The organism is Alkalihalobacillus bogoriensis ATCC BAA-922 (assembly GCF_000621445.1).
Taxonomy (GTDB): domain Bacteria; phylum Bacillota; class Bacilli; order Bacillales; family Bacillaceae_F; genus Bacillus_AO; species Bacillus_AO bogoriense.
On record NZ_KK211277.1, the window covers coordinates 1 to 57,671 of the forward strand.

The 57,671-nt window shown below is 37.3% G+C and carries 53 protein-coding genes and 1 tRNA gene (1 of these 54 running past the window's edge); 16 read left to right on the forward strand and 38 right to left on the reverse strand.

Annotated features, from left to right (window positions below):
- Positions 1–104 precede the first annotated feature (104 nt).
- Positions 105–2,822, reverse strand: a complete 2,718-nt coding sequence (gene acnA / locus T323_RS0115805) for an aconitate hydratase AcnA (RefSeq protein WP_026674125.1) — start codon at positions 2,820–2,822, stop codon at positions 105–107.
- 200 nt (positions 2,823–3,022) lie between these two features.
- On the opposite strand from acnA, the gene sspO reads away from it, so the two are divergent.
- Positions 3,023–3,184 carry a small acid-soluble spore protein SspO gene (gene sspO, locus T323_RS0115810; RefSeq protein WP_026674126.1) on the forward strand — a complete coding sequence of 54 codons (162 nt, stop codon included), beginning with the start codon at positions 3,023–3,025 and terminating at the stop codon, positions 3,182–3,184.
- A gap of 60 nt (positions 3,185–3,244) precedes the next feature.
- Here the strand turns inward: sspO and T323_RS0115815 are convergent, their stop codons facing one another.
- The gene (locus tag T323_RS0115815) at positions 3,245–3,499 is read right to left on the reverse strand and encodes a hypothetical protein (RefSeq protein WP_026674127.1); all 255 of its coding nucleotides are present in this window, start codon (positions 3,497–3,499) and stop codon (positions 3,245–3,247) included.
- Positions 3,500–3,619: 120 nt separating this feature from the next.
- Between T323_RS0115815 and T323_RS28480 the strand changes: the two genes are divergently transcribed.
- Positions 3,620–3,754, forward strand: coding sequence for a small acid-soluble spore protein P (locus T323_RS28480; protein ID WP_084309306.1), 135 nt, complete (start codon positions 3,620–3,622; stop codon positions 3,752–3,754).
- A 179-nt stretch (positions 3,755–3,933) separates the two neighbouring features.
- Here T323_RS28480 and selA read toward each other — a convergent pair whose 3' ends face one another.
- Both selA and T323_RS29590 read right to left on the reverse strand, forming a co-directional pair.
- Positions 3,934–5,340, reverse strand: a complete 1,407-nt coding sequence (selA, locus tag T323_RS0115825) for an L-seryl-tRNA(Sec) selenium transferase (RefSeq protein ID WP_026674128.1) — start codon at positions 5,338–5,340, stop codon at positions 3,934–3,936.
- Between the two features lie 70 nt (positions 5,341–5,410).
- Positions 5,411–5,653: an Rdx family protein gene (locus T323_RS29590; RefSeq protein ID WP_505579020.1), complete on the reverse strand. Its 243-nt coding sequence runs from the start codon at positions 5,651–5,653 to the stop codon at positions 5,411–5,413.
- A 128-nt stretch (positions 5,654–5,781) separates the two neighbouring features.
- Here T323_RS29590 and selD point away from each other — a divergent pair, with 128 nt between their 5' ends.
- Positions 5,782–6,834 (forward strand): selenide, water dikinase SelD, encoded by a 1,053-nt coding sequence (gene selD, locus T323_RS0115830; RefSeq protein WP_084309307.1) that lies wholly within the window; start codon positions 5,782–5,784, stop codon positions 6,832–6,834.
- A gap of 47 nt (positions 6,835–6,881) precedes the next feature.
- Here the strand turns inward: selD and T323_RS0115835 are convergent, their stop codons facing one another.
- The 6 genes from T323_RS0115835 to selB are packed head-to-tail and all read right to left on the reverse strand — an operon-like array spanning position 6,882 to position 12,846.
- Positions 6,882–7,529 carry an HD domain-containing protein gene (locus T323_RS0115835; RefSeq protein WP_026674130.1) on the reverse strand — a complete coding sequence of 216 codons (648 nt, stop codon included), beginning with the start codon at positions 7,527–7,529 and terminating at the stop codon, positions 6,882–6,884.
- The gene (phnC, locus tag T323_RS0115840; RefSeq protein ID WP_245613737.1) at positions 7,522–8,313 is read right to left on the reverse strand and encodes a phosphonate ABC transporter ATP-binding protein; all 792 of its coding nucleotides are present in this window, start codon (positions 8,311–8,313) and stop codon (positions 7,522–7,524) included. Before phnC ends, T323_RS0115835 begins: the two co-directional genes overlap by 8 nt.
- Positions 8,297–9,058, reverse strand: a complete 762-nt coding sequence (phnE, locus tag T323_RS0115845; RefSeq protein ID WP_026674132.1) for a phosphonate ABC transporter, permease protein PhnE — start codon at positions 9,056–9,058, stop codon at positions 8,297–8,299. The genes phnC and phnE overlap by 17 nt, the downstream gene beginning before the upstream one ends.
- A gap of 17 nt (positions 9,059–9,075) precedes the next feature.
- Positions 9,076–9,948, reverse strand: a complete 873-nt coding sequence (gene phnD, locus T323_RS0115850) for a phosphate/phosphite/phosphonate ABC transporter substrate-binding protein (protein WP_026674133.1) — start codon at positions 9,946–9,948, stop codon at positions 9,076–9,078.
- A gap of 7 nt (positions 9,949–9,955) precedes the next feature.
- Positions 9,956–10,969 carry a glycosyltransferase gene (locus T323_RS0115855; protein WP_051556569.1) on the reverse strand — a complete coding sequence of 338 codons (1,014 nt, stop codon included), beginning with the start codon at positions 10,967–10,969 and terminating at the stop codon, positions 9,956–9,958.
- Complete coding sequence (gene selB, locus T323_RS0115860) at positions 10,945–12,846, reverse strand: selenocysteine-specific translation elongation factor (protein WP_026674135.1); 1,902 nt, start codon at positions 12,844–12,846, stop codon at positions 10,945–10,947. The genes T323_RS0115855 and selB overlap by 25 nt, the downstream gene beginning before the upstream one ends.
- 166 nt (positions 12,847–13,012) lie before the next feature.
- Here selB and T323_RS0115865 point away from each other — a divergent pair, with 166 nt between their 5' ends.
- Positions 13,013–14,278: an ATP-binding protein gene (locus T323_RS0115865; protein WP_026674136.1), complete on the forward strand. Its 1,266-nt coding sequence runs from the start codon at positions 13,013–13,015 to the stop codon at positions 14,276–14,278.
- Between the two features lie 4 nt (positions 14,279–14,282).
- On the opposite strand, the gene T323_RS0115870 is transcribed toward T323_RS0115865, so the two are convergent.
- Positions 14,283–14,744 (reverse strand): divergent PAP2 family protein, encoded by a 462-nt coding sequence (locus tag T323_RS0115870; protein WP_026674137.1) that lies wholly within the window; start codon positions 14,742–14,744, stop codon positions 14,283–14,285.
- A 542-nt stretch (positions 14,745–15,286) separates the two neighbouring features.
- Here T323_RS0115870 and T323_RS28910 point away from each other — a divergent pair.
- The 3 genes from T323_RS28910 to gerQ all read left to right on the forward strand — a co-directional run bounded on the left by T323_RS28910 (position 15,287) and on the right by gerQ (position 16,731).
- Positions 15,287–15,383, forward strand: a tRNA-Sec gene (locus T323_RS28910).
- 382 nt (positions 15,384–15,765) lie between these two features.
- Positions 15,766–16,245 carry a cell wall hydrolase gene (locus tag T323_RS0115880; RefSeq protein ID WP_026674138.1) on the forward strand — a complete coding sequence of 160 codons (480 nt, stop codon included), beginning with the start codon at positions 15,766–15,768 and terminating at the stop codon, positions 16,243–16,245.
- Positions 16,246–16,266: 21 nt separating this feature from the next.
- Positions 16,267–16,731 (forward strand): spore coat protein GerQ, encoded by a 465-nt coding sequence (gerQ, locus tag T323_RS0115885; protein ID WP_026674139.1) that lies wholly within the window; start codon positions 16,267–16,269, stop codon positions 16,729–16,731.
- A gap of 352 nt (positions 16,732–17,083) precedes the next feature.
- On the opposite strand, the gene T323_RS0115890 is transcribed toward gerQ, so the two are convergent.
- Both T323_RS0115890 and T323_RS29595 read right to left on the reverse strand, forming a co-directional pair.
- Positions 17,084–17,386, reverse strand: a complete 303-nt coding sequence (locus T323_RS0115890; protein ID WP_026674140.1) for a hypothetical protein — start codon at positions 17,384–17,386, stop codon at positions 17,084–17,086.
- A gap of 16 nt (positions 17,387–17,402) precedes the next feature.
- The gene (locus tag T323_RS29595) at positions 17,403–17,528 is read right to left on the reverse strand and encodes a hypothetical protein (protein ID WP_281175744.1); all 126 of its coding nucleotides are present in this window, start codon (positions 17,526–17,528) and stop codon (positions 17,403–17,405) included.
- Positions 17,529–17,843: 315 nt separating this feature from the next.
- Between T323_RS29595 and T323_RS0115900 the strand changes: the two genes are divergently transcribed.
- Positions 17,844–19,412 carry a BCCT family transporter gene (locus T323_RS0115900; protein ID WP_026674142.1) on the forward strand — a complete coding sequence of 523 codons (1,569 nt, stop codon included), beginning with the start codon at positions 17,844–17,846 and terminating at the stop codon, positions 19,410–19,412.
- 252 nt (positions 19,413–19,664) lie between these two features.
- Here the strand turns inward: T323_RS0115900 and T323_RS0115905 are convergent, their stop codons facing one another.
- Together T323_RS0115905 and T323_RS0115910 are read right to left on the reverse strand one after the other, a co-directional pair.
- Entirely contained in the window at positions 19,665–20,060 is a 396-nt protein-coding gene (locus tag T323_RS0115905) for a YdeH family membrane protein (protein ID WP_245613738.1), read from the reverse strand.
- 208 nt (positions 20,061–20,268) lie between these two features.
- A complete protein-coding gene (locus T323_RS0115910) occupies positions 20,269–24,018 on the reverse strand; it encodes an alpha-L-arabinofuranosidase family protein (RefSeq protein WP_026674144.1) in 3,750 nt (1,249 codons plus the stop codon).
- 643 nt (positions 24,019–24,661) lie between these two features.
- Between T323_RS0115910 and T323_RS0115915 the strand changes: the two genes are divergently transcribed.
- Complete coding sequence (locus tag T323_RS0115915) at positions 24,662–25,747, forward strand: PQQ-dependent sugar dehydrogenase (RefSeq protein ID WP_026674145.1); 1,086 nt, start codon at positions 24,662–24,664, stop codon at positions 25,745–25,747.
- Between the two features lie 54 nt (positions 25,748–25,801).
- Here the strand turns inward: T323_RS0115915 and T323_RS0115920 are convergent, their stop codons facing one another.
- Positions 25,802–26,371, reverse strand: a complete 570-nt coding sequence (locus tag T323_RS0115920) for a DUF6434 domain-containing protein (protein ID WP_026674146.1) — start codon at positions 26,369–26,371, stop codon at positions 25,802–25,804.
- A 70-nt stretch (positions 26,372–26,441) separates the two neighbouring features.
- Entirely contained in the window at positions 26,442–27,290 is an 849-nt protein-coding gene (locus T323_RS0115925) for an AraC family transcriptional regulator (RefSeq protein ID WP_245613748.1), read from the reverse strand.
- A gap of 140 nt (positions 27,291–27,430) precedes the next feature.
- On the opposite strand from T323_RS0115925, the gene T323_RS0115930 reads away from it, so the two are divergent.
- Positions 27,431–29,002, forward strand: a complete 1,572-nt coding sequence (locus T323_RS0115930) for a glycoside hydrolase family 43 protein (RefSeq protein ID WP_026674148.1) — start codon at positions 27,431–27,433, stop codon at positions 29,000–29,002.
- Positions 29,003–29,715: 713 nt separating this feature from the next.
- Here T323_RS0115930 and mmsB read toward each other — a convergent pair.
- The 8 genes from mmsB to T323_RS0115975 form a co-directional block, all read right to left on the reverse strand.
- The gene (mmsB, locus tag T323_RS0115940) at positions 29,716–30,882 is read right to left on the reverse strand and encodes a multiple monosaccharide ABC transporter permease (protein ID WP_026674149.1); all 1,167 of its coding nucleotides are present in this window, start codon (positions 30,880–30,882) and stop codon (positions 29,716–29,718) included.
- Positions 30,869–32,416, reverse strand: coding sequence for a multiple monosaccharide ABC transporter ATP-binding protein (gene mmsA / locus T323_RS0115945; protein ID WP_026674150.1), 1,548 nt, complete (start codon positions 32,414–32,416; stop codon positions 30,869–30,871). Before mmsA ends, mmsB begins: the two co-directional genes overlap by 14 nt.
- A gap of 82 nt (positions 32,417–32,498) precedes the next feature.
- The gene (chvE, locus tag T323_RS0115950; RefSeq protein WP_026674151.1) at positions 32,499–33,563 is read right to left on the reverse strand and encodes a multiple monosaccharide ABC transporter substrate-binding protein; all 1,065 of its coding nucleotides are present in this window, start codon (positions 33,561–33,563) and stop codon (positions 32,499–32,501) included.
- A 233-nt stretch (positions 33,564–33,796) separates the two neighbouring features.
- Complete coding sequence (locus T323_RS0115955; RefSeq protein WP_026674152.1) at positions 33,797–35,005, reverse strand: response regulator transcription factor; 1,209 nt, start codon at positions 35,003–35,005, stop codon at positions 33,797–33,799.
- 11 nt (positions 35,006–35,016) lie between these two features.
- Entirely contained in the window at positions 35,017–36,828 is a 1,812-nt protein-coding gene (locus T323_RS0115960) for a cache domain-containing sensor histidine kinase (RefSeq protein WP_026674153.1), read from the reverse strand.
- An 11-nt stretch (positions 36,829–36,839) separates the two neighbouring features.
- Positions 36,840–37,847 (reverse strand): substrate-binding domain-containing protein, encoded by a 1,008-nt coding sequence (locus T323_RS0115965; RefSeq protein WP_026674154.1) that lies wholly within the window; start codon positions 37,845–37,847, stop codon positions 36,840–36,842.
- Between the two features lie 353 nt (positions 37,848–38,200).
- Positions 38,201–38,365: a hypothetical protein gene (locus T323_RS28915; protein WP_156942465.1), complete on the reverse strand. Its 165-nt coding sequence runs from the start codon at positions 38,363–38,365 to the stop codon at positions 38,201–38,203.
- A 118-nt stretch (positions 38,366–38,483) separates the two neighbouring features.
- Positions 38,484–39,512, reverse strand: a complete 1,029-nt coding sequence (locus T323_RS0115975) for a coiled-coil domain-containing protein (protein WP_026674155.1) — start codon at positions 39,510–39,512, stop codon at positions 38,484–38,486.
- A 199-nt stretch (positions 39,513–39,711) separates the two neighbouring features.
- Here T323_RS0115975 and T323_RS0115980 point away from each other — a divergent pair, with 199 nt between their 5' ends.
- From T323_RS0115980 to T323_RS0115990, 3 genes are all read left to right on the forward strand, one after another.
- Positions 39,712–40,398 (forward strand): BMQ_0737 family morphogenetic spore coat protein, encoded by a 687-nt coding sequence (locus T323_RS0115980; RefSeq protein WP_026674156.1) that lies wholly within the window; start codon positions 39,712–39,714, stop codon positions 40,396–40,398.
- A gap of 78 nt (positions 40,399–40,476) precedes the next feature.
- Positions 40,477–41,139 (forward strand): hypothetical protein, encoded by a 663-nt coding sequence (locus T323_RS0115985; RefSeq protein ID WP_026674157.1) that lies wholly within the window; start codon positions 40,477–40,479, stop codon positions 41,137–41,139.
- Positions 41,140–41,165: 26 nt separating this feature from the next.
- Positions 41,166–42,137: a CgeB family protein gene (locus T323_RS0115990; protein ID WP_026674158.1), complete on the forward strand. Its 972-nt coding sequence runs from the start codon at positions 41,166–41,168 to the stop codon at positions 42,135–42,137.
- A 467-nt stretch (positions 42,138–42,604) separates the two neighbouring features.
- Here the strand turns inward: T323_RS0115990 and T323_RS0115995 are convergent, their stop codons facing one another.
- Both T323_RS0115995 and T323_RS0116000 read right to left on the reverse strand, forming a co-directional pair.
- On the reverse strand, positions 42,605–43,411 hold the full coding sequence (locus T323_RS0115995) for a PHP domain-containing protein (RefSeq protein ID WP_026674159.1): 807 nt from the start codon (positions 43,409–43,411) through the stop codon (positions 42,605–42,607).
- Between the two features lie 28 nt (positions 43,412–43,439).
- Positions 43,440–44,558, reverse strand: a complete 1,119-nt coding sequence (locus tag T323_RS0116000; RefSeq protein WP_026674160.1) for a glycosyltransferase family 61 protein — start codon at positions 44,556–44,558, stop codon at positions 43,440–43,442.
- Between the two features lie 104 nt (positions 44,559–44,662).
- On the opposite strand from T323_RS0116000, the gene T323_RS26955 reads away from it, so the two are divergent.
- Positions 44,663–45,361 (forward strand): glycosyltransferase family 2 protein, encoded by a 699-nt coding sequence (locus T323_RS26955; protein WP_051556571.1) that lies wholly within the window; start codon positions 44,663–44,665, stop codon positions 45,359–45,361.
- A gap of 6 nt (positions 45,362–45,367) precedes the next feature.
- On the opposite strand, the gene T323_RS0116010 is transcribed toward T323_RS26955, so the two are convergent.
- Together T323_RS0116010 and T323_RS0116015 are read right to left on the reverse strand one after the other, a co-directional pair.
- The gene (locus T323_RS0116010; RefSeq protein ID WP_026674161.1) at positions 45,368–46,657 is read right to left on the reverse strand and encodes a glycosyltransferase family A protein; all 1,290 of its coding nucleotides are present in this window, start codon (positions 46,655–46,657) and stop codon (positions 45,368–45,370) included.
- A 21-nt stretch (positions 46,658–46,678) separates the two neighbouring features.
- Complete coding sequence (locus T323_RS0116015; RefSeq protein ID WP_051556572.1) at positions 46,679–47,803, reverse strand: glycosyltransferase; 1,125 nt, start codon at positions 47,801–47,803, stop codon at positions 46,679–46,681.
- Between the two features lie 194 nt (positions 47,804–47,997).
- Between T323_RS0116015 and T323_RS0116020 the strand changes: the two genes are divergently transcribed.
- Positions 47,998–49,077 (forward strand): glycosyltransferase family 4 protein, encoded by a 1,080-nt coding sequence (locus T323_RS0116020; RefSeq protein WP_245613739.1) that lies wholly within the window; start codon positions 47,998–48,000, stop codon positions 49,075–49,077.
- Positions 49,078–49,132: 55 nt separating this feature from the next.
- On the opposite strand, the gene T323_RS0116025 is transcribed toward T323_RS0116020, so the two are convergent.
- From T323_RS0116025 to wecB, 6 genes are read right to left on the reverse strand one after another with little or no spacing between them, the layout of a single operon-like run.
- Positions 49,133–49,912 (reverse strand): sulfotransferase domain-containing protein, encoded by a 780-nt coding sequence (locus tag T323_RS0116025; RefSeq protein ID WP_051556574.1) that lies wholly within the window; start codon positions 49,910–49,912, stop codon positions 49,133–49,135.
- Positions 49,913–49,938: 26 nt separating this feature from the next.
- A complete protein-coding gene (locus tag T323_RS26960; protein WP_051556575.1) occupies positions 49,939–51,108 on the reverse strand; it encodes a glycosyltransferase in 1,170 nt (389 codons plus the stop codon).
- 32 nt (positions 51,109–51,140) lie between these two features.
- The gene (locus T323_RS0116035) at positions 51,141–52,031 is read right to left on the reverse strand and encodes an NAD-dependent epimerase/dehydratase family protein (protein WP_026674165.1); all 891 of its coding nucleotides are present in this window, start codon (positions 52,029–52,031) and stop codon (positions 51,141–51,143) included.
- Positions 52,028–52,855, reverse strand: coding sequence for a dTDP-4-dehydrorhamnose reductase family protein (locus tag T323_RS0116040; RefSeq protein ID WP_026674166.1), 828 nt, complete (start codon positions 52,853–52,855; stop codon positions 52,028–52,030). The genes T323_RS0116035 and T323_RS0116040 overlap by 4 nt, the downstream gene beginning before the upstream one ends.
- A 1-nt stretch (position 52,856) precedes the next feature.
- Positions 52,857–53,843, reverse strand: a complete 987-nt coding sequence (locus T323_RS0116045; RefSeq protein WP_026674167.1) for a polysaccharide biosynthesis protein — start codon at positions 53,841–53,843, stop codon at positions 52,857–52,859.
- Positions 53,836–54,927 (reverse strand): non-hydrolyzing UDP-N-acetylglucosamine 2-epimerase, encoded by a 1,092-nt coding sequence (gene wecB, locus T323_RS0116050; protein ID WP_026674168.1) that lies wholly within the window; start codon positions 54,925–54,927, stop codon positions 53,836–53,838. Before wecB ends, T323_RS0116045 begins: the two co-directional genes overlap by 8 nt.
- Before the next feature lie 349 nt (positions 54,928–55,276).
- Between wecB and T323_RS0116055 the strand changes: the two genes are divergently transcribed.
- Complete coding sequence (locus T323_RS0116055) at positions 55,277–55,969, forward strand: sulfotransferase family 2 domain-containing protein (protein WP_026674169.1); 693 nt, start codon at positions 55,277–55,279, stop codon at positions 55,967–55,969.
- Between the two features lie 301 nt (positions 55,970–56,270).
- Here the strand turns inward: T323_RS0116055 and T323_RS0116060 are convergent, their stop codons facing one another.
- The 3 genes in view from T323_RS0116060 to rfbB are tightly spaced (each overlapping or abutting the next) and all read right to left on the reverse strand, a layout consistent with a single transcriptional unit that may run on beyond the window.
- The gene (locus T323_RS0116060; protein WP_026674170.1) at positions 56,271–56,726 is read right to left on the reverse strand and encodes a dTDP-4-dehydrorhamnose 3,5-epimerase family protein; all 456 of its coding nucleotides are present in this window, start codon (positions 56,724–56,726) and stop codon (positions 56,271–56,273) included.
- Positions 56,719–57,567 (reverse strand): dTDP-4-dehydrorhamnose reductase, encoded by an 849-nt coding sequence (gene rfbD / locus T323_RS0116065; protein ID WP_051556576.1) that lies wholly within the window; start codon positions 57,565–57,567, stop codon positions 56,719–56,721. The genes T323_RS0116060 and rfbD overlap by 8 nt, the downstream gene beginning before the upstream one ends.
- Positions 57,564–57,671, reverse strand: partial view of a dTDP-glucose 4,6-dehydratase gene (gene rfbB / locus T323_RS26965; protein WP_035179045.1) — the end only. Its footprint extends 882 nt past the window's final position; only the last 108 of its 990 coding nucleotides appear in the window; its start codon lies off the right edge, out of view; the stop codon is at positions 57,564–57,566. Before rfbB ends, rfbD begins: the two co-directional genes overlap by 4 nt.

Sequence of the window (57,671 nt, forward strand, 5' to 3'; positions counted from 1 at the left end):
AATCTAAAAATGTAAAATAAAGAGTGGCACTCACCCCAACTCATCAGGGTGAGTGCCACTCATTTTTTATTTACTGTTTTGTCCCAGCCTCTTTTTTTAAAGAATTAAGCGTTAGCTTCAGCAATACGACCACGTAGAACCATTTGTAATATTCCACCGTGGCGGTAGTATTCGATTTCAACTTCACTATCGAAACGAACAAGTACTTCAAATTCTGTTTTATTTCCTTCTTCATCAGTAGCTGTCACTTTCACCATATCACGAGGTTTGACTTCATTTGTAATATGAACTTCAAATGACTCTTTTCCAGATAGGCCTAAAGTTTCAGCAGATTCGCCTTCTTTAAATTGAAGTGGTAATACACCCATTAAAACTAAGTTACTACGGTGAATACGCTCATAACTTTCAGCGATAACCGTTTTAATTCCTAATAGGTTTGTACCTTTTGCAGCCCAGTCACGTGAACTACCCATACCGTAATCTTTTCCTGCTAAAATCGCAAGACCTGTACCTTGCTCTTTATATTTCATGGCAGCATCATAGATAGGCATTACTTCGCCAGTTGGCCAGTATGTTGTAAATCCACCTTCTGTTCCAGGAGCAACTTGGTTACGGATACGAATATTGGCAAACGTACCACGCATCATCACTTCATGGTTACCACGACGAGAACCATAAGAGTTGAAGTCGCGTTGTTCTACACCTTTAGAAAGCAAGTATTTCCCTGCTGGTGTATCTTTTCCAAACGCACCTGCTGGAGAAATATGGTCTGTTGTTACAGTGTCACCAAATTTACCGATTACTTTCAAACCAGAAAGCGGCTCGATATCTTGTGGATCTTTAGACAATCCTTCAAAGAATGGCGGGTTTGCAATATAAGTTGAATCCTCATCCCATTTATACAACGCATCATCAGTTGTTTCAATTTCATTCCAACGCTCATTGCTTTGGAAAACATTTTCATACTCACGTTTAAACAATTCCGGTGTAACTGTTTCATGAACAACTTTGGCAATTTCTTCTGCTGTTGGCCAAATGTCATTAAAGAACACATCGTTTCCATCTTTGTCTTTTCCGATTGAGTCTTTTTGAAGGTCAATATCCACTGTTCCCGCTAGTGCATATGCAACAACAAGCGGCGGAGAAGCAAGATAGTTTGCTTTCACTAATGGATGAATACGTCCTTCAAAGTTACGGTTACCAGAAAGAACAGATGTGACAGTTAAGTCATTTTCTGCAATTGCTGCTTCAATTTCATCAGCAAGTGGACCAGAGTTACCGATACATGTTGTACAGCCATAACCAACAATGTTAAAGCCAAGTTGCTCTAAGTATGGAAGTAATCCTGAGTCTACTAAATACCCCGTAACAACTTTTGAACCTGGAGCTAACGATGTTTTTACGTATTCAGGAACTTGCATTCCTTTTTCTGCTGCTTTTTTCGCAACTAAGCCTGCTCCAATAAGTACGTAAGGGTTTGACGTATTTGTACAGCTTGTAATGGCAGCGATCGCAATTGATCCTGTCGTCATTGTCGTTTCGTTTCCATTCGCAAGTTTGACTGTCACCTTTTTATTAAACTCATCCTCAGAAAGCCCTAGACCTTGTGTACCTGAAGGAGCGACAACTGCTTTTTTGAACTCCTCTTGCATTTTAGAAAGCGGTACTAAATCTTGCGGACGTTTTGGACCTGAAAGATTCGCTTCAATTTCAGATAAATCAATTTCAACAACATCAGTGTACGTAGGGTCTGGAGTTTCACCAGGAACATAGAATAAATCATTTGCTTTGCTGTATTGTTCAACAAGCTTAATTTGCTCTTCTGAACGTCCTGTTAACCGCAAGTAGTTTAATGCTTCCTCGTCAACTGGGAAAAATCCACATGTTGCTCCATACTCTGGTGCCATGTTTGAAATTGTAGCACGGTCAGCCAGTGGCATTTCACTTAAACCAGGACCGTAGAACTCAACGAATTTCCCTACAACTTTTTTCTCACGTAACACTTGAGTTACTTTTAATGCCACGTCTGTTGCCGTCGTTCCACTTGGAAGAGAACCAGTGAATTTAACCCCAATAACATCAGGTACAGGGAAATAAGAAGGTTGTCCAAGCATCCCAGCTTCCGCTTCGATACCACCAACACCCCAACCTAATACACCAATACCATTAATCATTGTTGTATGAGAGTCTGTTCCAACTAATGAATCTGGATATGCAGTAAGTTCACCGTCTTTTTCAACACCATGAACGACATTTGCTAAAAACTCAAGGTTTACTTGGTGGACGATACCTGTTGCTGGTGGCACAGCACGATAGTTATCAAATGCTTTTTGTGCCCAGTTTAAAAATTGGTAACGCTCTTCATTTCGACGGAACTCTAAGTTCATATTAAAATCTAAAGAATCCTCTGTTCCTGCTTTATCAACTTGAACAGAGTGGTCAATTACAAGATCAACAGGAATTTCAGGGTTGATGTTTTGTGGGTCTCCCCCTAAATCGGCCATTGCTTTACGTAATGAAGCTAAGTCAACGACTGCCGGTACACCTGTGAAATCCTGTAAAATAACACGGGATGGTTTAAACGGAACATCGATTTCTTTTAGCTCCGACGTGCCCCATTTTGCAAGATTTTCAACATGCTCTTTTTTAATGACAAATCCATCTTCTTGGCGTAATACAGATTCTAAAAGAACCTTTACAGAATACGGTAAAGATGATACGTTTCCAACACCAGCTTCTTGTAGTGCTTGTAAACGATAAAAATTGTACGTTTTCCCGTTCACCTCAAACGATGAGCGAGAGTTAAAGCTATCTTTTGTCATATGTACTCCCTCCTTATTAACTATAATATAACAGTTTCTCAAAATTGTAAAAATAATAGCTACAGAATGTAACCGTTACGATTCTGTGAACTCCTTTTATAGAATAGCAAAACTTTCTTAAAGAATAAATGGATTTTTTGAATTCTGTGTAAATTAAAACCGTTTCTTTTGAAAAAACTAATGAAGTGGAGGTGATTCTTTTGACAAGAAAAAAATCAAATCACATCATTCCTGGAGCTAATGCAGCGAAAGGACAAGGTAAAGACGTCGGATTGAATTCTCAATTTGACAATGAAATGGCAAATGAACCGTTAACAGCGGAACAAAGGCAATTTAATAAGAAAACGAAAAAACGCCAATAATCTTATGTGAACAAGGAGTCCCAAAAGGAAAACACCTTTTGGGACTCCTTTCATTCTTTGTTATTGTTGCACTTTGTTTTTTAATTGTTCAAGTTGCTGTTGATATTGATGCAATTGCTCTTTTTGATGTTCAGAAGCAACGGTTAACGCTTTTAACACTTGCTGCTCTGCTTCGTCAATTTCTTGCATCGCCGTTTTTGTATGGTGCCCTATATCATTTGGAGAATCATCAATGACAGCTGTTGCTTCTTCGGCTTGAACAACAGCTTGTTGCGCAGCTTGAAATGCTTGTTGCTTATCTTTATGATATGGCATAACTTTACCCCTCCTTTTTTTCACCGTTAGTTTCTATTTTCTGTTATACGATTATACATACTGATGTGGATATTTCGCTCAAACCAACAAATACTATGATTAAAAAGGAGGGAAAACGAAATGGTTGAACATAATACATCAAAAGACATTCGAAAAAATGCTCCTAAAGGGGATAACCCTGGTCAGCCCGCTCCAATGAAAGGATCTAAAAAAGTAAAACAACGAAATCACGTAAATCAAGCCCATGGCGAATAAGAAAAACGATAGCGTTTTTCTTTCAAGCGAAGTGCGGAGCCCTGCCGCTTTTAACAGTGAACCCCTAGTGCTGTTCTTGGGTGAAACGCGCAGGTGAGCAGCCTTCGCTCTTCAAGAATAAGCTTTCTAAGCTACACCCAAATGTTTATCTTTTCTTTTCAAAAGAAACCCAGTTCCATTTATTCATGGGACTGGGTTTGCTCTAACCATCGTTTAAGTTGTTCAATGACGATGTTTACTTCTTGCTCTTCTATTGTGCGAAAATCAAAAACAAGATGGTTGTCCTTACGCCGACAAACAATCGGGATGTCTAGCTTTAGAAATTGTTCAAATAGTTCTTGTGCTGAAAAATGTGGATGAGATACATACACAAGCATTGTTGGAATATCCACTCCCGGCATCGTTCCTCCACCAATTTGTGATGTTCCTTTCTCAAATTGAAAAGTGAAATGAAATGTAGAAAGAGCTTGGACAAAACGACGTGCTTTTTGTTCCACTTCTTCAACTGTCGTTAAAATGGCATGGACTGTTGGAATGTCCTGCACTTTATGAAACGAATGTCTATACGCTTTTAACGTAGCTTCTAATGCAGCTAATGTCATCTTATCAACTCTTAAAACACGTGCGAGCTGATGCTTTTTTAACATCGAAATCAGTTCTTTTTTGCCTGCAATAATTCCAGCTTGTGGACCTCCTAATAACTTATCCCCACTAAAGGAAACAATGTCCACTCCTTTTTCTAATGTTTCTTTTACGGTCGGCTCATCTCCGATACCATGTGTCCTGAAGTCATAAATCGCACCACTACCTAAGTCTTCATACAATAGGATTTTATGGTCTTTTTTTATCTCAACTAGCTCTTCAATCGACACTGATTTTGTAAACCCAATGGTTTTAAAATTACTTGTATGTACTTTCATCATCATCGCTGTATTTTCAGTAATCGCTTTTTCATAGTCAACCGGATGGGTTTTATTTGTCGTTCCCACTTCTACAAGCGAAGCTCCACTTTCTTCCATAATTGAAGATACCCGAAACGATCCCCCTATTTCAACGAGTTGTCCACGTGAAACGATCACTTCTTTACCTTTTGCAAATGCTTTTAAAATAAAGTAAACGGCAGCAGCATTATTATTGACAACCATCGCCGCTTCTGCACCTGTGACTTCTTGGATAATGGATTCGATGATATCATGCCTTGAGCCTCGTGTTCCTGTTTGTAATTGATATTCAAGATTTGAATAATGCATGGCGACCGCCTGGACTTGGTTAACTGCCTCTTCACTTAATTTTGCTCGTCCTAAATTTGTATGTAATATCGTACCTGTTGCATTGATTACCTTTGTTAATGTTGGCTTTTTATCTTCTTTCGCTTTTGCTTTTAGTAAAGAAAAAATCTCATTTAACAGTCCATCAACCGACTGCCTTTTTCCTTCTATAATTTCATTTCGAATCGCATCAATCATTTCTTTTATCCAATTTGTTGCTGCATCTTTTGAAACACCACTTGAATGGATAAAAATGAGAAATCTCTTGTCTTGTTGAATTTCGTGGATAGCAGGTAAGGACCTTAATAACGTTTTCACAATTGCACCTCATCTTGTCACATTTTTCATTATTATTAAAAAATGCACCTAAAATGAAAGGTGCATTGGATTATTCTGTCATAGATTCCATTGTTTCGATTACAGCTTTAGTTTCAGGAAATTGTCCCGTTTCTCGCTTAGAATAAACGTTTGTTCCATTAACTGTAACCTCAAATACGCCACCCGAACCAGGGATTAGCGAGAACTCCGTAATATTTCCTCGAAAATGAGTAAATAGCTCTTCCGCAAAACTTGCGGCTTTTGGTGCATAGTTTCACTGCATGCAAAACTCAACAGACACATGATATTTCATAAGTAACATCTCCTTTAACTGATGATACTATTATTGTAATGCATGTTTTCCTTCGGTGCAACACACATGCATCTACCATTCTTTTCTGTTATGATGTCGGTAGTATCTTTAATTTGGAGGCGAAAAACATGAATAATGAACAACCGATTCGGTTAACTGCGATGTCAACAAAAGCTGGTTGAGGCTGCAAAATTGGTCCTGAAGACCTGGCACAAGTTTTGTGTCATTTACCTGATCAAACACATGACAAAAATGTTCTTGTTGGTCTTGATACGTCCGACGATGCCGGAGCATATAAAATATCAGATGAGCTAGCATTAATCCAAACAGTCGATTACTTTACGCCTGTTGTGGACGACCCTTATATGTTTGGCCAAATCGCTGCGGCTAATGCTTTAAGTGATGTTTATGCGATGGGTGGCCAACCGAAAACTGTGCTTAATATTGTCGGTTTCCCGATCAAAAAATTACCTGAGCAGATGTTAGCTCAAATTTTAATTGGGGCGGCTGATAAAGTCAAAGAAGCAGGGGCTACCATTGTCGGTGGACATTCCATCGACGACCAAGAACCAAAATTTGGACTTTCTGTTACTGGTTTTGCTCACCCTGACCGTATTTATAAAAATGTCGGCGCAAAAATTGGCGATGTTCTTGTTTTAACAAAGCCTATTGGTGTAGGGATTCTTACTACCGGCATTAAGCGAAATGCTGTAACAAAAGAGCAAGAAAGTGCTGTAACAAAAACAATGGCTCAATTAAACAAAGTAGCGGCTGAACAATTAGCTCCTTTTGACCCTCATGCAGTAACAGATGTGACTGGATTTGGCTTATTAGGACACGCCTATGAAATGGCAAAAGGGAGTCATGTAAGTTTTGTCATTCACCATCAAGATGTCCCTATGCTTGAAGGAACGCTCTCTTTAGCAGAGAAAGGTATCATTCCTGGCGGTTCAAAAGCAAATGAAAAATGGCTTCAATCCGTGATTGACTATGATCCAACACTACGAGATGTGATGAAAAGTATATTATGTGATGCAATTACATCAGGTGGATTGCTCATTAGCCTCCCACGTGAAAAAGCAAAACAATATGTTCAAACAATGCATCAAGTTGGTGTCACAGAAACTGCGATTATTGGTGAAGTCATTGAAAAGCAAGAAGCATCCATATTAGTAAGATAAAAAACAGCGGGAAAAGACTTTTGTGTCTAGACCCGCTGTTTTTTCTCTTATATTTTGCCATTCCATTCATTGTGAAATTGGCTTAAAAACTGTTCCATGAAGTCATGACGCTCTGCTGCTAGCCGCTTTCCTGACTGTGTATTCAATGTCGTTTTCAGCTTTAATAATTTTTCATAAAAATGGTTAATCGCTGTACTTTTCCCTTGACGGTATTCTTTTTCAGACATCTTCTCACGCACAGGGATATTCGGGTCATACATTAGGTCTCCATGGTGCCCAGCATACATAAATGTTCTTGCAATACCAATAGCACCGAGTGCATCTAACCTGTCAGCATCTTGAACAACTTGTCCCTCAATACTTTCAAGTTTTATCCCATTTCCACCTTTATAGGAGAGATTATGAATAATAAATAAAATTTGTTCTTTTTCTTCATTTGGTACATTTTGAGTATGTAACCAGTTTTCAATTTCCTTTTTTTGTTCTTCCACGTTTTCACATAGCTTTTCATCGGCTACATCATGAAGATACGCTGCCATTTTACATATAAATAAATCAGCTCCTTCAAGCTTTCCTATCGTTTCCGCTAAAGAAGTTACCCTTTGAATGTGGAACCAATCATGTCCGCTTGAGTCTTTCTCATGAATCGCCTTTACATATTGTTCTGTATTTACAAGCACTTGTTCTTTATTCATTAATGCTTCCCCCTTGTTTCCCGTATATCGTTTCAAACGTCTGTTCTGTAAACTGCTCTGGCTTCCCATCAAATACGACCTTTCCTTCTCGCAAACCGATGATCCGCGTTGCATATCGTTTTGCCAATGTGACATCATGAACATTAATAACTGTAATGAGATGCTCACGCTCATGGATTTGCTTTAGTAAGGTAAAAATTACATTTGATGTACTTGGGTCTAAACTCGCAACAGGCTCATCGCCAAGGAAAATTTTTGGTTGTTGCAGAAGGGCTCTTGCTATCCCTACTCTTTGCTTTTGTCCACCGCTTAACCGGTCCACTCTATTGTTTGTCTGTGGCGTTAGCTCCACCGAATCGATGGCATCCTTCGCTGCTTTTAACTCGTCTTGTTGAAATACACCGAGCAAGTTTTTCCACGCAGGTCTACGCCCAAATGCCCCTGTTAACACATTTGTTAATACAGATAACCGTGGCAATAAATGGAAATGTTGAAAAATCATCCCAATATGTTTACGAACAAACCGTAAGTGTTCCTCTGACAAAGCGTTGATTTGGACATCGTTAATGATGACTTCTCCATTCGTCGGTCGTTGCAACCCGTTTATACAGCGAATTAATGTTGATTTCCCAGCACCACTTTTCCCAAGAATACAAATGAACTCTCCTTGCGTAAAAGTTAACGATACATCATCAACCGCTTTCGTGTTCGTGTTCGGAAAGGAAACTGTGATGTTATTCAGAGTAATCGAAGTTAAGTTATCTCCTTTAAATAACTCGTTCACGAACTTTCCCCCCTATAAAATCAACAACAATGACGAGTGCCATTATCATGATGATGTCTAAAGCGACTTTTTGATATTGCAAACTATTAAAATGATTAAATAGCTGTTGCCCTAATCCTCCACCACCGATAAACCCAAGAATTAACGATGTTCGAATCGCCACTTCAAACCGATAAAAATAATGGGACAAAATGTTTGGCCATATTTGTGGGAGGATGGAGAATAACACACGAACCCATCTCGTTGAACCAACCGCTTTCATCGCTTCTTGTGGTCCTTCGTCTGCTGCTTCAATTAACTCAGAGATGAGCTTTCCTAATACGCCAATATTATGTAAAATAATTGCAATCACAGCTGCAAAAGGACCTAGACCAAGCGCCGCAACTAAGATTAGCCCAAAAACGATTTCTGGAACGGAACGTAAGCCACTTAATGACCATCTCATTGTAACAAAAAAAAGGGGATGGCGACTCGTATTTCGAGCCGCCATAAATGAAAGAGGCAACGCTATAATCAAGGCAAAAAAAGTTCCTAAAAAAGCCATCGCTAACGTCACTAAACTCGCTTGTAGCAGTCTGGGGAAAATCGACCAATCGACAGGAAAAAAACGATTGACCACTAAATCGACCGCATTAGGAAATTGAGCAAAACGGCGCAAATCAAATTCAGTTATCGACATACTCCAATAAATAAATAGCAATAGAAATACCCCGTACACGAGATATCGTCGTTTAAACCAAAACATCGAGATTCTCTCCGTTTCTACTCTTTCTCTTCTAACATTCCGAATTCTAATGCTGCCTCATACACATTTTCATATAACCTATCATCGGCTTCAACAAACGCTGAAGCACCGCCAAATATTCGTAATATTTCAGGGTCATCAATGCTTATAAACGCCTCTTGCAATAACTGAATGGTCTCCTCATCCGTTTCACCATGTACCGTCCAAGGATATTGATAAAGCTGTTCTGATTGCCAAATGATTTTTATTTGACTTTCGTCAATGACTCCTTCTTCAACTAATTCATGATAAATCGCACTATCAATTGCACCAGCACTCACCATATTCGCTTCGACTTGCTGCGCTGTAATATCATGGGACCCTGTAAATCGAACAGACGCAAACTCATGTGTATCTTCATCTGTATAAACGCCTTTTCTTGCAAGCTCCACTCCCGGAATTAAATGTCCTGATGTTGAAGCATGCGAACCAAACGCCATATTGACCTCGTCTTTTTGTTCTAGCAATTCTTCAAGCGAATCCCAGTCATTGTCGACATGGGTAATGATATATGAATAATAATAGGGCTCTCCATCAATCAATTGCGTCACAATCGCTTTCGCTCCACTTTGTTCATGCGCAATTAAATACGTCACCGGTCCTAAAAAAGCTAAATCCACACTTTTATAGTTTAATGCTTCCACAACCCCATTATAATTGTTATATTGTTCTACCTTTACTTCTCGACCTAATTTTACCGTTAATTCAGCTTCTAAATTTTGTAATCCTTGCTCCATTTCACCAATCGATTGAGCCGGGATAACAGCAACAGTAAATGGATCTTCCTGTGCTTCTCCACACCCGACAAGGGCTAAAATAAATAAAAGGCAAATCGTAAATATTCGTTTCATTTTCTTCCTACCTTTCTGTTTGCTTATAAATTGTCAAATACGCGAAAATCTCTTGTTCGAGCGCATGATTTTTTTTAATATATTCGCTACCGGCTACTTGCATTTTTTTGTAAAACTCTGGTTTTCTAAGTGCCTCTAACATACAATGATATAGTTCTTCTTCTGTCTGAAAAAGCCAGCCATTTTGATGATGGGTTACGATACTTTCATTCCCTGGAATCTTCCGCGCAATCACAGGAACCCCCATATACATCGCTTCTAATAATACCGAAGTTTGCCCTTCAGAAATTGAGGTATTTAATACGACGGTTGCTTGTTCATATAGCGCAGCCATTCTTTCTAATGGCACTGGTTTTTTATACGTCACCCATGGATTCGTTGCTTCTATTTCTTTTACTTTGTCGACAATAACAGCATCAAGTGGTTCCCCGATAATCGTAAACATAAGGGATGGATACAAAGAGTGAAGTTTTCTCAAACTAGAAAGCGCAAAGAAAACATCTTTTACTTGTCGTAATCCCGCCGGTAACAAAAAATGCGGAGCCCCTTCTTGTCCCACTCGTTTCATCTCACAATAAGGCAACCAAACACTTTGTGGAATAACCGACACCTTCCGTTTTGAATAGGCCTCTAGTTTTTGTTTAGCATCTTCAGTAAAAACTGTGACAGCATCGGCTTGCTGCAAAAACGCAATCGTTTCAGTATGGTTAACATCAAGATGCTCATTCACATCTGTTCCACCAGATGTTACAATCAACGGCTGTTCAATCACAAGTTTCACCGTTTTATTCCATCGAAGAAAGCGACTAAAGTGGAGAATATGTACGAGATCACATTGTTGTAATTTACTTGCATGAGCTGTTGTCCATGTCTCTTCGGCATATGCAAACACATGAACATAGATTCCCTTTTCTTTTAACCCTGTCGTTATTCGTTTGGCCGTTGTCGCGTTACCTCTTTTTTCAGTCCAATACGGCGTGAAAAAAAAGACATGTTTTATCGATTTAGTGACTTCTTCCACGTTCGAACACCTTCATTCCGGTCAGTCCATTGATGATTATCGAGCATCTCTAGTATAGGAACTAAATATTTTCGTGATACTTGTAACACTTCTTTTGCATTTTGTATTGTAAAGAATTCTGGATACGCTGTTGATAAAGATGTAATAACGGTGTCCAAAGTATGCTGGTGGATATAATAGGATGAATCAAGTTTCACAAGAACCGATGAACGTGTATAAAAATGGAGAATATCTTCATATAGTTCTTCAGGGATTTGAGCATTTCTTAATTCGTCTAGAAACGGGTCAACTTGAACTCCTTGTTTTTTTATATTCGCAACAACAGACTCGACTCGCTTCTCCCAACTTTTTGGAAGGTGGGGGTCAAAATCTTCTAGCGCGTAATATGGTCCTTTTTTCTTCACAATAAGCATTTGTTCCCCTCGCTGTAACACTTGTTCTATAAATTCTTTAGGCAAATGTTTCGAAAACATTTGGACGAGCTCTGCCTTTTGTTTTCCTTCTCGCATCGGAAATTGCTTGTGGTAGTCGTGCAGTTCTTCTGCTAGTTCCTCTAATATGGTTGTAACTGTTTTTGTTAAGGTGAGAAACTTGCCTATACGAACGAACTTTCCTTCTTCGATAGCTTCTTCTATCAATTGTTCCCCTTCCGATTGTTCTAATCCGATAAGGGTGAACAATTCTTTATCAGAGATAGCTATCGTCGATGTTAACACGTCAATGGCCCGTTCTTTTGGCGTTCCTTTTCGTTTCCGCTCTAACATTTCTGTTGTTTCTTTGCCAAAACGATACTTTTCCCCGACCGGTTCAATAACCGCTCCCCCACCTATTGTCTCAACAGGAGACGGTCTTCGGATAATAAACCGGTCCCCTCGTTTGACAACAACCGGCTCATCTAAGCGAAGTTGGCAAACAATGTCTTTCGCACCTCCGAGTTCATTTCGGTCAAAAAAGACGATTTTCCCGTCGACTTCAGCCGTACCAAGATGAACTCTGACCGGAGAACGCTGTTTTACTTCATATTGAAGTTTAGAAGGAATTTGCAAAGATACATCAATCGTTTTCGATGTATAATACGATTCTGAAGATACAAGCACATCTCCACGACTAATTTTTTCTTTCGTCAAGCCTCCAATATTAATGGCAATCCGTTCACCTGCCTGTCCTACATGGACAGCTTGGTGATGGGTTTGAATTTGTCTTGCCTTGACCTTTACTTGTTGAGGTAATAAAAGTAACGAGTCCCCTTCTTTCACTTCACCTTCATAAACGGTTCCACGTACAACCGTGCCTTGTCCATGAACAGTGAACACTTGATCTATCGGTAATCGAAATGGACCTGATGTGTCACGTTGTTCAACTTCAGATAAAAGGGCAATCATTTCACGTTTTAAATCGTCAAGCCCTTCCTTTGTTAGACTATCCACACCGACAACAGGGGCATTCTCAAGAAACGTGCCTTTCACTTGCTCTTGGACATCCTCTTTCACTAAAGCAAGGAACTCCTCATCCACTTTTGTGATTTTCGTTAAAGCAATAAGTCCCTTTTGGATATGTAATAACGATAAAATATCAAGATGTTCTCTCGTTTGAGGCATAACCCCTTCATCTGCAGCAATCACTAACACAACAACATCAATTCCAGCAACCCCAGCAATCATTTGCCGAATAAACCGCTCATGACCAGGCACATCAACAATTGAAACTGTCATATCCTCCGTTAACATCAATGGGGCATAACCCGGTTCGATTGAGATATTTCGTTCTTTTTCTTCCTTTAATCGGTCTGTATCAATATTCGTTAATGCTTTCGTTAACGATGTTTTTCCATGATCAATATGTCCTGCCATCCCTACAGTAAAATGAGAAACCGCCATGTCATGTCCGCTCCTTTCCTCCTTTTTTATTATTGCGGTTTTTATTTCGCATCACAAGTAATACGAACTCCGCATGTAATGTCCACATTTTTTTACTATATTTAACCATCTTATCAGTGATATAATATACTTTAGTTTTAGTAAAACAAGCAATGGAGATGTACAAATGAAAAATAAAACTTTTACCTACATCGCAAGTCTATACATCATACTAGCAACTGTCCTTCTTACTTTTCTTTCTATCACACAAAGGATAGAACTCATGCCTTTACTCGGCATGTCAGTGTTCTTTCTTTTTTCAATTGCTTTTCTCCTCTTCGCGTTACGACTTCATAAGCGATATGAACGTTTAACTGTTGAAAGAGAAACATTATCTGTACTTGTAAACTCCATGTCTGATTTCATTGTTTTTAAAGATGAAGAAGGCCGTTGGATAAGTGTAAACGATTTCGGATTAAAACTATATAATTTAGAGCCAGAAGTTGTAATTGGAAAAACAGACTTACAATTGGCGAAAGCGTATCCACAATATGAAAAGTATTTTCGCTACTGCTATGAAACAGATGAGTTAACATGGTCAAGACACAACCCGACTCGTGTAGAAGAAACATTAATTGTAAAAGAAGAAGAGCGTTTGTTTGATGTGTTAAAAGTTCCACTTGAACATGAAGATGGCAGTCGAAAAGGATTATTTGCAATCGGTCGTGATATTACGGAACTTCGCCAAGCAGAGGAATCGTTAATAAAAAATGAAAAGCTTTCTGTTGTCGGACAACTCGCCGCAGGAATTGCTCATGAAATTCGCAATCCATTAACATCATTAAAAGGGTTTGTTGATTTATGTAGAAAAGAAGACGGGGACATCGATAATTATTTATCGATTATGCATACCGAATTAGAACGAATTAATAAAATCGTCGATGAACTGTTACTCATTGCCAAACCGACAAAAATACCATTTCAACAATATTACTTACATGAGATTGTAGACAGTGTAGTCGAATTAATGGAGCCTGAAGCAAAAGAGGCCGGCATCACTATCGTCCTAAAATGCGATGAAACAACACCAGCGGTACGCTGTGAAGAATGCCAAATTAAACAAGTATTAATTAATATCATAAAAAATGCAATCGAAGCGTCCAAAGAAAAGACAACGATTACTGTCTCCATTAAAACAGAGGAAAATACCGTCCTTCTCTCTATTAAAGACGAAGGCTGCGGCATTCCGAAACAACGTCTCGACAAACTAGGCGAACCCTTTTTCACGATGAAAGAAAAAGGGACAGGTCTTGGCATGACCGTTACATTTAAAATCATTGAAGCCCACAACGGTACGATTGACATCGAAAGCGAAGTCAATCTCGGCACAACCGTCAATGTACGCCTCCCTCTTATCCAGCAAGAAACTGAAAAGAAACTAGTCCACTCGTAATGGACTAGTTTCTTCCTGTTAACCAGTAACTAATACTGCCCGTTGCCACCCCAAGTAACGCACCAGCCAATACTTCTTCTGGTTGATGTCCAAGCATTTCTTTTAGACGTTTTTCATTTTTTTCATGATACGATCCCGGATTTTTCCCTGCTAACTCTTCCACTTCTTCATCTAAATCATTAACCTTTAACGTAAGCTCTCCTGCTTGTCGTCGGATTCCTTGTGCATCATACATCACAATGAGCCCAAATACCGCTGCCAGTGCAAAATCAACAGTCTTTACTCCTTTTTTATGCGCAATATACGTTGCTAACGATGTCACTCCAGCCGAATGAGAACTCGGCATCCCCCCTGATTCAAAAAAAGAACCCCAGTGGAGCTTGCCATTTCTTCTTTCACTTAAAGGTACTTTTAAAAATTGTGCAATCCCAATCGATGTAATGGCGGTCATAATTTCTTTGTTCATCGCGTTCACCTCTACCGATATTGTCCACTAAATCCAGTTTTCTATGCGAGGCTTCTTGCAATTTGTTCGTAACGGACATCTGTTCCGTTATTACCGCCAAATTCACTGGTTTCACGTTCCGTTCGGACATACGTTCCGCTATTTCTTGTTTTTTCAGAATATCTGCTTTCTTAAGAGGCATATAACGGAACGGATGTCCGTTAACTTTTCAAAAATCACCATTTTCACCTAAATAACGGATCATATGTCCGATACGAAGTGAGTTTTCTTGCAAGTTTGGCGTATCGGACACCTATTCCGTTATTACCCCCAAATTCACTGGTTTCACGTTCCGTTCGGACATACGTTCCGCTATTTCTTGTTTTTTCAGGAGAGCTGCCTTCTTAAGAGGCATATAACGGAACGGATGTCCGTTAACTTTTCAAAAATCACCATTTTCACCTAAATAACGGATCATATGTCCGATACGAAGTGCTATTAGCATGTTTTTACATTGATTCTTGTCTCTTTTTGTATTATCATTAATAAATGTCATTGAAAATGGGGCTGGCTGGGGTGCTGGTGTCCCCCAAGGTCTTCAAAACCTCTCGGGAGGCGCGTGCCGTCTCCGGTGGGTTCGATTCCCACACAGTCCCGCCAAACCTTACATATTAATGGTTTTGAGAGTTTTGTTACTTAAAATCACTCCCTACATCAATTCACGATTTTCACTAGCTTTATGAAAAAAGCCACGTTTAGTTTTAAAAACAATCTCCTCTAGTAGATTTTAACTGAAATGGAACCAAGTCTGTAATCTCCAATCTCATATACTTGTGGAACTTCGCTAATCCCATTCGTCACTTATTAAAATTTTCTCATATAAGAAAAATATAAACTATCCTAACAGCCTATTTAATCTACAGTGATTATATAAGCTGTTTTTTTATTCAAAAATATGTGATTTCAAACTTGGGCGGATAGGCAAGCTACCAAAACAAGCTTTAAGCAATAAGTTACTGTATAAGCTTAAGGGAGTGAGAAAATGGGTAGGCGAATAAAACATACTGCCAATGACGTTGATGCATTAGCAAGGCTTATGCTAGCAGAGGCGATTGGTGAAGGTGCCGAAGGAATGGAGATGGTAGGAACAGTCGTGGCCAATCGAGTCGAGGCAGATTGTGAACCTGACTTCAGAAATTTACGTAATATCCGACATGCTATTTATCATGAGATACCAGGGACCGGAATCCCCCACTTCGAACCTGTTTTAAATGGAGCTTTATATACACAGCGTCCCACAGAAGAAGACCTCCAGATGGCCCGGGATTTGTTGAACGGTCATAGGAATCCTCGAGCTCGAATGAATTTGTGGTTTTTCAATCCAAGTCCAGGGCAAGCATTCCGTGATCCTTGTACTCCAACGATGCCAAGATCGCCCATGACACAGTTCGATTTTGCCCACAAAAATCATTGCTTCTATACCGCTGTACCGGGCTATTGCCTAGAATTTTATCGATATTAATAAAAAGGAGATGATCTTATCATGACTTGTGGAAACTCTAGTTATAATCCAATGAACTATTCCGCTGGTTTTTATCCAGCTACTATGATGCAAGCACCTGCCACACAACAACCAACTGGCTTCCCGATGAATATGCATTCTGGACCCGCATATTCTGTGCCAGTAGTTCCGATGGGGACTGGACAGCAACTACCGACAGGCAGGGTGGAAGAATCATTCATCGAAAATATCCTACGCTTTAACAAAGGCAAAGTTGGGACTTTCTATTTTACTTACCAAGGAAACAACAGATGGAATGCAATGGTTTATCAAGGACGTGTTGAAACAGCTGGTCGTGACCATATCATCATCAGTGATCCAGCCAGTGGTAAACGCTACCTACTGATGATGGCAAATCTTGATTGGGTCGAATTTGACGAACGAATTAATTATCCTCACACGGAAATTAGTCCAGCTGTCCAGGCAGCATTGGAAACATCGGAGTAATGTTGTATTCCCAATAAGCAAGTTTTAATTAAATGCTATTGCCGATATTGTAAACAACAAAGGGAAGCATTATTTAAGAATATTTCAGTAAAAAATATAGTGAATTATGAACGCTATTTCTAACACTTTTTCTTTTCCAAAACTCTTGAGCTGAGTAGGAATACTTTCAACATCCTCATTACAAAGAATAAAAAAATCGGTGCCCAATGGGTACCGATTTCTTTATTCATCAAAAGTTTTATCAAAACCGGAACTATCCTGCAACGGTGGAAAGATTGTTACATAACCTGTACACAAACAGGGTTAAGCCAATAATTCAGAATGAAGACATCACCAAAAAATTTGTCCCTCTTTATTCGTCCTCTACAATAATTTCACCATTTTCAATTTTTCTAAGGATTCTTTCCCAATCTTCTTTTGGAAACATTGTTTCATCTGACAATTTAACTGATATTAACTCATAAAAACCTCCATCTGCCTCGATTGGCTCTTCACTTGATGCGTCTAATATTGTAACAACATTTTCTTCTTGACCGATTGATGGCGTATATTGTTGAGCGAATATAACTCCTCCTACTCCCAGACTTCCGAGCACCAATACAGCAACAAAGGATACGGCCATAGCAGATTTACTCATTTTTTTCACCTTTAACATTTCATCAATCTCCTTTTTACATTGATTTGCTTTGTAAAAAAAATGCCCCCAGAAGATAAAAACTTGATTGTTCATTAGCCCGTTCCATCATATTTAAAATCGTATCGCCATACTCCTTTCTCTCATTATAAGACAATTCCATTACAACATCTTCATCACAAAAAAGTTCTCCAAATATAGTTCCAACATCAAAAATCCCCCTCATAAGATGAGTTGTTTGACTCCACTAAATTTTATCAATATAATATAAAGCTGTTGCATTCGGATAAAAAGATATTTCAAATTAAATAATTGTTTAGAATGGTAGGTGAAATTATCCTAGACGACGATTATAGGCGTATACGTTTTAGAAAGAGAGCAAGTGGCACTTCTGTTCCGTAACCTTTTCCTCCAGACATCAAGAAATACAATAAAAAAGGAAAATAACGAACTCGCTTCGTTAAATAGGAGGAAAAGAATGAAAACAATAAAGAATATGAAAACGGATTGGACGACATTTGCTGTTAGTGGAGGATTTTTATTTCTCTTTGTCATTTTATCGCTAATTAACATTGAAATGGTTGAAGGTTGGGTAACAAACTCCTTCAATTGGTCAGTCACATTTTTCGGTGCTTATTGGCAATTATTATTATTGGGGAATTTTGTGATTGGCATTATATTAGCTTTTTCAAAGTATGGAAATGTGAAATTAGGAAAAATGGAGAAACCGGAGAATGGTTATTTCCGTTGGATTTCCATGATTCTCTGTACTCTACTAGCTAGTGGTGGTGTGTTTTGGGCTGCATCAGAGCCAATCTATCATTTTGTAACAACTCCACCGTTGTTTGCAAATGATGGGATGACGCCACAAGAAGCGGTCATACCGGCTTTATCGCAAAGCTTTGTTCACTGGGGCTTCCTAGCTTGGGCGTGTTTAGGTACATTAACAGCGATTGTCCTCATGTATGTTCACTATCATAAAGGATATCCTCTTAAACCACGTGCAATCTTATATCCTATCCTCGGAAAAAAAGTTTTTAATAAAAGCATTATTGGTTCTACTGCCGATATCGTTTCCATTATTGCAATTGCTGCAGGCACAATGGGGCCAATCGGATTTTTAGGTCTGCAAATTGGATACGGCCTTCATTTTTTATTTGATATTCCCAATACGTTAGCGACGAATATTTTCGTTATCGGAGCCCTCATCCTTATTGCTGCTTTCTCTGTAGCGAGCGGGGTTGATAAAGGTATCCAATTCTTAAGTCGTTTAAATGTGATTTTTGTTGTTGCATTAACAGCAATCATCCTCATCATTGGACCAACAATGTTTTTAATAGACTCTTTTATTAGCGCTCAAGTTTTTCAGTTCCATCATTTTTTAGAAATGAATTTATATCGCGCTGATCAAGCTTGGCTTGGATATTGGACGATATTTTTCTGGGGCTGGTTCCTCGGGTATGCACCAATGATGGCGATTTTTATTAGTAAAATTTCGCGTGGTCGCACGATTAGAGAGCTTATCGTAGCCGTATCCATCATTGCTCCGTTAGTTAGTAATTTCTGGTTTACAGTTGTTGGGGGTACAGGATTATCTCTTGAACTCATCAATCCAGGTTCCATCTCAATGGCATTAGCTGACGGTGGAATGCCTGCATCTGTCATGGCCATTATGGACCAACTACCGATGGGATTATGGTTGGCTATTGGATTCTTACTTGTTAGTATTGTGTTTGTATCGACGACTGTTGATTCCATTTCCTATACAGTATCTGTCACCTTACAGGGAACGGATCATCCGCAAAAATGGATGAGAGTCTTTTGGGCGATTCTATTTGGTATATTATCTATCGTCCTTCTAACGATTGGGGAAGGTAGCATACAAGCATTACAAAACTTTATTGTAGTTACGGCAGTTCCTGTTTCTATCTTGTTGCTTCCACCACTTTGGAGTACACCAAAAATTGCAAAGCAAATGGCGAAAGAACAACTGATTATACCTTCTGAGGAATCTACAAAAGAAGTGAAGATAAAAATAGTAAAGTAATTGATTTTTCAACAAGAATAGATATTATTTAAAATACTACACTCAGAATAGCTGAGTGTAGTTTTTTTTAGTATAAAGACAGATTTTGTATTATTTAGAATGAAAACATTGTTTCAACAAAATGAAAAAGTTGAACGTTATTAAAGATGAATGATATAAATAGGGATTAACAATTGAGGACTATGCTCGTTGCTAAACTAACTATCGCAACTAAAACTAATCGACTTTTAGTACTTTCATTCACAGCACTTCTTAACTAGCAACCAAACTCTCCTTTTTCGGACCCTCTATAATTGTAGCTACAATACTACAAACACTAACAATGACACCTAAAATCGCTACAATAATTACCCATATATTAGGGATAATAAACCCAACTAAAATAAGAGGTAAAAAACCTAATACGATAAATCCTTGATAAACAGCAGAAATAATTCTTAGCACAAAATTATTAGTAAAAGCTAGCATTAAAGGTAGTAAAAATAGTAAAACAAGGATTCCTACATTTAACAACAAAGTTACAGGTTCATTGAATGAAACTGTGTTAGGACCTGTTGGATGTGTAGCAGCTATTAATAACGAAACAATAGCTAAACATAAACAAAACAAAACCATGAAAAATCTTTTTAACATAACATCTACTCCCATCCGAACTTCCCTATTATTAAATTGAAATTATCGTAACTAATTATAAGTGAATTGGTATAATTTAACAACTGTTTTTTCAGGGAATCACTGCTATACCTAAATTTTTATGCTTTCTAATATGTTAAATAAAGAGGGTGTCCAAAAAGTCAAACTTTTTGGACACCCTCTCTTTCATTTCCACTTCAATTTCTAAAACAATAACTACAAATCAACTCTCTTTATTCACTACAATGATAGTAACCGAATTCGCTGCCAATGTGATTGTAGCACTGTTATCTTCAAATTGGATTTCAGTCTCAACAGGCACTACCTGCTCGGCATTTTTTTTATTCACATTTGGAGCATGAACAAGAGAATCATCACCTGTTACTACAACCATTTTTGCCTTTTTAGCGACTTCAACTTCCTTCAAGGAAAGCTTTACCGTTTTTTCAAAAGGATCAGCATTGACAAGTTTTGCATAAATAGCGTCGTCATCACTTGTAACAGAGTTATATATGTCGCTGTTATACGCTTCCAACTTATAATCTAAAACTTTACTCGAGAACTCGCCATCTGTGTAGAAACAAATTAGTCGATCACCAGCATTTCCACCATAATTCACAGAAATCGTATAAGGCGTACCCTCAACTACTTCTTCCAAACAACTTGAGCGCAAATTCCCTGCGGCTGTACTAGAAGAATAGTCACCTAACATATACCCTTGAACTCCGTCTTTATACACTTTCACACCTGTAGCGGTACCGTTATATCCGACAGCATACTCGATGACATCCTTTTTCTCTGCTGAAATATCCGTTAATCCAACACCAATGTAGAAACCATCATCGCCTGATACTTTCGTTGCCGTTACTTCGACTTTATAATTACTCCAAGCCGGATTTAAAAGATATAGCCCATTTAAGCCTCCGCTTTGTGCTTCAAGGACTAACCCTTTTTCAGCATCTAACTTGTAGCCTTTTGAACCAGGGATCACTTGCCAACCTGAATGCAATTCCTTCGTGAAATCCTGGTTGAATAAAAGCTTCCCTGTAACATTATCAATCACGTTCACTTCTTTAACATGGAGCTCCGCATTTCCAGCTGCAATTTCAATGCCTCCACGTGGAGTCAATTCGGTAAGTTCTCCATTGCGATAAGTTGAGAAAGAAGTATCTAATACCTTGCTTCCAATATACTTAGCAAACAGATGCTGCACGTAATAATTCGGTGTAAACCATACTGTTTCATCATCAAACCAAATCAAATCAGGTGTCCAACGATATGTTCCATCCGTTAGTACTTTATTAAATAATGGGGCATACGCCGTTAACCTGACAACATCAGCATTTTTTTCAAAGCCCGTCATGATTGCAGCTTCTGCAATCGCCCCTGCTAACGTATTTTTATCAGTGGATGCATACTCCCCTACGAACACCTTAGATGTTTCCCTTTCATCCAAACTTCCATCGGCTTGATATGCCCGGTAATAATAGTTATATCGATCCGCATTGTTTAATAAATACTCATTTGAACGATAATAATGTTCATCGGCAATCGTATCCATATAATTCGGTTGCTTTTCATACCATGAGACCGTTTCCTCAGTTACCGTTTTCCCATCTGTGAAGTTCACTGTGGCTGTTCCTGTTACATTACCACTTAAAAACTTCCAGCCTTCCTGATACGCATCGTCATCAGCCTGGGCCCCGACTGTTGAAATAATGTGTAATTCATAGCCAGGATAATTCTTTTCCATATAAGCATCAATTTTCGCTTTAAAGTATTCAAAGTTAGCAAAAAATTCTGTTCCCCAGTTTTCATTTCCAATCCCAAGATAATGTAACGGAAACGGTGCTTCATGTCCCATTTCTTTCCGTAATCGAGCCCATTCATTCGTTTCAACATCTGTACTTATCGCAAAGTCAATTAAATCTGTAAAACTTTTTACATAATAATCTCGAAGCTCTCCACCTGCAGGATGGACATAATCTGATCGTGCCTGACAAAGGACACCACAAGCCATGACTGGTAACGGTGTCGCATTAAGATCTTCAGCTAATTGGAAGTATTCCATATAGCCAAGCCCCATCGTCATCATGTAACCCCATACATTAAAGTTTTCTTTTCGGAGCTCAATTGCACCGACAGAATCTTTCCACTCATAGACATTATCCCAAATATATGAGCCTTCTGATATACAACCTCCTGGAAAACGAAGGAACGTCGGATGTAAATCAACTAACGCTTGGACTAAATCTTTTCGTAGGCGATAGTTAGGATTTCCCTTGTAATTCGAGTGAGCTGTTTTCGATACTTCTTCTTCACTAGCTCCCCACACATCTTGTGGGATTAAAGAAACCATATCAATTGAAATTTCACCATCAAATGTTAAAGCTAGTTGACCAAGTCCTGTTTTTGTACCCGTTAAAACAATGTTTCCGTCAACTCCATATTTTTTCCACGTTCCCCCACCTTCAATGTCAATCGTAATCGTATCACTTATGGCGATACCATTCTCATTTTGAAGCTGTACGTGAATGTGACTAGCATGCTCTGCTTTTGCCCAAATCGTAAAGTCATAGGCATCCCCTTGCGTAATCGACATCGCACAGTGGTGATTGGAATCGGTAAATCCTTTGTTAACGAGCATACTACCCGCTCTAACCGTAATATAGTGAGAGTTCACCTCTTTATCCGTTATGCCAAAAAGCTCGTTTAATCCTCCTGAATGACAAACGGTTACATTGTCAATGTCCCCAAACCATGCATGGAGTGGCTCATGATTTCTTCCTGTAGAACAACCACACTCCCCAGACTGATGGGAATACGTATCAAAAGCGAACGATTCAAACGAGCGATTTTGCACAAGCTCTGCATAAATCCCACCGTCTGCCGCATTGTTAATGTCTTCATAAAAAAGGCCATAGAATGTGTCACTAACATCTACAAGTTCTTTTTTTCCATCAATCGTTAACGTATGTGATGGAAGACCTTTTGGTAGAACAGTAACAGAAAACTGCTTTTCGGCAACATCTTCCCCTTTACGAAGTTTTGCCGTTAACGTTACGGCTTTTGGAGAGTCGACCTCCCCTACTTTTCCATCATTCGATAATGATGACTGGTCACTAGATTCCCATGAAACCGTAACCTTTCCTCCCATAAGAGACATCGGTAATGAAACATCCTTTTTGACGACCGCTAATGGAAATGATAAGTATTTATCTTTCGCAAGCTTTGTAATTTCTTTATCTGTTAGAGACTCACACATTACTTCAATAACTTCATCTTCGGTTAGGCCAACGTTATACACTCGAAAGTCCGTCAAAGAGCCGTTGAAATCAGGGTCAACTTCATGCTGCGATCGGCCAATATAATTATTACAATAGCCTTCAGGTTCAGAGAAAGTGTCAAACCACTGACGAAGTCTTTTATACATCCCACTTGATGTTTGACTAATTGACCCATCTGCGATTACTTCCCCATTTACATAAATAATCGGACCGGCGCTGCTTAACGTACCACCCTTTGTTCCTGTAACAGACATCGCAACATGAATCCATTCCCCTGAAGAATACGTCCTTCCTGCATCAGCCACAATGTCTGATTCTGAAAAACAAACCCCTCTTAAATTACGTGATAAAAATAAATACGGACCAGTTGCCCCCTTCCCAAAATCAAAAATTCTCTCCCATACATTTGTCCCTTTTTTAAAGTAGACCCAAGTACTAACAGTAAGACCGGTATGATCGTTGATAGAGTTTAGTAAATGTTCTGGTAGTTTTATATACGAGCTACCGTTTGTTCCACCGAAAAATGATACAGCCGTTCTTTCTCCGACCTTTTCAATCGTTGGTTTACTTGTTCCCTCAGCAGTGGCATTATTCCCCCTGCCTGAGGAATCCTTTCCAATTTCATTCGGGTCGTTAAAATGATAATGAGCAATAATCTGGTCTTGAAATCGTTTTTTCTGTGCCATGAATACTCTCCTTTGGTACTAATATTAATATAAATATTTATTAAATAATGTAAACGCTAATATATTTTCTACCACCATTATAATAGCTAACGATGGATTTTCCCACTATAATCTTGAAGTTTTTCTAAATAATCATTCGGGATTATTGCTGAACGCCTGTCTTTTCACGATGTTTCATTTATTCATTTGTTTAATATGAATACAACCTTTATTAATAAAAATAACAAAAAAGTTTCAATAGTTTCTTTTTTTCTTTGAAGGTTAAGAATTAAACTATCACATGGTAAGTATTAGCACATTGAATTCTTCAAGATGTTATCACCATCTTTAAACATAGACATCGTCATTAGTTAAAAAGGTGGTTAGAAAGGATTACAATGTTCTACTTACCAAGCATACTCCCTCTAATTGAGGAGGTTATTAGTCCACTATCTGCCGTCCTCTTTTCATTACGGACATACGCTATTTCTAGAATTTTAAGGCTACAGCTATAAAAAACAGGCAAATTGAAGAACAGATGTCCGACGAATTTTTTCTGTTCGATTTAGGTAATGAACAGATGAAACAACTAAACTCTTATTAATTGCATCCAATGCAAAACAACTGTTAACCTGTTATCAAGAAACCATAAAGGAGGAAGGAAATGAAAAAAATACTGTTCGTATTTTTACTCACCTTTTTTGTTACAGGATGCGCTGAACCCGAACAACAGCAAACAGAAGAAAGCACAGACAATATAGAAGAAACACAAGAAGAATTAGAATTCAACGAAGAACCCATTGTCATAGCCGACAACCTTGATATCCCATGGTCTATTGAAAAAGCAGGGGACATCTTTTATATAACAGAAAGAGGCGGACATATTGTTAAAGTAGAAAATGGGGTAACAGAACGGCATACCGTTCACCTTGAACAAGAGCTTTCTTCTATGCCAGAAGCCGGTTTACTAGGGTTTGTGCTAGACCCCGACTTCCCTAATACTAACCTTGCTTATGCATACTATACATATGAAAAAAGTGACGACCCTTATAATCGGATTGTTACGCTTCGCTATGAAAATGACCAATGGCAAGAGGAAGATATTCTACTTGATAACATCCCAAGTGGCACCTATCATCATGGAGGACGATTAAAGATTGGACCAGACGGATATCTTTATGCTACAACGGGTGATGCATCCGTTCCCGAGATTGCACAAGACATTGACTCTTTAGGAGGGAAAATTATTAGAATGGAATTAGATGGAACAATTCCTGAGGATAATCCTTTTACAAATTCCTATATTTATAGTTTTGGTCATCGAAATCCCCAAGGGTTAACATGGGCAACAGACGGCTCCTTTTATTCAAGTGAACATGGAAGTAGCGCTAATGATGAAATCAATGAAATTGAATCAGGACTTAATTACGGTTGGCCCATTATCCAAGGGGACGAAGAAAGAGAAGGCATGGTTAGTCCGTTATTCACATCCGGAAATGACTCTACTTGGGCACCATCCGGGATGGATTACTACAATAATCGCCTTTATGTTGCTGCATTAAGAGGATCCGCTATTATTGAACTTAATCTTGAAACAGGCGAGCATCAAGAAATCGTCACTGGCCTAGGAAGAATACGGGATATAAAGATAGAAGGTAATACTTTATATTTCATCTCAAACAACACAGATGGTAGAGGGAATCCAGCGGAGAATGACGATAAACTATATCAACTTTCATTACAACAATAAATTTGTATTCCTTTCAACGTAAGTCAGTCCGAATATTCTTCGGACTGTGCTTCCCTAATGATTAGGCGTATATTTATTACTTCCAGGAAGCTTTTTGATGTTATTCCATGTATCAATGGCTTCCTTCCGACTTTTTCCTTTGTTTTTCGGGTCAGCAAAAAAATCATGAATAAATTGATTGTATTCAAATTGAGGTCCGATGTTTTTCTTATATGTAGGGTCTTTTTTTCGTTTTTCTTCCTCATGCCATGCTTCTACTACATCTCGATATGTTTTCCCAATATTATTTTTAAAATAGTTTTGAATATAGGTAGAGAAATGAAACTTTGGGATTACGTTTTTAAAAAATGCTCTTACCTTTTGACTACAACGATGATGTTCTGTAATGACCGTATCAAGGCTTAGCTCACCTTTTTGTTCTGGATGTTTATTTGTTTTCGTTTTTCTCGTTGCTTTTTTTATTTCGCCTGTACGTAGAAAGACTTCAACTCTATCAGAAATCTCCATTTTAGAACCAGACGCACTTATTCCGTGTACTCGACAGAACGATTGCAATTCTTCTTTTAACCAATAAAACTCTTTGAACTTGTCTACGTTTATATCCTTCGATAAACTAGGTCTCAAACTTTACACCTCCACACCTATAATAGAACACTTGTTCCTATTTGGTCAAGGTAGATTTTCCAAACACTTTTCAGCTATTCTCCTTCGTTCTTCTATTTATGTTTCGATATTGACGAGGTGTCATCCCTTCGCCTCTTTTAAAGGCGACAATAAAATTGGCATGATGCTCGTATCCAGTTTGTTCGGCGATATAGGAAATTTTCCAGTTCGTTTCCCTTAACAAACGCTTCGCCTCCTTTAATCGAACGATTTGAACATATTCTTTAAAATGAAAACCTGTAACAGTTTTGAAAATACGACTTAAATAAGAGGGACTAATGTAAAAACGACTGGCTGCATCTTCTAATGTCACTTTTTCATGAAGATGTTCTGTCACATAAGCTGCAATTTCAATGATTTTTTGGTGCATCGGATGGCTAGACTCTGTTTTTCTTTTCGTTTCTTTTGTAACATGTCGATACAATTCGATTAAAACTTCCATTAATAAAGCGCGGACATAATGTTCATATCCCGCTTGTTTTTCTTCGCTTTCTCGCAACATGTTTTCAAGTAGTTCTTCTATTTGCGCTTGCTTATTTATTGGAATGTGTAGTAATGACGTTTTTGAGAGGCGATCGAATACAAAGTTTCTCATGTCATTTGAGATAAAATCATCGTGAAAGTTTATGAGAATTCGTTCACATTTCAACTTTTCAGAACTTGTACTTCGATGGATATCGTTCGGAAAAATGATAATCATGTCTCCTTTTTCGGCAGTGTATATTTTTCCATTTATAAAAAAAACACGTCCTCCATTTACTACATAGTAGAGCTCGTATGACGGATGAGCATGTGCTGTTGGCATGGAAACAAAACCAGATTGATGCACATATTGAATCGCAAATTCTTCATCGTTAATCGAATATTTCGTTCCTATCATTTCTTTCAACACACTCTCCCCTTTCTAAAAAAGACAATTTTTATAAATTATAAAGCAAAAGAAGCGATGAATTCAAAACAAAATCATGCTTTTTTGTTCTAGACTGATTCTATACCATTTTTGTAGAAAGGATGATCCAATTGAATAGGCTCTTTACGAACCCGATTCTCCCTGGTAGTTATGCCGATCCATCTATTTGTCGCGTAGGCAAAGACTTTTATCTAGTGACGTCATCATTTGAGTATTATCCTGGTATTCCGGTTTTTCATAGCAGAGATTTAGTTCATTGGCGACAAATTGGGCATGTCCTTGACCGCCCCTCCCAATTAAATCTTGATGGCACACCTTGTTCTAAAGGGATTTATGCACCTACGATTCGTTATCATGATGGCCTGTTTTATGTTTCATCAACCTTTGTGGAAAGTGCAACAGGAGCAAGAAGAAATTTTTACGTAACAGCCACATCTGCTTTCGGCCCTTGGTCTGATCCGATTTGGCTTCCAGAGGCACCAGGCATTGATTCATCTTTGTTTTTTGATGATGATGGGAAATGTTATATCCTCGCCAATCGAAAACCACCATCGGGTCAACTTTACCCAAAACATATGGAAATTTGGATGCAAGAGCTCGATGTGAACCAAGGTCGGCTTCTCGGACCAAAATATAGTCTTTGGGAAGGAGCACAAAAGTGGATCCATGCTCAAGAAGCCCCACATCTATACAAACTAAACGGATACTATTATTTGTTTATCGCAGAAGGTGGCACAGGTTTCACTCATTCGGTCACCGTAGCAAGAAGTCAATCGATTACAGGACCTTATGAAGGATGCAAGTCAAACCCAATATTGACGCACTGCCACTTAGGCAGAAGCCATCCGATTACAAATATCGGTCATGCCGATATCATTCAAACTGAAGATGGTGAATGGTGGATGGTTTGTTTAGGTTCACGACCGTATGGTGGGTTCAGTAATTTAGGTCGAGAAACTTTTTTAGTTCCATTCATTTGGGAAGAAGATTGGCCCGTAGTGAATCCGGGAATCGGAAAAGTTGAATTGAAACTGCCTTGTCCTTCTCTTTCTATTCATCCATGGCCTACCGAACGTGCTTGTGATCATTTCGACACGGACACGTTAGCTTATTATTGGAATTATTTACGAACACCGAGACAATCTTTCTTATCATTAACTGACCGTCCTGGATTTTTACGATTAAAGCTAAAACCAGATAAGATTACTGAAGTAAGCAATCCTAGCTTTATTGGAAGACGGCAACAACATAAAGATTTTGCTGTACGAACGGTGATGGAATTTACGCCAAATAACGAATATGAAAAAGCGGGGCTTGTTCTTTTCCAAAATCATGATTTTCAATATCGGGTTGAATACTCGTTAAAGCATATGAACAAACTCGTTACCGTTATTGCACGAATAGATGGGGTAGAACAGGTGTTAGCTGAACATATTCTCCCAGACTCCAAAACAAACGATCGACTATTTATAAAAGTGGAGGCAAGTGGTCAACAATACAGCTTCTACTTTGCGTCAAAAGCCGAACAATGGATCCCACTTTATGAAAAGGCAGATGGTACTATTTTAAGTATGGAAAAAGTCAAGGGATTTTCTGGTGCTTATATTGGCCTATTTACTAGCAGCAATGGCAAACAGAGTGACAATTACGCTGATTTTGATTACTTTGAGTATTTGCCTTAGAATTGAAGCGGAGTATCAGCTTAAACTGTTCATATGGAGGAAAACTATCGACTTAATAAAAAAACACCTTGTGTATGTTGAAGCAACGTACAATTTTTTCATGGCCTTACATTAATTTAGCTTTTTATTTTCTATTGGACACTTTTCATTGTTTTTGCTCTTGTTTTGTCTAATAGAGCACTTCTATTGGACACTTCTCTCTCTTTTTCACTGAGTTTTGTCCTTCATCTCTCTTATGAAGGACACTTCTCCCTCTTTTCCACTGAGTTTTGTCCTTCATCTCTCTTATGAAAGACACTTCCCACTCTTTTTCCTCGAGTTTTGTCCTTCATCTCTCTTATGAAGGACACTTCTCTCTCTTTTTCACCGAGTTTTGTCCTTCATCTCTCTTATGAAGTACACTTCTCTCTCTTTTCCCTCGAGTTTTGTCCTTCATCTCTCTTATGAAGGACACTTCTCTCTCTTTTCCCTCGAGTTTTGTCCTTCATCTCTCTTATGAAGGACACTTTTCTCTCTTTTCCCTCGAGTTTTGTCCTTCATCTCTCTTATGAAGGACACTTCCCACTCTTTTCCCTCGAGTTTTGTCCTTCATCACTATAATATAAACTTCTCGCAAATCTTTCACCCCACCTCACCTCTATCCCCCCTCCAACAACAATAAAAAAGAGCCCAACCCATTCCGAATTGAACTCCTTCAAATCCAACCAACCCTCTTATTTCGATTTATTTCGGTTATAAATATCAAACCCAACTGCCCCAAGCAGAACTAATCCTTTTATCGCTTGTTGCCAATCAATACTCACACCGATGAGAGACATTCCGTTATTCATAATCCCCATAACAAGGGCTCCAACGACCGCGCCCGGAATCGTTCCGACACCACCAGCCATCGATGCACCACCAATAAAAGCTGCTGCGATGGCGTCTAATTCAAACATCGTTCCTGCTCTTGGTGTAGCTGCGTTTAATCGTGCGGCATAAATTAAACCAGCCATCGCGGATAAAAAGCCCATGTTCACAAACACCCAAAACGACACTCGTTTTGTTTTAACTCCTGATAGTTCTGCTGCTTTTTGATTCCCACCTGTTGCATAAATATGACGGCCCATGACTGTTTTGTTCATTACAAACGTAAAGACGACAATAAGAACAAATAAAATCACAAGAATATTAGGAATTCCGCGGTATGAAGCAAGGACAAATGTGAAAATATTAATGACAGCTACCATTCCGACTAGTTTGGCAATGAAAAAGCTATTTGGTAAAATCGTAAATCCATGTTTTGTTTGAGCACGTCGCTCTTTCATTTCACTAAAAATGACGAAAACAGACAGAACAATCCCGATTAACAGCGTCAATACGTGGTAAGAGCTAATGCCGAGAAACGATAAATCAGGAATAAATCCAGAACTAATTAAACGGAATTCAGGGGGATATGGCGATTTCGATTGTCCTCCTAACACAACCATTGTTAGCCCACGAAATAAAAGCATTCCCGCTAACGTCACAATAAAGGAGGGCATCTTACAATACGCGATAAAAAATCCATTCCATGCGCCAATAATCGCTCCTAATAACAAACATAAAATAACGGATATCCATGTTGGCCATTGCATATCAATCATTAAAATCGCTGCAATCGCACCAATGAATGCACAAACAGACCCGACCGATAAATCAATATGACCGGCAATAATAACCATAACCATTCCAATCGCTAATACTAAAATATAACTGTTTTGCAAAATAATATTCGTTACATTTAACGGCCTTAGCAAAATACCGTCTGATAAAATACTAAAAAGAAGGACGATAAACATCAGTGCTACAATCATTCCATACGAACGCATATTAGTTTTTAATAGTTCAGTTAGTTTCATGGCGATTTCCTCCTGTTCGCGTCATATATTTCATTAATAATTCTTGATTTGCTTCTTCTCTTGAAACTTCACCAGTGATTCGCCCTTCACATAACGCGTAAATTCGATCACATAACCCTAGTAATTCTGGAAGCTCTGAGGAAATCACAAGAACCGCTTTTCCTTCTGCAGCCAAAGCTTGGATGACATTGTAAATTTCATATTTCGCCCCAACATCAATTCCTCTTGTCGGTTCATCTAAAATTAATAGATTCGGGCGAGACATAATCCATTTACTTAACACAACCTTTTGTTGATTTCCACCACTTAAGTTCCCTGTTTTCTGAAGAATGCTAGGTGTTCGAATATTCATTTTCCGACGAAATTCCTCGGCTTTGTTTGCTTCTTCATGTTTGTTAATGATGCCATGCTTCGCTATTTTGTCTAAGCTTGTTAATGAAATGTTTCGTTTTATATCATCAATTAAAATTAAGCCATATGTTTTTCTGTCTTCTGTTACATAAGCTAACCCTTCATCAATTGCATCACGAATTGAATTCAACTTTATTTCTTTCCCATTCATAAACAACTGACCGTTGATGTTTTTCCCGTAAGATTTCCCAAAAATACTCATCGCTAACTCTGTTCTTCCAGCACCCATTAATCCGGCGATTCCTACAATTTCCCCTTTTTTCAAGTAAAGATTTACATCTTGTAATAGTTTTCTATCCGCATGTAAAGGGTCATCGACATTCCAATTTTTCACTTCAAAAATCGTTTCACCGATCTTTGGATCCCTTGGTGGGAAACGGTTCTCTAAATCTCTACCGACCATGCCTTTAATAATTCGGTCTTCTGTCACTTCACCGTTTGTTAACGACAAACTTTCAATTGATTTACCATCTCGTAAAATAGTGAGATTATCCGCAACGAAAGCCACTTCATTTAATTTATGAGAAATAATAATCGACGTCATTCCTTGTTTTTTAAACTCTAATAATAACTTTAATAAGTTTTCACTATCCTCTTCATTTAACGCCGCAGTCGGTTCATCAAGAATTAATAGTTTCACTTTTTTTGAGAGGGCCTTTGCAATTTCAACTAACTGTTGCTTACCAACACCAATATCCATCGCTAATGTACGTGGTTCCACCGTTAACCCGACTTTTTCTAGTAGTTTTGTTGATTCTGTGATTGTACGGTTCCAATTGATAATGCCTTTTACCGCTCGTTCATTACCAAGAAAAATGTTTTCGGCAATTGATAGTTCAGGAATTAACGCTAACTCTTGATGGATAATAACAATCCCCTTTTTCTCACTATCGTTAATATCTTTAAACTCGCATACGTTTCCTTCAAAAAGAATATCCCCCTCATAGGATCCATAAGGATAAACACCACTTAGGACTTTCATCAAGGTTGATTTTCCAGCGCCATTTTCGCCTACTAAAGCATGAATCTCCCCTTGATGCACTTTAAAATTGACATGGTCAAGTGCTTTTACACCTGGAAATTCTTTCGTTATATTTTTCATTTCTAATAAAATCGAATCCATCTAAACTCACCTACTCCCTAAGATGTAAAGAACGATTTAGTGATACTACCACTAAATCGTCTTTTACTTTTTTTCATCTCTACTATTCTTCGAAATCGCTTTCATCATAATAGCCACTACCGACTAGTACTTCTTTGTAGTTTGTAATATCAACAGAAGTAGGAGCCAATAAATAAGATGGGACAACTTTTACACCGTTATCATATGTTTCAGTATCATTGACTTCAGCTTCCTCACCTTTTAGAATCGAATCAACCATATCTACCGCTTTAGCTGCTAACTCTCTCGTATCTTTAAAAATCGTTTGAGTTTGCTCACCAGCAATAATGGAGACAATCGATGGACGTTCCGCATCTTGACCTGTCACTACCGGCATCGGTAAATCAGCTGAGCCATATCCAACACCTTTTAATGATGAAATAATCCCAATACTAATTCCGTCATACGGGGACAAAACGGCGTCTAATGTTTTATCTGTGTAAAATCCACTTAGTAAATTATCCATTCTTTCCTGTGCTGCTGAACCGTCCCATCTTAGTGTTGCAATTTGTTGGAAATCGGTTTGCCCACTTTGAACAACGAGCTGACCGTTATCGATATACGGTTGTAAAACAGACATCGAACCATCAAAAAAGAAATAAGCATTATTATCATCTGGAGAACCAGCGAACAACTCAATATTAAAAGGTCCATTTCCTTCTGCTAAACCTAATGACTTTTCAATATATTCCCCTTTTAAAACACCGACTTGGAAGTTATCAAATGTGGCATAATAACTCACATGTTCAGACCCTCGAATTAAGCGGTCGTAAGCGATTACAGGAATGTCCATAGAAGCTGCTAAGTCAAGCACTTCCGTTAATGCTTCTCCATCAATCGCTGCAATAACAAGCGCGTCGACACCTCTCGTAATCATGTTTTCGATTTGGTCAATTTGGTTTTCAATGACATCTTCGGCATATTGAAGATTTGTTTCATATCCAAGCTCTTCAAACTGTTCAACCATGTTATTCCCATCCGCTATCCATCTTTCAGAAGATTGTGTCGGCATTGAAATTCCGATAGTACCCGATTCACTAGAATCTCCGCACGCAGCAAGAACAAATGCCAAAGCCATCGTGACCAAAAGAATAAATGCTTTTTTCAATAGAAAAACCCCCTATTATTTATTTGTGATTACGCTTTAATTGTATTTGAAAGCGCTTTAATATTCTTTGCAATTTTTTAATGTTTTTTATAAAATTTGAACTTTCTTTCCTAACTCATCATTAAATCGAATAAAAAATAGAGTACCAGCCACTCGACTCCTGCGGGAAAGAAGGGAACGGACACCATTAGCAATTAATCAAAAAAACTACACCATATTGGTGTAGTTGAACATTATACTTTTTTAAATGCACTTCCCTGCCGATATTGCTTTGGTGAAACTCCCATCACTTTTTTAAATGCAGTGCTAAAATAGTGCTGAGTCTCATAGCCAACTTGTTCTGATACTTCATGAATCGGCATATTTGTTGTGTTTAATAGTTCTATTGCTTTTTTAATTCTTAATTTCGTAAGCAATCGGATAAACGAAATCCCTAACTCTTGTTTAATCATTCGACTTAAATAAACTGAGGATACACGTAGAGAATCGGCAACAGACTCTAAACTAAGATTTGAATCAGAATAATGTTCACTTATATATTGTTTTGCACGTCTAACAATATAGGAAACTTCCATGTTGGAACAAACGAACTGTTTACAGCGATTATAGGCTGTTATCATATGAATGTCTTCATTCAGCATTTCAAAATGTTGGTTCGTTACGATTTTTACATCCATTTGGATTTGTTTTTCTATATTCAGAAGTTTTTGTTCTTCTACTTCTTCCCATAATATTGTGACAACCATATCCCTTTCTTGTCGGAATATAACATGTGTATAGGTGAGAAGTTGCTCACGAATGATGTTTTCTACTTTACATAAAATTTCATCTCGTTCCTTTTCCGTTACTAGTGAAGCATTTTTTTCCATATCTGCCCAGCGAATCATCCCTAATTGTTTTGGAAGTTCATTCGGCAAGTGTAAAAATTCAAGCTGAGCACCGATATTCTCTTGAGTTATCCTTCCTTCGATCCAATCCATGAAAAAATGTTCTCTGAATAGTGGGATGTTTTTTTCAATATGTTTGGACGCCAAATCCATTTGTTTTCTTTGTTTTTGTTCCTTTTCTAGCTGAAGCGATACCTTTTCTAATACTGCTGTTAATTGAAGGGGATCAACGGGTTTCATAATATAATCGGTAACATTTAAACGAACAGCTTCTTGTGCATAGCGAAATTCATCATGGCCAGTAATGATAATAATTTTACAGTTTGGTAATTGTTTTCGAATCGCTTTAATTAAAGTTAGTCCATTCATAATCGGCATATTTAAATCAGCTAGTAAAATATCAATATCATGTTGTACCGCGAGTTCAAGAGCTTCCTCTCCATCTTCTGCCTCGTCTACGACTTTTAAATTGATAGATTCCCAACTAACAACTTCTCTTATTCCTTCTCGAATAATGATTTCATCATCGGCAATTAACACTTTCCACTGCTCCACTTTAAATCACCTCACCATCTTTTTTCATCTTCTAATAATAAAGGATGAATAATAATCACTGTTGTTCCTTTATTCTCTTTACTTTCAATACTCACACCGTACTCCTCGCCAAAGGTTAGCTTTAACCTTGCATGAACATTTGCAAGTCCGTATCCCGTTGTTTCTTCAACATCTCCTTTTAATGGAGGAGTTGTTACAAAAGAAGCTAGACTATATCGTAACTGTTGGAGTTTTTCATGATTCATTCCTTTTCCGTTATCACGAATCGTAATGAAGAGATTCTCTTCCTTCTCCATCAATTCAATTGTTATTAACCCTTCGGAACGTCTTTCTTTAATGCCATGGTAAATCGCGTTTTCAACAATCGGTTGTAACACCATTTTTAAAATAGTAACCTGTTCGAGTTTTGGTGAAACTGTAATTGTGTAGTTTAGTTTCTTTTGATATCGCACCGATTGAATTTTCAAGTAACTCTTGATATGTTCAACTTCCTCCCTTACTGGGATGATAGTCTTGCCTTTACTTAATCCTATTTTGAATAGTTTTGATAAAGAACCTACCATTTCAGCTACGTCCGGTGCATTTTTTTTCCTTGCCATCCACTGAATCGTATCGAGTGTGTTATAGAGAAAATGCGGTTTTATATTTGCTTGTAAACTACGAAACTCTGCTTCTCGTTTTTTCCGTTCTTGCTGCTCGGTTAGTTTAATTAGTTTATCGATTTGATGAAGCATGCTATTGAAGCTTCTCCCAAGCTTACCTACTTCATCTTTTCTAACTCCTTTATATCGAATCGATAAATCACCAGATTCTGCTTTTTCCATTGCCATCATTAATTCATGTATTGGTTTAGAAATTGAATGTGATAAAAAATAAGAGGCCGTAATTCCAAATAAACATACAAAAAATAAAAAACTGACGACAAAAAACTGAATTTGTTGAACTTCTGGTATCGTATCATTTGAGGGAAAGACCCCAACCATTGTCCAGTTCGTAAATGTCGATGTGCGATAAATAAATTGCAAAGATTCTCCATTTACTTTCTTTGAAAACGTCCCATTATTGAACTGTATTTCTTCTATTATTGATATATTTTGAAGAATGGAGTGAGTGGGAGAATAGATTTTTTCTCCATTAGCATCAAGTACCATTAAATATCCAGTTTTGCCCAAACGAACATCTTTTATTGTTTCCGCAATAACGCGAAGCTTTAAGTCAATTAAAATAACACCTTTGACTTCCTGTGAAATTGGATCGATAATCGCACGAACAACAGAAACAATTTCATCTTCCCTATAATTTACATGCGACGCAATCTTTCTTCCTTTCGTTCGCCCTAAAACTTTGGCAATGCCTTGATTTTCGACCGCTTCACGGTACCATGATTCAGATTTAAGGGAAAACGTCGTTCTAGAATACAATTCATTACTAACATATTGCCCCTCCTCATTTACGATTAAAATTCCCGCAATTTCCGGGTGAAGAGTCGTAAAGCTTTGTAAAAACTTTGTAAGCTCATACTTTTCATCAGCATTCATCGTTTCTAATTGAACGTCCCCTGAAAAAAATTCATCCACCGTTGGATTAAATGAAATAAAATAAGTCATATTTTGTACATTTTCAATATGAGATTCAACCGAATCATTTACCTTTTCAATAAGTTGCACCGTATTATCATGTACTTGCTTTTCAATGATTCTATCCACTGTCCACCCTACTAAAATAGCGAGCAAAATGGCAGGGACAATCCCAATTAGTAAAAAGGTCATAATTAGTTTGTTTTTAATCGATAAGTTACTAAATTTAATCTCTTTTACATTCATTACGGCACCACCTAGTGTGCAAAATAACTCTCCACATTTTCTTTTGTTACAATGGTAATACCTGTATCAAGATATAATGGTAGGGGGGCAAGTTCTCTCGATTTTAAAACTTGAGGTTCTGTCAGTTCATGATGAAGGTGAAATAAAAATTGAAGTGACCAATATCCCATATTCCAAGTTCCTTGAGCTAATGTTGCCGATATCACTCCATCCTCTACCATATCAAGAGTCCCTTTATCCGTATCAAAACTAATAATTTGAATGTCTCCTATTTTTTGCTCGACTTTTATTGCTTCACCAACACCGACACCACCGTTTGCTTCTGTCGCAAACACTCCCTTTAATTGTGGATACTCTTTTATTAATTCTAATGTCATTTGCCTTGACACAAGCCTGTCCCCTTTTCCATCGCGAATCGAAACAACATGGATACTTGGGTATTCTGCTCCTAGCGTTTCGATAAATCCATTTGTTCTTTCTTGGTGGTTTAGTTGGTTCTCATTCGTAATGATGGCAACCTCGCCACTTCCATCCAATAACCCTGCCAATTCATGTGCCGCTGTGGCACCCGCATTATAATTATTTGTTCCTAAAAAAGAATAGGCTTTACTCTCAGGTGCTCCTGAATCAAACAAAACAACAGGGATTCCAGCTTGAATGGCCTTATTAATCGTATCTGTTAGTTCATAAGGATCAATGGCGGACAGTGCAATACCTGCTGGTTTTTTCGCGATGACTTGTTCTAATACGGTGATTTGTTCTTCAATATCGTACTGTGCCGCTCCCCGATATTCGACACTTACATTTAGGGCTTTTGCTGCATCTTCAAAGCCTTTTAAACTACTTTTCCAATAATCCATGCCTGACTGAAAAGTAACCATTACATAAGTTTCATCCATTTCTCCTCGTAACCCTTGTGCTTCCCATGAGGCTGTAGTCGTTTCCCTAACATGGTCAACATACACATAAACTAAATACGCCCCTAATAAAATCGCATAAACGATAAAGAGCTTTTTCATTTATGTAACCCCTTTCAAGATATAATTAAATAAATACCTTTGAAGAACGTTGTCAGAAAAGTCAAACAGAACTGTTCTTACTTATCATACCATTTTCACTCCATTAATCTGTTATTAATTTCAAATCATTTAAGAAAAACGCGGAGCGTCTTTTCGATTCAAGCGAAGTGCGGAGCCCTGCCCGCTTTTGACAGTGAACCACAAGTGCTCTTCTTGGGGTAAAACGCGCAGGTGCGCAGCCTTCGCTCTTCTTGAATAAGCTTTCAAAGCTTCGCTGCTAGACCAAAAATTTTCTTTCTTATCTTTCAAAAAAAACTCAGGCTATAGTTGTGACTAACCTGAGTTTTTGTCTTTTATTTTTTTACGATTTTCTTTCCACAGTTACAACCTTTTGCAACCGTTCTTGTTGAACTACTACTATAGCTATGAACCGCTGATGTAGATTTTTTTGTTTTATTAACAGCTGGCCTTGTTTTATATACTGGTGAAGCCGTTCCTATGAACTTTTTGTGTCTCATGCGCAATCCACCTTTATTATTAAAGTTACTATTAATTTATGATGTCCTTTAATACAAGGTGTACAAATTAGACGGTTTTGCAAAATAATAGGCTGAAAAATAGGTAATAGACTAGATTCTATTCTTTATCGTTCTCTTTTCTAGGTCGCTCTCCTTTTCTTTCTGTTAAAAAAATAGAATAATCGTCTAGTTGAGCTTGTTTACTGATAGGTGCCTCTCCTTTTTTGGCTACTTCCTTTACATTTCTTAAAAACCATGCATCTGGTTCTGTATCCTCGACATGCTCATTATTTTTAAGCTGTTCTTCTTTTTCCTTTAGTTGTGATTTTACACAAGTAAGTTCATTCTTTTGTAATTCAAATTCCACTTTTTGCTCCGCGATGTCTTCCTGTAACTTTGTAATAAGTTCAGAAAGCTTTTTACTTTCTTGCTTCTTTTGTTCAAGAATGTCGTTCACTTCTTCCATTTCTTCACTCATATTGGTGACTTGTTGGAGAAAGTTCATGTTTTTTAGTTTCTCCTCACGAAGCTTCTCTTCATATTTCACTATTGTTTCGTTTAGCTTTTCTTTTTCTTCTGTTATTTCACTCACCGATTGAATTTGCTGTTGCAACTCTTTGTTTACTTCTTTTTCGTCATTTAATCGTTTCTTATATTCAGCTATTGTTTCGTTTAACTTTTCTTTTTCCTCTGTTAGCTCCTTCACAGCTTGGTTTTGCTGCTGCAACTCTTTGTTTGCTTCTTTTTCGTCATTTAATCGTTTCTTATATTCGTCTATTGTTTCGATTAACTTTTCTTTTTCCTCTGTTATATCCTTCACGGCTTGGTTTTGTTTTTCCCATTCATTGGTTACACGTTCAAGTTGCCCTGTTAATTCCGCTATATGGTTTTTACCTTCTATTTGTTGTTGACTTACATTTTCAAGCGTTTCGATTACTTCATTTAGCCTCCTTTCCTTTTCTGTTACCTCTGTCCGGAGCATGTCGTTTTCGTCTTTCACACTTTTTAATTGCTGATAACGGTAGTTATTTTCATATTCTTCTACTTTCGCTTTATAAAGGGCTAATTCAGATTGCACGTAAATCAACTTTTGTTTAAGTAAAACTGGGTCATTCAGGCTTTTCCGTTGGTTTTCCTCTTTATTCATCCTTACCCCTCCGCTCAATCCATTTTCTATAAACATATGATGTCAATTCTTGGCTTATTTCTATATATATGCCTAATAGTAAAAAATTGAAAGTAAAACTTGCACACTTACCCCTGATATTCATAGGATACATTAGTTCATTACCCGATGTAATTGAACACACAAATTTTTAGGGTAAAAATTCTAAGGAGGAAACAAAATGAGCCATAATAAGCATAAGGTTTGTATTCGAGTTCCCAAAGTATACGACTGGGTAACACGTCAAATCGATTTACCATTAATGAGTTTTAACGGTGATGAGTTAGACAATATTTTTGAGTGTGTCGTTAACGGATTTACACCACCAGACAATTTATGTGAGTTGTTAGAGCAATATCCTGGGTATACCGTTCATTGTGAATTAATTGAAAACTCTATCCTATGTCAAGAAATTCGTCAGCATAACGGAAGACAATCTGTAAATGTAACACTTCCTTCAGGCGAAACAGTAACTCTTGAAAAAGTGAAAGTACTTGTTAAAGGGTTAGTTCAAGTTGTTATCCGTGACGTAAATGAACAAATCATTTGCCGCACAGAGCCAATCCAATTTGCAACTGCTCAAACATTTTTCTTATGTGCACCAGAAGGAACGGAAGTCGTTTGCCATGTAACATACTTCCAATGTGATGCAGATGTCATTTGTGATAATAACTTCCAACAACTTGACGTATCAATTTTAATTTGTCTTGATGTACAAATGGAAGCATTAGTTAAACTAGAGGTTGACGCTGCGATTTGCAAGCCTAGACAAGAATTACCCGTAGAAGATGTATTATGCCCTGTTGATATTTTCCCACCACAATGCCCAGAGGTTTTTCCAGGACCTGTAAAGCGTAAACTTACGTAAATCATTAGATTTAGTTGAGGGAGAGGGCCCACTCTCCCTTTTCTTATTTACCTTTTATAATCGAGGAGGGAAAGCTTTATGCAACCTAAAAAGCAACCATCTGCATCACAAGATTCGATTATTCAATTAAAACAAAAAATCATCCATTATCGCTCAGAAGTGTCACGGTATAAGCAACAACTTGAAGATTATGAAAAAAGATTACAAGCAAGCGAAGCGAAAGAGCAAACACAAGTTCACATTGAAGAAAAAACAGAGGAACCACGAATCGATTGTCAAGCCTACTTCAGCTATTCAACCATTCTGTCTAATTCTAAAGATGAAGATACGATGATCCTTGGAAACTTTATTATAGAAAACACGGGAAACCAACCGTTAACGACACCGATTATTTGTTTGCAAACTCTTCCAGCCGACGCATGTGTTCTAAGCGGAAAAATAAAATATCATACTCGTGCTACTGATCAAGATGAAGGGATTATTCTTGATGAAACAGCAACAGAAGAATGGACATATGTTCATCCAAATTGGCAAGAGAAAATGAAAGCAAGCGGCGAGCATTGGTTACGCCCCATACATCAAACCGTCATAGAGCCTGGAGAACAATTATTCTTCTCTAATTTTTCACTACTACTTACACCTATAAAAGATAGCCACTCTATTATTATGAAAGGGTTTGTGTATTCACAAGAGATACAAAAAGGACGATCTGCATTAAATCAAATCGTACTAAACTATTAACGTTCTTTTAACAAGAGGTAAAACTGATGAAAATCATATATATACCATCCGGCTACGGGAAAATCTATACGTATTTTGACCAATGGATTATAAAACAATTAAAGGAAATGACAAATGGTCAAGTTCGCAGTATTCACCCTACAAAAGAACTCTCTTATTTCAAAACAATCTGTCGTTCATTTCAGCCTGACCTTGTCATCACTTTAATAGGTGATAAACTTCCTAACGATGTACTAGATTGGCTAAAAAGAAAAGACATTCCATTAGCACTTTGGCTAACCGAAGATCCTTATTATATTGACCATACCGTTTCTTATATCTCCTACTATGATTTTGTTTTTACAATTGATATATCAGCATTACGCTTTTATCAAATGCAAGGCTTTGATCATGTTTATCATTTACCTTTAGGAACTGATCCCGAAACTTTTTCGCCGAAACCTACTAATGATAAATTCGCGAGTGATCTTTGTTTAATCGGGTATCCCTATGAAAATAGAGTTTCCTTAATCACCAAATTATTAAAAGAAACACCTTACCGCATCATCGTATCAAGTCATTGGAAAAACTACTTTACTGAGTCCAAACAATTGAAAATCATAAAAGGATGGTTATCTCCTCAAAAAGTGAGCTATTATTATTCAAATGCAAAAATTTGTTTAAATACTCACCGTTCCTATCAAGAAGCGATGAATAAAAATCGCTTCGGGGTTGTAAATCATAGTATTAACAATCGGACATTTGATATTGCCGCTTGTGCTGCATTTCAACTAATAGAAGAAAAAGAGGATATATCTACACATTTTGCACTTCACAACGAAATCGTCTCTTTTCATTCAGAAGAAGACGCAGTTGAAAAAATCGATTATTATATGAACGCAGAGAAGAAAAGACAAGAAATCGGAGAAAACGCTCATAAACGGGTGCTACAATCCCATACCTTTTACCATCGAATCACAAAACTGCTCCAAACGGTCATGGAACAAATAGCAAAATAAGATGTAACAATTCGTTTGTAGAAATCATATGGCAAGAAAAACGCGGAGCGTTTTTTCTTTCAAGCGAAGTGCGGAGCCCTGCCCGCTTTTGACAGTGAACCCCAAGTGCTCTTCTTGGGGTGAAACGCGCAGGTGCGTAGCCTTCGCTCTTCTTGAATAAGCTTTCAATGCTTCGCTGCTAGACCAAAATTTTTTACTTTCTTATCTCATAAAGAAAAACGCGGAGCGTTTTTTCTTTCAAGCGAAGTGTATGATAAACAATCAACACATCCCATGTCTCATTTTTGCGGTCAGAGCAGCCGTTATTTGTGAACATGATACGGGTTTCCGTTTTTTTGCGGCCACAGGAGCGCTTATTCACGCAAAAGCCACTCTATTCCTAGCGATATATTATGATTAACTGCCCCTGTGTCCTCCAACGTTCCAAAACGCTAGCCATGTTCACAGATAACGGTTTTCATGGCCGCTTACTTACCATCTTCCTTTTCGAATCCAAATTGTCCTAATTGATGCTCATCATGATGAAAGTCTGAGCCCCCGGTCATTAGCAAATCATATTCTTTGGCCATTGCTTTATAAACCTCACGATGTTCTTTCAAATGACTTCTATGCCACACCTCAATTCCATCAAAACCAAGTGTGATTAGTTCACGGACAAGCTCGTCATCTCCAATATAAACAGGATGGGCTAACACAGCTTTTCCACCAGCTTTTTGTATAAGCGCTATTCCCTCTTGCGGAGATAGAATCATTTTTTCTATGGCACACGGTTTTCCATCCGCTAAATAATCATCAAACACCGTTTGATAATCAGAAACATATCCTTTCTTTACAATTGCTTTTGCAATATGAGGTCGCGCAATGACTCCTCCTTGGCTATATTGTTTGATATCATCCAATGTAATTGCAAAACCTATTTCATTAAACTTTTCAATGATTCGATTCGCTCTCCCTTCTCTTTCTTGTCGCATCTGTCGTAATGTTTTTGTAAGCTCTGCTTCAGTTTTAATATTGTAGCCTAATATATCTACACTTTTCCCTTTATACTTCGTGCTTAGTTCGATCGCAGGAATGATATGAACACCAAGTTTGCTTCCCGCTATTTCTGCTTCCTTAATTCCAGCCAATGTATCATGATCTGTAATTGCAATCGTTTCTATCCCTGCTTCTTTGGCTTTTTTAACTATATCAGTCGGGGAATACTCGCCATCTGAGGCTGTTGTGTGAATATGCAAGTCGAATGCTCCCGTACCAATTACTTTTTTTAAGTTCAATGGAAAACTCCTCACTTTAGCTTTATTGTTATAGATAATGCTGTAAGTAAGCTTTTAGTTCCTCAATACGAATCATCCAGTCCGCCTCAATCGGTCGCTTGTCTTCCATTGTTTTCCCTAGAAAATAACTAAGCTTGCCTTTTGTTGTTGTATTGATTAACACATCGCTTACTTTTATAAATTTTTCGGTTGTGAGAATTAATTTTTTTGTTTGTTCTTTTTGAAATACACTGTTATATAAAGCAGATCCTGATGGCCCAGCAATGATTTTTGCATTTCGAAACAACGTAATTTGTTGTTGGACGTTTAACTGTTGTGGGTGAATGATAACAAAACCATGCGAAGCAAAAACACGTTCAACTGCTTTCTCATTCAACAATCGTCTTCTTTTATATTGTAGTTTTGACCGAGAAACATAAATTCTTTCTGGACCAATCCCTTCATCATAATAATCCCCGAGCTTATTCCATGTATGTGCAGCTAATGTTGACGTGTAATTCCGTAACACAAAAGCTTGAACAGGAATTAATAGGCGTTCACATTGAACAGGTTTGTGTAAATATACAATTTGTTTCTGCTTAATACCTAGCGCTTGTAACATATCCAACTGCCATCGATGTTTATCAGTTGGATTCATGATAAAACGGTATTGTCTTATATCTAAAACTTGTGTAATCCATAACCTAGAAAGCACTTCAAGTAAAAAATGACCATAGGAATCTGATAACTCACCACTTAAAAAAATCATTTCCCCTGGGATTTTCTCCACATTTGTTCGTTTTTCTTTTGTTTCAAAACGATTGGAATTAGCATGATACAATAGCGCTTTATGTCCGGACATATAATGATAAAATCTAAAACTATCAGGTAATAAAAATTGCTTACGAGCAACAATTGGTTGATGTTTCAAACATACTGCATGGTTTATGCTCGCAATATAAAATTCATTTGTCGTACAAATCTTTGGAAACTGTTTTTTTGTGCCATGAACATCTGGTTGGATTAATGGCAATGTTTCTTGTTGTTGGATAAGATAAAGAGTATCTTTTGGCGAATGTCCTCTTTCATAAGCCGTAAAGTCTTGAACATCACAAAAACTTCGATAATTAATGAGCGATAAAAAGTCTGATTTGTGTTTTCCGATCAAATTCACCTTCTAACCTAACTTTTGTCAAAGTCCGTTATTCATCTATTCAAACCGATAAAGCCTGACATAAGATATAGTAGTTGTTTTAATAAGGTGGTGAAAAAATGATAAAAGTGAGCTGTATTCTCACAAGTTATAACCGACCAAGAGGAGTACAAGAAGCGATTAATAGTGTAAAAAAACAAACATATCCTCACTGGGAACTTATCATCGTCGATGACAATTCTAATGCAAAAACAAAACAAATGCTTCAACATTTAGTCGCTAGTGACGAACGCTTGAAGCTGATACAGTCCGGTGTTAAAGATGAAGACCGCTATAAAACAACTCGTTATGCAACTTGTATAAACCTAGCTATTCCTCATATAACAGGAGATGTTGTCACTTATTTAACAGATGATGATATTTATTATCCGCATCTTTTTAAACAAATGGTGAAAGTATTTCAAAAAAATCCGAACATCCATATTGTGTATGGAAAGCAAAAAGTAGTTCATATAAGAAATGGATTAAAAGTCCGTGAGTTTATTCGTCCGTCAGTTGGAGTGACAAAACATCCTATGGGCAAAGTTGACCATAATTCCTTTATGCACCGACGAAGCTGTTTCAATATTATTGGTGGTTGGGATGACAATCCACAATATTGGAATCATGCCGATGCTGTTTTTTTTAGAAAACTTGTTCAACACTGGGAGTTTCATCCGCTTCACATTGTCACAGATGAACATCGGATTCACTCTAAAGGAATCCAATCTAAAATGAGACAAAACAAAAAACCATGGATGGAAAAAGATACCGAATAACATGTTTCACTTTTGAAAATACGTCCAACAAAATGGAGTACCTTCCGTAAAGAGTTTCTTTTCTTTTTTCGATAATCGAATGGCTTGTTGTTCCTTAAGGTTTAATTTCTTGACACTATTTTTCTCAATCGGATGAAGCTGGTTTTGGTTGCTTAAATAATAGCTGGAAAAATCTTTAAACAATAATTGACTCGGGAGAATGGTATGTTCGGTAATTGAACTATGAATAGGAGGACCTAACTCAAACCCTTCAAGAAACTCGTAAGTTAAAGGAATGATATTTTTTTTTTGAAACTTAAATTTTTTAAAAGCTTTAAAGCCATCTATCAATCTTTTTTGATGATTTTCAATATAATAGATTGTAGTTGACTCTTTCGCTTTGACAAGACGACCATTCGGAAATAAAGAAGGGTTTGAAAAAACCGTTTCATCGATTTTTGGTCCTAGCGAATATTTAAATAAAATCGGGTCAGGGATTTCAACAATGTCCCGACTTCGATAGAGTAGTACCGGAAACCACTCTCGGTCAATTTCTCTTCTTCGACTCTCTTCAATTACATACACGTTAGAAGATTGCCCTTTTACGATTGTTCCTTCTGGCAAGTGCTCAGGAAGATTGGCATTTAAATTTTGAAAGGAATACGGAGTCTTATAACTAATATCCAAAATTTCTTCTATTGGATGAAACGAAGTAAATGTATTTACCCGACTCCAAAAAGCCGCATCTGCATTATGCCAATACTTAGGGTCATCGTTCCAAAAGCTACCATACGTTTGAAACACTTGGTCGGCTATTTTTCTTGTATGCATAACAGAACAATGATCAACGATGTTGGCAGCCTCTTGTAAGGTTCCTTTCGTCATCCGGGTTCGCTCTGTTAATACATCCAAATTTTCATCGACATGGATGACTTTCTGTCCTGAATAAACAGCCTCTATCACTGAATTGTGATTAAAGACTTGCATCATCAACTCTAATCGCTTAGGTACATACATCGTATCATCTGTTAAGTATGTTAAGAATTCACCTTTTGTTTTTGGAATGGCCGTATTGATTAATGTCGCATAACGTGTTGTTTTGTAACGGTTTTTATTTTCAATTTGACTATTATAGTAATGGATTCGTTCATCATGTAAATAAGATTTGATTTTCGTTGTCGTTTCCTCATTTGAAGCATCATCCATAATAAACAATTCCCAATGTGTAAAAGTTTGTGCGAGTACACTCTCAATGGATTTTCCTACTGTGTTTGGTTTGTTGTAGCTTGTAAGAATAATTGATACGACAGGCTTCAATTGCTCTCCTCCTTACTCGGTTTATGTGCGTAAATTATTCACTTTATTCATAAGTTCTTCCCGATTTGCATGTAACTGTAGTAATAACTGAAGCAAAGCTTGACTATCCAATTGACCGACAACCCATCCTCCATTCAATTGCTGTACTCTTTCTACAGGTGCGCCTAAATTAAAGGTAATCACAGGGTATCCAGAAAGAAGTGCTTCTGTTGTTGTATAAGAATATGTTTCTGGACAAATCGAAGACATAACAACGATGGAAATTTCATGTTGTGATAATAAATACGACAATTGTTTCGGCTCATATTGACCAACAACATGGAAGTAACCCGCTTCATCACTATAAGGTGTAGGGTGTTTATCTGTCGTCCCAATGACTTTAATTGTCAATGGTAAACCTTGTTGTTTAATGGCTTCTTTTAGCTCATATAAAATTGTTAACCCTTTATTTTTTCCGATATGACCAATAAAAGCGATATTCAATCGGTTCAGTGCAAAATGTGGTTGGTATGTATACATAATATGCTCTGGGGTTTTTGGTGCAGAAACATGAATAGGAAGAGTCGGATAATATCGTTGAATAATTTCTTTCGTCGTGTGACTAGGTGCGATTACAGTATCTGCATGCTGGAGCAACTGAAAAAATTTATGTCTCCATTTGGCAATGCGAATCGAGGAGGCTTTCATATTAATTTGTTGCTCTGTAATAAGGTTCGTTTGAATACACGCTTGGCATTTTGCTATATTTGTTTCAGCAAAACAATATTTTTCTTCATAATTAAGTAAGTTAAAGCTAGGGCAAACACAATAATAATCAGCAATAAAATAAGCATACGGGATGTTACACCGAATAATATAATGAATAAGTTTAAATAGCGGGAATGTCACTAAATGATTAATATAAATATACGTTATGTTACACTGTTTTAACATTTTATGAAATGAACTCCAATTGAGTTCAGTTGTTTGAATTGCATATCGTATTACTTTTTGTCTGTTCACTTCGATAACTGAAAGTAGATTTTCGTTCATTCGCAAACGAAAAATGTTCCTTATTCCTTTTAACTCTTCAATACATTGATTCTCATAAACTTCCGTCCCACCACCCCAAGGATGGCAAATAAATAATACTCCAGACCTTTCCACTATAACTCCTCCTTTCTTAGCACAATTTCTTAGCTTACAACCATCCTATTACAGAAAATTCAATAAGATGATAATTACTCAAATTTCCCTGCTACAAAGGAGACCAAACAGCCAAACTTTCGTGTCAAATTATAGTAACATTACATATAATTTTATGTATGAACCTTATATTGGAGGTGGGTATCATAAACATATTGTTTACTTTTTTTATTCCGAGCGGTGGAGTGGAAACGTTAAACAGACAACGTTATTATGCACTACAACCACGCGGTATTAATTGCCATTTCTTATATTTACAAAAAGGAACAGGATTGCAAAACAAGATCGATGCCCCGATATATGTCACCAACAATGATAAAGAAATTAAAGACATTATTGAGAAGGGAAACTTTGATGCCATCGTTGTAAATTCTGACCTTCTCTTACAAAAAAAAATGAAGGAAAGTGGTTATACCGGGCTTGTCATTTATGAAGTGCAAGGGTTAGGAACGGATAAGAAATACGCTGATTACTTTTTACAAAAACATGCTTCACCAATATTAAACCAATATTGTGATGCCATCCTTTATCCAAGGACACCTCATCTCGTCACAGCATTTGAAAAGCACTTCCCGCATCTTCCTAAATATAGTTTTCACAATAGCTTCAGTCTTGACACCTTTCATTATAAACGTCAACCGAAACAGCCAAACCCTATTGTCGGTTGGGTCGGTCGATTAGAGGAAAATAAAAACTGGCGTGATTTTTTAAAAATTGGTGCCCAGCTAAAAAAGGAGTTTCCTTCATTACAGCTTTGGATGTTTGAAGACAGCACATTGTCAACAAAAGATGAAAGAATCGCGTTTAAACAAAATGTACAGGAATTACAGCTTCATCACTGTTTGCAAGTATTTGAAAATCAGCCACACCATAAAATGGCTGCATATTTTTCAACCATTGGGGATTCCGGAGGGTTTCTGTGTTCAACTTCAAAAGTGGAGGGTTTTGGCTATGCTGTCCTCGAAGCGATGGTTTGTAAATGTCCTGTGTTATCAACCGATTCAGATGGAGTAAAAAATTTTATTAAACATAATCGAACCGGTAAATTTTTTACATTAGGCAATATCGCTGAAGCGGTCTCTCAAGGAAAAGAATTAATGACAAACAACAGATTAAGAGAAAAAATAAGAAATACTGGTGTAAAGCATATCGAAAATCATTTTTCTCCTGAAAACTATGCCACTCATTTCATTAACATGATCGAGGAATTAAAAGTAAAGCGGCAAAGCCAATAAGAAGAAAAGGAAATAATATAAGCCAGCTACAAGACTCCCATAGCTGGCTTTTACATTACCATAATTGATTTTTCTCATATCCATATTCAAGTAAAAAATCTCCTGTTATTTTTTTGAACTTTTCTTTGTGTTCGACAGTAAATTCCTCTCTCCACCCCCCTTTTTTTCCTTTACGAAATGTCCATGCTTGACTTGGGTTAATATTATCTTTCATCAATTGTAACAATGTTTGCTTTGTCTCTTTTATTACCTTCTGTTTTTTCCTGAAGTCGTTTGTAAACGCCGATAAAAGATTTTTCTGTTTTTCCTGTATAGTGAAGTCATCAAATAAAAACTCAATAATGGATAAAATCGCTTCATCTTTATTATTATCTTCAATCAAGTCTTCAAATCTCACACTGCATACAGAAGGGTCTTTTGTCCATTCATAAATGAGTCGATACTCATCGTAAACACCTGGGTACCTCATAATTCCCCACTTATTCTGTTGTTCTTCTCCAATTAAGTCAATACCCATAATCAATGCATTCAATTGTTCGTCTTTTGTCACTAGGCGTTCTTGAAAAACTTTATGAAGCGGATGTTCTGGAAATTTATCATTTATAAAATGCCTTAGTGACACTGTGACATCACGTAGGTCTCGATAAATTAAAAGATGTTTGATTTCGTTTTCTTGCAATTTCCTAGCTAACGATTTTTCATAAGGTAAATGGCTCGTAACATAAGCCCCTTTTTGTAATTGAAATAGTTCATCTTCTTGCATTCGTTGTATATTCGGAATGCCTTCAATAATTTGCAGCAGTAAATTTGTTCCACTTTTTGGAACAGAATTCACAAATATTTTCGGAGTTTTTATTGAATCTATAATTGTAATCCCTCCTTTACTTTGGATAGTTGTGTCGTAAAATACAACTTTTCAAAAATAATCTGTTCATAACTAGTGACCGGACTTAAGCTTTTATATTTATCTTGCTGAAACTGAATAATTAAGTTGTTTAAATCCCATGGCGAAGATGGAAAGGCTCCTTTTCCATAAACCATTGTTAATGGTGTGTTTGCTCGTTCAAGTCCGAGTTGAACAGCTTCTTCTTTTGTTCCACTAGGTAGCTGTAAAAAGGTTAGTCGTGGATCATTAATTGGTTGAAGTGCGTCTGTTACACTATGATTCCTACTGCAGTCGATAATAATAAAGTTAAAATTACTATACGTTTGTTCTAACAAATCCTCGAATTTAGTTTCAACATTACTCATTTGGTCATCTACTGGGAATATAATTGTTAAAAATGGAGCTATATGCCTCCGTTGTCTTGCTTCATATCTTGCCAGATTAAAAGCATATCTCCATTTACGATGACCGTCTTTCGAATGTTTTACTTGAGCTGATACGCTTAGTGGTGATTCAGTACGATATTCCATTAACACTTCAGGTATAAATTGAATGTCACAAACTTCTGTAATACGGAGCCAATATTCATAATCCTCTACAGGGGCAAGTTTATATCCTTCGATCATAGCGGCATACCGCTTTTTATACATAAACGAAACCCCAATAAAGCAATGATTAATTAAATTTTCCTTCGGTTGATTTTGATAATCATAAAACTCTTTTAATTGTGGTTCTTTTAATTGCTCCCCGTCGGCATCAATATGTCGAAAACTACTAAAAGATAAACCAACATTTTTAGGTGCCTGTTCTAACGTATTTCTGTGTTGTTCTAAAAAAGTTGGGTAATAAATATTATCGCTAGAAACCCATGTGAAATATTTAATTTCACGTATACTCATTAAATAATGAAACCCTGTATTTAATGCTTTAGGTACCCCTTCATTTTTCTCTTTTTCAATGAGGTGCACCCTAGAATCGCCTTGTGTTATCTCTTTTATTTGTTTGACCGTTTTAGCTGAAGCTCCATCAGAAACAATGACAAAGTGGAAATGTTGATAACTTTGGTTAAGCATAGACTGTAATGCCAGCTTTAAATATTCGGGAACTTGAGTATAAACAGGCATGACTACTCCGACATCTTTCAAAAGTCTTCACCTCTTTATCGTCAATTTTGTTTTCAAGACAAGTTTCGGTAATAGTCCAATGTATCTTTCATCGAAGCAGAAAAAGGAATCGTTGGTTTCCACCCTAATTTTGATATTTTTTCAGGGTTGACTGGAGAAGGGTTATTTATTTCTCCATATTGCTTACTTTTCACATTAAAATGCACATCTGTGAAAGTTTTCAAATGCATGGTGACATCTCCTAATGAATGATTTATTCCTGATGAAATGTCGTAAATTTCACCTGGTTTTCCGTGTTGAAACAAGACATCATATCCTTTCACAACATCGCGAACATCAACGAAATCACGTTGAACACCGAGATGACTAACCTCTAGATGCTTTTGTTCCGTTTCGTCTTGTTCCATATTCATGATTTTCCGTGCAAAAATCGAGCAAACACCGTTTGAACGACCTGGTCCAACGATATTTGAAGGTTTTGCGATTACGACGTTTAGTCCATATAAATGACTCCATGATTGAGCAATCAATACTTGCATCGTCTTACTTAAGCTATAAGGGTGTGTGAGAGTTGCAATATTTCCAACATCAAATTGCAAAGCAGAGCCAACAATGACGACTTTGCATGAAGGACATTCTTTTCTAACGGCGTCAAGCAAATAAATCGTCGTCATCATATTCGCTTGAATTGAAGAGACCGGGTCCTCCCATGAGTCTCCAACATGATTTTGCCCTGCTAAATGCAGGACATAATCAGGCTTTGTTGCTTTGATTAGTTCTAAAACAGCCTTTTGGTTTGTTAAATCACAATATTTAACTTCACAGTTTTTTGCTTCTACTTCACTTTTTCTAGTGATCGCAATCACTTCATAGCGAGCGTCACTAAAATGTTGGCATGCATGCTGACCTGTAAATCCACTTGCACCTGTTATGATGATTTTCATGATTGTCTCATCCAGTCTTTTAATTCAAGTATCATTTCTTTATAATCAGGCACATCATACTGGAAATCAGACCGCGTGTTTTTCAAAGTTCGGTCAATCACTTTGCTATCATCAGGTGAAATTTCGACGTCTTCCTTTTCAAAGACTTCTTTTATTATCGTTAGTAACTCATATTTTGAAATTTTTGTTTCTGAACATAAATGATATAGGCCCGTCACATGGTGCTCGATTATCTTTTCAATCGCTTTCGCTAACTCAAGTGTTGTCACTCCATTCCATAACGCCTTTGTGTAACCACTCACTTCTCCTGTTTGTTTCATAAACCATAGAAATAAGCCAATTCCATTGTCTTTTAATTCAGGACCTATAATGGACGTCCGAATCGTTACATGTTTATCGCTTAAAATTTCTCCAAGCTTTTTCGACTCTGAATATACAGACGTTCCATCAGGGTCATCTGTCTCAGTGTACTCTCCTTTTTTACCTGAGAACACACAATCCGTGCTAATTTGCACGAGTTTTCCACCATATCGCTCTGTTAACTTCACGAGTTGTTGTGGCAATATACTGTTCACTTGAAAAGCAAGAAAGGGATCATCTGTAGCATGTTGATTTAATATTCCCGTGCAGTTTACTGTAATATGAGGTCTTATATTTTCAATAACTTTCTCAACATCTTGACTATTTGTCACATCTAGGAAGATACCATTTGTGTCTGTTTGATCACGCGAAGAATAATATACTTCATATCCTTCTTTTCCTTGAAAATATTTTGTTATCACATGACCGGCCATTCCTTTTCCGCCAAGAATGAGCAACCTCATTTTAAATAAAGCCCCCTTTCTTTAACATCGCTTTAATCTCAGATTGGGTCATTAAATTTTGACTAGAATTATAATCTTCTAGATTTGCAGGCTCATAGTTAGCGTACCTGTCCTTTAACCCTTCAATTGGTACCGTCGGTAAAATTACAAAATACTCCTCATCATAGAGAATCGCTTTATCACTTTCATATGAGGAAAGAAGCAACTCCGCAATTTTTTCCCCTGGACGTATACCAAGTATTTCAAACTCGACGTCTTTCACATTTGCTGCTTCAGCAATAACTTTTGCTAAATCAACAATTTTACATGCTGGCATTTTCATCACGTACGTTTCCCCGCCGTAGCTTTCTACTGTCGCTTTAAACACGAGTTTTATCGCATCCTCTAATGTTAAAAAGAACCTCGTCATATTCATGTGTGTAATGCCAATTTTTCCAGTGTCTTTAATTTGCTTTTTAAAGACATGAATAACACTTCCATTTGAGCCGAGAACATTGCCTCCACGGATACAGACAAACCTGGTTTTTGTGTTTAATGTGTTCGCATGAATAATTAATTTTTCTCCCATTGCTTTTGTTAACCCGTAAAAGTTAGAAGGATTGGATGCTTTATCTGTAGAAATGTAAATAACTTTATCAACATTACATTTCATCGCAACATCAATAACATTTTGAGTGCCGATGACGTTTGATTTTAACGCTTCAATTGGTTGGTCCTCACAGACAGGGACATGCTTTAATGCGGCGAGATGATATATATAGTCGACTTGATGACAAGCATCGAGAAGAGAATCTTTTTCTTTAATGTCACCTATAATAAATTTTAATTTTTTATCATGATTAAACTCTTGTTTCATATCAAATTGATTTGCTTCATTTCTTGAAAAAATTCGAATTTCCTTAGGGTTATGAGTTAACAACTGACGAACAAGTTCATATCCCCATGAACCAGTACCGCCAGTCACTAAAATGATTTTATCTTTAAACAACTTCACTACCTCCTAAAATGATTTTTACGACTTTATCTGATACATCTGCATCATCATATCCTTTTGGGAACACCCATGTTTTTGGTTGATTAACCATAACACGAACAGCTGTTACCATTTGTTTTGCTTGAATTCCTGATAAAAGATTGCTTCCGCATTCAATGGTCTCAGGACGTTCTGTTGTTTTCCGAACTGTTACAGTTGGAACATGAAACAAACAACACTCTTCTTGAACAGTCCCACTATCTGTGAGGACACAATACGCATTTTTTTCAAGTTGGATAAAATCAAAAAATCCAAATGGTTCATGAAACTCTACGAGAGGGTCCATTTCGAGGAAATCTGCTTTTTCTAATTTTGATTTTGTTCTCGGATGAATACTGCATATCACTCTTTTTTGAAACTGGCTCGCAACAAGCTGAATTCCTTTCATAATTTCTAGTAGACGGTCTTCATGGTCAACATTTTCGGCTCTATGAATCGTGACTAAAAAATAATCTTGTCGTTGCAAATTCAGCTTTTGTAAAATCTCACTTTCGTTTATCTCTTTGTTGTAATGTTGTAACACTTCGTAAATTGGGTTACCTGATATATAAATTCGATTGGAAGGAATGCCCTCTTTGAGTAGATTTTCTTTACTTTGAGGAGTATACGGTAAATTAATCGTTGAAATCGCATCGATAACACGACGGTTTTTTTCTTCTGGTACCTCTAAGTCAAAACAACGGTTTCCGGCTTCCATATGAATAACAGGAATTCCCATTCTTTCAGCTAATATCGCACTTAACCCACTGTTTGTATCTCCTAACACGAGCACTTTATCTGGCTTTTCTTTTAAAAGAATCGGCTCTAATTTTTTAAAGAGCGATGCTAATTGTTCCCCTAATGTTTGCTGTTGATGTCCTAGGACATAGTCTGGTGCTCGAACTTGTAATTCTTTAAAAAACACCTCGCTTAATGAAGTGGTAAAGTTTTGCCCTGTATGGACAACGATATGATTTTCAGCTAGCTCATCGAGTTTTTTCATAACAAGACTCAATCGAATGATTTCTGGTCTAGTTCCTAAAATTGTCATTACTTTCATAGAAAACCCCTCGTTTATTTTCAAATTCAAACGTGTCAACAAAATGACTTTACTTTTACACTATGTTCATAACCCTCTATTGCTATAGGCCATGCCGTCATTTTCCTAAATTTAGTTATTCGTTTATACGAGCTTTTACTCAATCTATAAGAAAAAAGCAGGAGCGTCTTTTCTTTCAAAGCTTCACTGCTACACCAATATTTTTATCTTTCTTATCTTTTAAAAAAGGAATACCGAGAGCTATATAGCCCAATAGGTATTCCTACTAATGTAACGTAGCGCACATTTTGTTGAGAAAGCATACGATACAGATGAAACCCGCAAATTTAATAGAAAAGAGTGATCATCTATGAATGACATCATCATCCATCTTCATATGCCTAAAACGGGAGGGACAACATTAAAAAATATCATCAAAAAAAATGTTCCATCCCATTTGAACTTTGATATTTATGAAGACCATCATGAAAGAGCAGAAAAACTAAAAGCCATTGCAAACCAACCTACAGCTTGCATTCAAGGACATTTTCCATATGGTGTACATGAATTTTTCACTACACCATGTGTTTATATTACAATGCTTCGTGAACCAGCAGAAAGAATCATTTCTGAATATTATTTTATCTGTACGAACAAAAAACATCGGCTCCATCACCAAGTTAAGAATATGACACTTGAACAATATCAAAGTCAGCCAAATCATATGAATATACAAACTCGTTTTCTTTCAGGTCAACTCGGTTCCCCGTTAACTGAAAAAGATTTACAACAAGCAAGGAAAAATATCACATCCCATTTTTCAGTTGTCGGATTAACGGAACAATTTAATGAGTCGTTATTTTTAATGAAACAAAGATTCGGCTGGGCGCAAACACAATATACAAAGCTAAATAAAACAAAGAAAAAAACTCCGATCCACAAAATACGAAAAAAAACGATCGACATGATTTATGCCAATAATTCTCTCGACCAACAACTTTATTCCTTTGCTAAACAACGCTTACAACAACAACTCCACCAATTCCATCATACAAAACGATGATAAAAGGCTTCCGAATTCTTTTTTTCGCTTGGACGACTAATTGCTCCATTTACGATTTCTTTTATAGTAGAAAAATTTCTCCGGTTTTACTCTTGTTTTGTCCAATAGAACCACTCTATTGGACACTTCTCTCCGGTTTTGCTCTCGTTTTGTCTAATAGAACCTTCCTATTAGACACTTCTCTCCAGTTTTACGCTCGTTTTGGTTTTGTTCTGCACCCAACCCTATAACACACAGTTCAAGCGCCTCCGTTAAAGAGAAGCCATGGAGAGGAATACCTCCTCTCCATGGCTTCAATTTCTTATCGGAATTTTGTAGTCCAGTCAAATCCAATTTCCGGATCGTCCCAAGGTATCCGTTTTTCATCGGGCTGTTTTGCATCATAAGAATGAGTTGTAAAATAAAGAATCGTTGCTGGCTTTTCACCAAGAACACGATATCCGTGGGCCACACCTTTTGGGATAAGCAACAAAATTTGGTTTTCCTCTCCCATATAATACACATCGGTTTTCCCTGTGGTTGTTGAATTTGGTCGTAAGTCATATAAAACCACTTGGGCATTCCCAGCTGGAAAAAACCATAAATCATCTTGTTTTTCATGATAATGAAATGCTTTTATAACACCAGGATAACTCATAGATAACGACGCTTGCCCAAACTTTTCTAATAATGCTTCATCATCACGGACAAGTTCAGTAAAAAAACCGCGGTCATCACAATGCTTTTTGATTTGCTTTATTTTGACACCTTCAATCATCGTCTCCCTCCTTCTTTAAAAACTCTCTTAATGCTAGTTTCCAATGACGGGGTTTAGGAATCTTATTTTCTTCTAATTTCGCTATGTCTAATAATGAATAGCTCGGTCGTAGGGCTTTGGACTTATATTTAATAGATGAAGTCGGTTCAACAAGATTTACATCACTTCCGCTTTCTTCGTAAATACATTGTGCAAACTGATACCAACTGCATTCCCCTTCATTTCTAACATGATAAATTCCATAAGGTTTATCTATAAGCTTTATGAGAACATCGACCAAATCACAAACATATGTCGGTGCACCAAGTTGATCATCAACAACGGGTACTTGTTTTTTCCGTAACGCAAACGACCTCATTGTATTGACAAAATTTTTGCCCCCATGCCCGTAAAGCCAAGACGTTCTTACAATATAATGCTCACGCAATGTTTTTTGTACGAGCTCTTCTCCCATCCACTTACTTAGCCCATATATATTAAGGGGATTCGGTTCGTCTGTTTCAATGTAAGGACTTCTTTTTTTTCCATCAAATACATAATCAGAACTAATATAAACTAAAGTCGCCCCAACTCTCTTACAAGCCTGCGCTATCGTTAACGTCCCAATTGCATTTGTGTTAAAAGCAAGCAACGAATGGTCCTCACAATTATCGACTGCCGTATACGCAGCACAATGAAAAACATAGTTTGGCAATATACGTTGAAACACATCCTCTATTTGTTGTCCTGTAATATCAAGCTCTTTCTTTGAGAGTGAGAAGACTTCATAAGAAGATTCTTTCATTTTTTTATATAATGCTTTACCGAGTTGACCTGATCCACCTGTAATAAGAACTTTCATAATCTCTCATTCCTACCAAGCACGGATTTTACCCATTGTTCATTTTTTACATACCAGTCAACAGTTTGTTTTATTCCTTCGGTGAAAGACATTTGTGGTTCCCA

What these genes read in the sequence shown, in the direction of transcription:
- T323_RS0116035 (WP_026674165.1), bottom strand. Translation starts at nt 52,031, where the DNA reads ATGAAAATCATCATAACAGGTGCAAGTGGATTTACAGGTCAGCATGCA.
- T323_RS0115975 (WP_026674155.1), bottom strand. Translation starts at nt 39,512, where the DNA reads ATGAATAAAGAGGAAAACCAACGGAAAAGCCTGAATGACCCAGTTTTA.
- T323_RS29595 (WP_281175744.1), bottom strand. Translation starts at nt 17,528, where the DNA reads ATGGAATTGTCTTATAATGAGAGAAAGGAGTATGGCGATACGATTTTA.
- mmsA (WP_026674150.1), bottom strand. Translation starts at nt 32,416, where the DNA reads ATGGATTCGATTTTATTAGAAATGAAAAATATAACGAAAGAATTTCCA.
- rfbD (WP_051556576.1), bottom strand. Translation starts at nt 57,567, where the DNA reads ATGAAAGTTCTTATTACAGGTGGATCAGGTCAACTCGGTAAAGCATTA.
- wecB (WP_026674168.1), bottom strand. Translation starts at nt 54,927, where the DNA reads ATGAAAGTAATGACAATTTTAGGAACTAGACCAGAAATCATTCGATTG.
- phnD (WP_026674133.1), bottom strand. Translation starts at nt 9,948, where the DNA reads ATGAAACGAATATTTACGATTTGCCTTTTATTTATTTTAGCCCTTGTC.
- T323_RS0115965 (WP_026674154.1), bottom strand. Translation starts at nt 37,847, where the DNA reads ATGAAAAAGCTCTTTATCGTTTATGCGATTTTATTAGGGGCGTATTTA.
- T323_RS0116060 (WP_026674170.1), bottom strand. Translation starts at nt 56,726, where the DNA reads ATGATTGAAGGTGTCAAAATAAAGCAAATCAAAAAGCATTGTGATGAC.
- T323_RS0115960 (WP_026674153.1), bottom strand. Translation starts at nt 36,828, where the DNA reads ATGAATGTAAAAGAGATTAAATTTAGTAACTTATCGATTAAAAACAAA.
- T323_RS0115865 (WP_026674136.1), top strand. Translation starts at nt 13,013, where the DNA reads ATGAAAAATAAAACTTTTACCTACATCGCAAGTCTATACATCATACTA.
- T323_RS0115870 (WP_026674137.1), bottom strand. Translation starts at nt 14,744, where the DNA reads ATGAACAAAGAAATTATGACCGCCATTACATCGATTGGGATTGCACAA.
- mmsB (WP_026674149.1), bottom strand. Translation starts at nt 30,882, where the DNA reads ATGAAACTAACTGAACTATTAAAAACTAATATGCGTTCGTATGGAATG.
- T323_RS0115985 (WP_026674157.1), top strand. Translation starts at nt 40,477, where the DNA reads ATGCAACCTAAAAAGCAACCATCTGCATCACAAGATTCGATTATTCAA.
- T323_RS0115880 (WP_026674138.1), top strand. Translation starts at nt 15,766, where the DNA reads ATGGGTAGGCGAATAAAACATACTGCCAATGACGTTGATGCATTAGCA.
- T323_RS0116040 (WP_026674166.1), bottom strand. Translation starts at nt 52,855, where the DNA reads ATGAGGTTGCTCATTCTTGGCGGAAAAGGAATGGCCGGTCATGTGATA.
- T323_RS0115910 (WP_026674144.1), bottom strand. Translation starts at nt 24,018, where the DNA reads ATGGCACAGAAAAAACGATTTCAAGACCAGATTATTGCTCATTATCAT.
- gerQ (WP_026674139.1), top strand. Translation starts at nt 16,267, where the DNA reads ATGACTTGTGGAAACTCTAGTTATAATCCAATGAACTATTCCGCTGGT.
- T323_RS0115915 (WP_026674145.1), top strand. Translation starts at nt 24,662, where the DNA reads ATGAAAAAAATACTGTTCGTATTTTTACTCACCTTTTTTGTTACAGGA.
- phnE (WP_026674132.1), bottom strand. Translation starts at nt 9,058, where the DNA reads ATGTTTTGGTTTAAACGACGATATCTCGTGTACGGGGTATTTCTATTG.
- T323_RS0116055 (WP_026674169.1), top strand. Translation starts at nt 55,277, where the DNA reads ATGAATGACATCATCATCCATCTTCATATGCCTAAAACGGGAGGGACA.
- selB (WP_026674135.1), bottom strand. Translation starts at nt 12,846, where the DNA reads ATGGCGGTTTCTCATTTTACTGTAGGGATGGCAGGACATATTGATCAT.
- T323_RS0115990 (WP_026674158.1), top strand. Translation starts at nt 41,166, where the DNA reads ATGAAAATCATATATATACCATCCGGCTACGGGAAAATCTATACGTAT.
- T323_RS0115835 (WP_026674130.1), bottom strand. Translation starts at nt 7,529, where the DNA reads ATGAATAAAGAACAAGTGCTTGTAAATACAGAACAATATGTAAAGGCG.
- T323_RS0115815 (WP_026674127.1), bottom strand. Translation starts at nt 3,499, where the DNA reads ATGCCATATCATAAAGATAAGCAACAAGCATTTCAAGCTGCGCAACAA.
- T323_RS0115925 (WP_245613748.1), bottom strand. Translation starts at nt 27,290, where the DNA reads ATGATAGGAACGAAATATTCGATTAACGATGAAGAATTTGCGATTCAA.
- T323_RS0115890 (WP_026674140.1), bottom strand. Translation starts at nt 17,386, where the DNA reads ATGTTAAAGGTGAAAAAAATGAGTAAATCTGCTATGGCCGTATCCTTT.
- acnA (WP_026674125.1), bottom strand. Translation starts at nt 2,822, where the DNA reads ATGACAAAAGATAGCTTTAACTCTCGCTCATCGTTTGAGGTGAACGGG.
- T323_RS28480 (WP_084309306.1), top strand. Translation starts at nt 3,620, where the DNA reads ATGGTTGAACATAATACATCAAAAGACATTCGAAAAAATGCTCCTAAA.
- T323_RS0115905 (WP_245613738.1), bottom strand. Translation starts at nt 20,060, where the DNA reads ATGGGAGTAGATGTTATGTTAAAAAGATTTTTCATGGTTTTGTTTTGT.
- T323_RS26955 (WP_051556571.1), top strand. Translation starts at nt 44,663, where the DNA reads ATGATAAAAGTGAGCTGTATTCTCACAAGTTATAACCGACCAAGAGGA.
- T323_RS0115980 (WP_026674156.1), top strand. Translation starts at nt 39,712, where the DNA reads ATGAGCCATAATAAGCATAAGGTTTGTATTCGAGTTCCCAAAGTATAC.
- T323_RS28915 (WP_156942465.1), bottom strand. Translation starts at nt 38,365, where the DNA reads ATGAGACACAAAAAGTTCATAGGAACGGCTTCACCAGTATATAAAACA.
- T323_RS0115900 (WP_026674142.1), top strand. Translation starts at nt 17,844, where the DNA reads ATGAAAACAATAAAGAATATGAAAACGGATTGGACGACATTTGCTGTT.